Origin of the sequence: Rubripirellula obstinata, assembly GCF_001642955.1 — a bacterium.
Classification (GTDB): Bacteria; Planctomycetota; Planctomycetia; order Pirellulales; family Pirellulaceae; genus Rubripirellula; species Rubripirellula obstinata.
The window spans coordinates 57,672-115,342 of sequence record NZ_LWSK01000004.1; the positions used below are offsets into that span (position 1 = coordinate 57,672).

Sequence of the window (57,671 nt, forward strand, 5' to 3'; positions counted from 1 at the left end):
CCAAGCCGACCAGCGATGTAAAAAGGCCATGCCATGGCGTCCCGCCAATCTTGAACACGGTCAACAGCAAAAGAAAACCAACGGCCCACATGCTGAGCAGGATTTTCCAGGAACCGTAATGGAACAGCCCGTTGGTGAAGTGACGGATCGCTCGCCCCAGGCCTCGCCTTCTCGCAACGATGCCGCTCCATCGGCGATCGGCCAATGCAAAGCACCACACTGACCAGATCAAGACGGCGACTAGGAATCCTGCACCGCTAAACCAGATACCTGGTGGGCCGAACCATGGGGAATCAAAGGTGGTTTCTTTGATGGACGTTACATCACCACCGACTGGTAAAGACGTGGGCATAAAGATGGAAGTGCTGATCGTTCCAACGATTAAACCCATCCACGTTCCAGGAATGGTGATGATGTCCGGGATCGTTTTTTCGTCCAAGTCAATAAACGTCGCTGCGACCATCAACGTGACCAGGATCGCGTGAGCGAAAAAGATTGTTGTGCCAACTGGTTCAAATGTTTTCAGGAAACCTGGATTCGCGGCCGCAGCGGCTGGCAACAATCCGCCGGCCAGGGCTTCGTAGTGATAGAGCGCCGGCAATCCGATCGCCATCGTCAATTCAATCAGCAGCGGTCGCACCCAAAACCCTCGCCCGTGAACACTGGCTTCGCGAGTCAGCCGAAACCAACCAATCACGGGGATGCAATCAAGCCAGTTTCTGGCCTTCCACCAATCACCAGTCCAAGACGAGGGTCGATGTTTTTCGGGAACCGCTAGCCAGCGACTTTGGCGAGTCCATGGCGAGATTGGACGCGGAGTGATGTACGCGTAAGTCGAGATGACATGGTTTGCGAGGGCACCCGCGAACAGGCCAAGGATTGTTAGCAAGAGGCAACGAAGGCCGAGTGGCAGATTCATCCAAAATTCGATCAAGATTTCGTCCTATCGGCATCACGCGCGGATCAGTTGGTCCAGGATTGCGAAGTTTAGCAATTCAGGTCGATGAATGTAGGCCGTAGCGACCGATCAAGCCAACAGTCAGCATGCCGAACACGAACGCGCCGCCTACTTGCGCCCATGCGCTGCTGAGCACGATCTTGTTGACTAATGAATCATGTTGATCGGTGGTTTTGGGCAATTGTCCGGTATACTCGGCAACGTGATGCAGCAAGCTGACGGCCAGCGATTCCTTGGGGATATTTTGGTGGCATGCACTGCAGGTTCCCTGACGAGAAATGTGCTGCATTTCTTCTTTGTTGAAAGCTCGCGATAACTTGAAGTGGTGGCCGACGGTCGCCAATTGGTTGCCTTCCTCGTCTACGACAACCGACCAATCGTGATCCAGGTTTTCAACTTTCGTGACCTGCACTTGCGTCTTTTTGGGGAGGATTTTTCCATCGACCGTTTCAAGATCAACCGTATGGTCTTCGTTCCAAGGTCGAGTCGATCCGATGCCAAGTCCGAGAGCTTTGTCGGAAGCGTGACAGGATTCGCAGGTCCGCGCCGCCTTCGTCGTTGTGTGCGGCTGCGTTGGCGACATGTCGATCGCCAATTGCCCATCGTCGCCACCGCGTTCCAATCCCGGTGCCGTTTTGTAGACGTGATTGACTTGGATCGGTTCGCCATCTTCGCCGATGATCGTTACCGATGGCTGGCAACCGGGCGTGATCGGCGTCACGCGGCCTTCGCCATTGATCCCCATCATCGGTTCTTCCCAGCGAAGGTAGGAACGTTGTTCGGATATCTTGCCAGGGATGATCGTGTCGTAGCCCGTTTCGCCGGGATCGGCTGCGTATTTGGGATCGGCATGACGGCGACCGGCGGCGACCCAGTCAAAGTTCTCCTGCGACTCGCTGCATTCGGGGCACTTGTCTTTTTGGCTGTAGTCAATTTTGACGTGGCATCCATAACACTGCGGCGTCCACGTTGAATGGCACGTGTAACATTCCAGTCGTTCCATGTGTTTGGAAACATTCTTCATCGCGACGACACCGCGCGGTGACACTTCATCTTCTTCAATCAGCGTCTTCAGCGGCTTCATGCGGATGTCTTTGCCAGCCGCGGTGTGGACGATGATTTCGTTGCCGTCGCGGACAACATTTTCGTACGGATTACCGCGAGCCGAAATCAAGAATCCGTCTTTCGAGTCGTAGTTGGTGCCCTGGCGAGTGTGCGGCAGTGTTTCATTCAGCGTTCCACGTGGGCTTCCGACCGCCTGCGTCATTTCAAATTCGTCCATGAACCCCAGCGGCAAGTCCCACGGATAGGATTCCGGAGTTCCGTGGCAATCCGAGCACTCGATCGCAACAGCAGCCAAGTTTGCCGCCGCCAAGAATCCGTCGCCATGGATCCCGGTCGATGTGTGGCAATCTTGGCAGGTCATGCCTTTCTGGTAATGGATGTCTTGTTCCATTGCCAGATAGTGTTTGGTGTGCAGCGCCGGTTGGTCGGTGCCATCGGATTGGAACGGCGAGTGATAAGGCGTTTCCATCAAGCCTTGAAAAGAAACACCGATTCGCTTGCCGCGATCATGGCAAGTCGTGCAGGTTTCAACTGGAATGCCCGAATAGGTTTCACCATGAACGGTCACCTTGGCCTCGCGGGTTCCCTGAATCGAGTGAACCAGCATGTGCCCCGGTTCATCCTTGGGCACGCTGGGGTCGTCCCCTTCGTAGAACCCTTCGTTGCTGTACGGTGCGTGGCACGACGAACAACCCATGCCGCGATAATCGCCTCGTTCTTGTCGTCCTTTGACCGCGTGGTGACAGCGCTGGCATTCTTCTCGCAGGTAGGTGAACGCGGCGAGCGTCGGATCTTCCTTCAAACGTCCAAGTTCGTCGGCTTTGAGTGCCTCGGGAAGTGGTTCGTGTTTTTGCACAAACACATCCGGTTCCATTTCCGTCAAACGTTCCATGTAGGCTCGGTAGGCATCGGTGCCGAGTCGCTCCGACGGATCGTCTGGGTTTTCGACAGCGTAGTTGCCGTATTTGTGGTTGTATCCGGTCAGCGATCCGAACGCCCAGCAAACACCTTGGATCTTTCCGGCCTCGGTCATCATTAGACTTTGCCATTGCACACGCACTTGATCTTCGTGGCATTTGCCGCAGGTGTTTTCGTTGACCCAGGGGCTGCCGGGATCGGCGTAGAAATCGTCGCCCCCATGAGCCTTGTCCTTGTCTTTGGTTTCGGTCGGATCGCCGTTGTGGCAAACGACGCAGCCGGCCGGGTCGCCCATCGATGGCCCCATTTCCATGATCTGTTGCATCATACCTGAATCAGCTTCGCGGATCAGTTCAATCTCCGCGTGGCAGGCCATGCATCCGCTGCTGGCGGCTTCGGGAAAATGATCCAGCAGCTTATCGGCGGCTGAAAGGTGATTGGCCAGAAAGAGAACCAAGCAACTGATCAGCAATCGATAATGGAGCATAAAGCAAAATGGCTGATGAGAATCGAATGAAATGTGAACGTTGAACGTAACGCACAGCGACGTGTACGAACAGCATTAAATCCGGTCAGTCACCAAGCTGATGAAGAACGCCGTGAAGGGTTTCTAAATTGTTTAACCGCGTGGGCATCGCCCCGCGCGCTGTGGTGCCGCACGACGCGCAGGGCGATGCCCACGCGGCTAAACGACCTAACACGTGTTTTCCCGGACCAAATCTCTTCACGGCGTCGGGTACAGTCAATGATAGACTGAACCCTGGCGGGCCCAACTACGAGAAAACCGGGAAGTTATTTCGGGACCGTTCCTTACTGGGAAACGGACATCTCGAACGGCCGGGATTTCGATTCGGTGCTGGTGGGGAAATCATCAGGCACCTCGTTTAGCGTGACTTTGCCATCGGCTGCCCACTCGGTGCCTCGGACCAGCAGAGTCGCATAGCCGACGCATGCCATCGCCTGATCATCGTGCCCCATCACCGTATGAAAAACACGGCCACCTTTGTAGTCGATGGTCATGACGATCGGCTCGTGCCGTCCCGTGCCTTTGTATTTTGGATCCGCATAGGCAGTGGCCAGGATCGTCATGTTGTTGGCGGGACCGCGAAGTTTTTGATAAAGCTCGTCCTTGGTATGCATCCAAGCTCGGGGCAATCCAGCAACAATCGGGTGATCAGGTTCGCGAATGACGACTTGGTATTCATGGCGAGGTCCGTGGTCACCACCATTGCCCTTCGATTCATCGCGAACGATTTCTTCGTCTTCGTTTAAGTAAACATAGGGCCCCGATTTTTCATTGCGTCCGCCCCAACCGCCCAGTCCAATCATCTGATTGAATTCTTCCCAGTCGCCGAATGAATTGTCTGCGGCGTGAACGACCACCATGCCGCCGCCACCTCCGACAAATGCCTCGAGTGCCGCCTTGGTTTCGTCGGGCCAAGCCGCAGCGTTGTAACCAAAGTTGCTAAGTACGACGTCGTAGTTTGCAAAGTTCGGCTTGAAGTCCGGGTCCGTTTTTGGCTTGGGCAGATCCTCGTATTGCTTTCCATCATCCAGTGGGAACTCCTCCAGTAATTCGCCACCTTTCCATGTGAATTGAGTTCTTTCAATATCGACAGTGAAACGATCGGTTTCCTCCAGAAAGGACTTCATCATCATCGTCGTTTTCGGCCATGTGTCGTGGTTGTTCTGCCCATCGATGATCAGCACACGGATCTTGTCTTCGGCGGAAGCGACCGAAGTGAAGCCGAATATGATCAGGAAGAGGTAGCTAAAAGCTTTCATAGGAATGACGACGCCGATAAGGAGGTGGGGCAGGATGCTTCTGAATTATAACAAGAAGTTTTAACCACGGATGGCTTTCGCGGGACCACGGATTTTTTGGGTGAATACTGGCTCGATAGACATCGCAATTATCCGTGGGTCTGCGAAAGCCATCCGTGGTTATTCTTTTACCCAGCCTGAATGTCAGCCAATTGGTTCATCGACTGTTTCAGGTTGCCGTACAAGTCGCGATAGATCGGAAACAGTCGGTCGTAAGCTTTCACCGCCGATCGATCGGGTTTGGTTTCGTCGGCGACTTTGATTGTGGCTTTGCAGGCTGATTCGATGTTTTTGTAGGCCCCATCGCCCACCGCTGCCAGCAACGCGACACCGAACGCTGGTCCCTGTTCGACTTCCAGTGTCGTGATCTTTTTACCAAATACATCAGCCTGCATTTGTCGCCACATCGGGTTCTTGCTGCCACCGCCCGACGCGCGAATTTGCTTAATCGGGACACCCATCGAACCGATGATTTCTAAGCTGTCACGCAGTGCCATCGTGATTCCTTCCATCACACTGCGAGTTAAATGGCCGCGACCGTGAGTAGTGTTTAGGCCCACAAAACTACCGCGAGCATCGGGATCGGCGTGAGGCGTTCTCTCACCATTGAGATACGGCAAGAACACTAATCCATCGCTTCCAGCAACAATGCTTTCCGCTTCTTTGGTCGCCGCGTCGTAGCGTTTGTTTTCGGGAATGCCTTCGAGTCCCTGCAAGATATTGTCGACCCACCATTGCAATGCGCCGCCACTGGTCAAGTTAACGCCCATCATGTGCCACTTACCGTTGACCGCGTGACAGAACGTATGAAGTCGGCCTGTCGCGTCGTATTCGGGTTGATCACTATGAACGAACATCACACCGCTGGTTCCAATCGATGTGCTCAGCACTCCGCTTTTGACGACGCCGTTACCGACCGCGCCGGCGGCACAGTCGCCCGCACCACCAACGACTTTGCAATCGGTTGTTAGGCCTAATGCTTCTGCTGCGGCGGCCGTCAACGTTCCCGTCACTTCGTCACTTTCAACGACCGACGGCAACAGATCCGCATCAAGATCTAATTTGGTAAGCAGCTTCTTTGACCACTTTCGTTTCACCACATCTAGCAACAACGTTCCGCTGGCGTCGCTCACTTCGGTCACATAGTCGCCGGTCAAACGCCGGCGGATATCGTCTTTCGGAAGCAGGACTTTTGCGAGCTTGTCGAAGTTACGTTTCTCTTTGTCACGCATCCAGAGAATCTTGGGTGCCTGGAACCCGGTCAGTGCCGGATTGGCCACCATTTTGATCAGGGCTTTGCGTCCGCCCGCTTTGGAGGTGATTTCGTCGCATTGGGCGGCAGTCCGCTGATCATTCCAGAGGATCGCGGGACGAATCACGTTGTCTTTCTTGTCCAAAAACACCGAGCCGTGCATTTGTCCGCTCAACCCGATCGCTTTGACATCGGAAGGTTTCAGTTCGCTCTTGTTCATCACGGTGCGAACCGTCTTGACCGTCGCCGCCCACCAATCATCGGGATCTTGCTGCGTCCAGCCCGGCTTGGGCTGCTCGATCGGGTACTCCGCGTTCGATTCAGCTAACACCTTGCCTGTTTCATCGATCAGCAAAGTCTTGGTTCCGCTGGTTCCGATGTCGATTCCTAGATAGTGACTCATGATGATGCCAAAGCGATGGAAGAAGATGGATTTGTTTGAATGTCAGATCTATCAATATAAAGAATGTGAGTTTTCAATGTGGGCGGAGCCGTGTGATTACTCAAGCCATCCGCGTCTGGGCCGTACAGAGTAGACCGGCCCGCCAATGGGAACCCGCTGCGTGAGCAAGGGATCTTCCCAACGCCGTGAAGAGTTTTGGTACCGGAAAACACGGATGAGTTCGTTTAGCCGCGTGGGCATCGCCCCGCGCGTTGTGCTGTCCCCGAACGCGCGGGGCGATGCCCACGCGGTTAAACGATTTAGAACCCCTTCACGGTGTTGGGATCTTCCCCCATCCCTCGATCACGCATTCAGGTTACCCTCGCGACCGTGCATTCTCTGCTTGCACTTTTGCCGTATTTCGCTCCACTCAATACGGCCTACATTGCTGCGGCTTGTTTACGAAAAAAGCCGGAGTTGCTTGTTGCATGCTCCGGCTTTGTTTCTTCAATCGTGTTGACTTCGGCTTAGGAAGTTGCTTCTTCCTTCGCTTCAGCAACGGGCTCATCGACTGGTTCGGATGCAGGTGCAGCGTCATCGAAAGATGGCTTTTCTGCTTTCCGTTTGACTCGGTCGTTCTTGCCGACCAATTCCAGGATCGCTCGCTGTCCGTTGTCACCAAGTCGTGGCGTGGCAAGTTTTAGGATTCGAGTGTATCCGCCTGGGCGGTCCACAAAACGTTCTGCGATTGTGTCGAACAGGATGCTGGTGGCTTCGCGATCGCCGATCAGTTGGACCACGCGACGCTGTGCAGCAACGACGGGAGCACGAGCGGCAGCCCATTTTTGCCAGTCGTCGCTCTTCCGCCAAGCTTTGTAAGCATCGGTGCCGCGATCCGCTTGAGTCGCGTACTTGGACGCTTCTTCGGCCGATGCCAATGACTTCTTGGCGATCGTGATGCACTTTTCAACCAACGGGCGAACTTCTTTCGCCTTGTGCGTCGTTGTCGTAATACGACCGGGAACCTTGGGTGCGTTGTCGTCCAAGGAAGCATCGCGTTCGGTCAAAAACAGAGCGCTAGTTAGGTTTTTAAGCAGCGCTTTGCGGTGAGCAGGGCTGCGGCCGAGCGTTCGGCCTCTTCGACGGTGGCGCATGTCAGTATCTGTTGGTCTTGAAAGGGATGGTTTTGGTTGCGGTGTCCACAGGCTGGGAGCCTATGCCACACTGATTAGAACATCGGTTGGTTCGGCACTCGCATGCCGAGGTGCAAACCGTACTGAGAAAGCTTTTCGCGAACTTCGTTCAGCGTTGTGTCGCCAAAGTTGCGAACTTCCAGCAATGTGTCTTCGGTGCGAACAACCAAGTCACGAATGGTTTGAATGTTTTCGCTTTCCAAGCAATTGTTGGCCCGTACCGACAATCGCATGTCCGCCAAAGTCATGTTCAACTTGGCTTCTAATTGAGCTTCGGGCGATCCGGCACCACCGCGGGCGGCCGAGAAAATACTCGGACCCAATTCGCGATACTGAACGAAGGGGTTCAGGTGCTTGCGAAGAATCTTGGCCGCTTCGATCAAAGCGAGTTCAGGGCTGACACTGCCGTCGGTCCAGATTTCCAGGTTCAAACGATCGTAGTTGGTTTTTTGTCCAACACGTGTTTCTTCGACTTCGTAACGCACACGAGTAATCGGACTGTAAACCGCATCGATCGGGATGATGCCGATTTCGTGGTCAACGGAACTGTGTTCGGTACTTGGAACGTAACCGCGACCGTTTTCGACGACCATTTCGATCATCAAATCAACGTCTTCGGTCAACGTCGCGATCACATGATCTTTGTTGATGATTTCAACGTCAGAATCCGTTTGGACATCGCCGCCAGTAATCACGCCAGCCTTGTTGGCTTCGATCGTGATCACGCGAGTCGCTTCGCTGTGGTTGCGAACGACCAAGCTCTTCACGTTCAAAACGATTTGAGTGACGTCTTCAACAACACCCGGGATCGAAGTGAATTCGTGCTGAGCGCCGCGGATTTTGATTTGAGTTACCGCACTGCCCATCAAGCTGGACAGTAGAACGCGGCGAAGGCTGTTACCAACGCTTGCACCAAAACCACGCTCGAAAGGTTCAGCAGAAAACTTTCCGTAGCTTGCTGTCAGGGTATCGCGATCGACTTCCAAGTTGCTCGGAAGTTCCATTCCTCGCCATCGGATGTGCATTGACATAAGTTTCTCGGCTCTTGGGCAAAATTCTTGGTATTGAAAAGTGGGGGCGGGCTAGGAGACCCGTCCCTTTTTTGATCACAGGCTGGTCTTGATCACAGGCAGGAAGCCTATGCCACGGAAACGCTGCGAATTAAACGCGGCGTTTCTTGCGAGGCCGGCAACCGTTGTGCGGGATCGGTGTGACTTCTTCGATCAATTTCACATTCAGGCCAGCGGCTTGCAGCGAAGTAATCGCACTCTCACGACCTGAACCAGGTCCCTTTACCTTGACTTCAACATCACGCATTCCAAACTTCTGAGCCTTTTCGGCAGCTTGCTGTGCAGCACATTGCCCGGCGAACGGCGTGCTCTTGCGGCTTCCCTTGAACCCGCTTGTGCCAGCACTGGCCCAGCACAACGTGTCACCTTTTGGATCGGTAATCGTGACGGTGGTGTTGTTGAAGGTCGCGTGGATGTGCGCGATGCCGTTGCTAACGTTGCGTTTGACGCGTTTCTTTTTGTTGGTCTTTGCCACTGCAAAGTTCTCGTTGATTCAGGTGAAGGAAGTGATCGAGTGGTTTTGTGGAGTAAAGGAATCCGCTTTAGCGAAGATCCTTAACGCCCTTCTTACCGGCAACCGTCTTCTTGGGACCCTTGCGGGTACGCGAATTGGTTTTGGTACGTTGGCCGCGAACCGGCAAACCAACGCGGTGACGCATACCGCGATACGATTTAATCTCGCGAAGGCGGCTGATGTTTTGAGCGGTTTGGCGACGCAGCGGACCTTCGACCGTGTAATCACGTTCGAGCAGTGCCGCAATCCGACCGATTTCGTCTTCATTGACGTCGGAGGCCGGGCGGGTCGGGTCAATGCCCAATTTTTCGCATGCCTCACGAGCCGAGTAGAGCCCGATTCCGTAAAGGTAGGTAAGCGAATATTGGATCTGTTTGTCGTTTGGAATATCGACGCCCATCAAACGGGGCATAGCCAGACTCCGAGTTCAAGCAGGAGGGAAAAATTTGCAACAAGACGATAGGTGAGTGTAGAAAATCAGCTTTGAAGTCAGACTCGGCGAAGCCAAAGAGCAGCGATGAAATGCCTTAAGTCATTCCTTGTGAACAACTTGCAACGTTTACTGCTTGGGTCCCCAGTTTGCATCCGATGCGGAACAAGCCGCTGAAATTGCCAACCAAGTGTCTTTCAAAATCGATTTCCTCGTGGTTTTCGTTCGCAAATGCTGCGGAACTGTGACCAGGAATCCCGGAATATACCGGTCCAGACCCGTTTTACTCAAGTGGTAACGGAGACGGAAATTTCACTAATTTTTAAGATCGGACGTATTTCACGAACTCGGTTGGCACATCATCTTTTTCAGAAGCCGGGATTCGAGTCTGTTCGACCACGCGAAACGGGGCTAAATCCAGTTCCAGGTGCGTGTCGCCTTCGACCTGAGACAAAACTCGGGTCAGCAGAATCTGGTCGCACCGAGTCAAAAGTTGTCGATAAATTTCTGCGCCGCCGACGACAAACACGTCATTTGAACCAGCCATTGTCACCGCTTCGTCGGGCGAGGCCGCTCGATCGACGCCTTCGGCCGACCAATCGTCGCTTCGTGTGATCACAATCGTCCGCCGGCCAGGCAGAGGGCGGCCGATTGAATCGTAGGTCTTTCGCCCCATGATCAGGGTGCCGCCCATTGTCAATTTCTTGAATCGACGCAAATCGCTGCTAAGCCGCCATGGCATGTCACCGTCGAGCCCGATCACCCCCGATGGCGTCATGGCAACGATGGCGGTCAAGGAAGATGAGTTTTTTACCATGAGAAGAATTGTACCAAAGTTGAACTCCGTTCTTCAGGGAGCGCCCATCTTAGAAACTGTCCCGAAATAACTTCCCGGTTTTCCCGTAGCTGGTCCCGCCAGGGTTCAGTTCACTACTAGCTGTACCCGACTGAACCCTGGCGGGCCCAGCTACGAAAGACTTCGCCAGATACGGAACGTTATCAATGCAGCGCAAACCAGCCAATCTAGCCGCGGAGCAGTGACAGCACTCTGCCGGTAATCAAACCAAAACATGATTTGCCCCGGAGGAGTGATAGAGCCTAAAGTTGGACACTTCTCGGAAAACACGTGTTATTTCGTTTAACCGCGTGGGCATCGCCCCGCGCGTCGTGCTGGTCTCACAGCACGCGGGGCGATGCCCCAATGCCACTTATCTTTAGCCCCGGACGGGGCGTCAGCACGGTGCCGTGGGCCTTGGCCCACGGGAGTCAAACGCAGCAAAATCCCAAGCCCCGGCAGGGGCGGCAGCGAGCATCCATCGGATCGATTACCCCTCCGGGGCAAACCATGTTTTCTGGCCGATTACCGGTGGCCGTTGGCCACCGGCAAAGTGCTATGCCCCCTCCAGGGCAGTTCAGTGTTGAAAATAAGTGCCATTAGGCGATGCCCACGCGGTTAAACCATTCAGAAACCCTTCACGTTGCGGGGCGATGCCCCAATGCCACTTATCTTTAGCCCCGGACGGGGCGTCAGCACGGTGCCGTGGGCTTTGGCCCACGGGAGTCAAACGCAGCAAAAACCCAAGCCCCGGCAGGGGCGGCAGCGAGCATTCATCGGTTCGATTACCCCTCCGGGGCAAACCATCTTTTCTGGTCGATTACCGGTGGCCGTTGGCCACCGGCAAAGTGCTATGCCCCCTCCGGGGCAGTTCAGTGTTGAAAGCAAATGCCACTAGGCGATGCCCACGCGGTTAAACAATTTAGACGTTGGATCCCACCTGTCCCGCCCCGCGGGACAGGTGGGTGGTGATCACCGAAGAGCGTTTATTTCTCGACGGACTTTTCAACAGGTTCTTTCACTTCGACAAAGTTCATGGACGCGCTGTTCATGCAATAACGCTTTCCGGTCGGCTGTGGCCCGTCATCAAAGACATGACCGAGGTGTGCTTCACACCGCGAGCAGTGCACTTCGACGCGAGGATAAAACATCACGTAGTCCGTCTTGGTTCCAACTTGCCTTTCGTTTAGCGGCGCATAAAAACTGGGCCAGCCGGTTCCTGACTTGAACTTGGTCGCACTGCTAAACAGATCCTGGCCACAAACCACGCATTCGTACACGCCATCTTTTTTGTAATTCCAATACCGATTTTTGCGAGGCGGTTCGGTGGCGTCGTTCTGCGTAACATCGTATTGCATCCGAGAAAGTTTTTTCCGCAATTGAGATGCCGGTGGCTTCACGTAGGCTTCTAAGTTGGCGGCCGCAGCGTCAACCTGCACAGGATCAATCTGCCCGGGAACCGCCTTTGTGACGACGTCGGCTGAACCGGGTGAGGAAACAGCATTGCTTTCTTGTCCGCCGACCCAGGACATTCCAATCAAGACCGACAGTCCAGCGAAGATCAACCAACGACTCATCTCACGTCTCCTTCAAAAGGGATTCGATGCAATTGACGGAACTGCGTTTCGCTTGTTCCAGTCTACATCTTCCGGCCTACACCTTCCGATCTACATCGCTAGGATGAAGTTCCGAAATCAGAATTTTCTATAACCTTTAATACACTTTAGTTTATGGCATCCGTCCAGCTTCGTCATATCCAGCATCGATTTGGCGATTTCCCTGCTCTTAATGACCTGTGTTTGGATATCGAATCCGGTGACTACGTGGCTCTGCTAGGCGAGAACGGCTGCGGAAAAACAACCGCACTGCGAGTCATTGCGGGGCTACTGAAACCCAGCAGTGGTTCGATTTTTCTGGGCGGGGAGTGCATGGACGGAATTCCACCACGGCGTCGGTCGGTGGGAATGATGATGCAGGGCACGACGCTCTATCCGCACCTAAACGCGGCGCAGAACATTGAATTTGGATCGACTGAGAACTCCCCACCATCAGGCTCATCAGCTAGTCACGCGATCGAGATGGTGGGCGTTGGGAACCTGCTAGACCGATTCCCACACCAATTAAGTGGTGGCGAATTACGCCGCGTCGCGATCGCCAAAGCCATCGCTGGCGATCCACCAATTCGACTGTTTGACGAACCCCTTTCGGCGATCGATTCCACGACAAGTTCAAGGTTGGAACGAGACTTAATGCAAGTTCATCAAACGATTGGCGGGACGACAATCCATGTCACGCATGACGCCGGCGAAGCCATGCGGATGGCCGACAAAATCGCCGTCATGCACCAAGGCGGTTTGCTGCAATACGATTCGCCGGAGATTATTTCCAGCCAACCAAACTCAGTACACGTTGCCAATCGTATTGCAATCTCACCGATCAACTGGTTTCAAGCCGCGATTGACGACGACTCTTTGCGTTTCGATCAACCCGATGTCAAAGCGCAGGGTGACTGGTCAGCTTTCCTGAATCGTTTCCCGATGCTGCCCGCAAAAACTTTAGTTGGCGTTCGACCGGAAAGTTTTGCACCGGAGTGTTTTCAGGCGACGGCGAGCCAGTCATCGAAACCACTGCTGAGTGCCAGCTCAGCTAACGTGATCGTGCGAGGTGTTGTCCAGCACCACAGCAACCATTTAGACACCTCCAGATTCGACGCTGATGCAGAAGACATTATGTTCTTCGATGCGGAAACAGGGTTAGCGATCCGATCGGTGGCTTCGCAGTGAGCGAATTGTTAATCGACTACGCAACCATTGCGGTGATCCTTTGTCTTGGCATCTTTGTACAGGCCGCCGCCGGGTTTGCGGGTGGGATGTTGATCGTGCCGCTGTTGATGTGGTTTGGCTATTCCATTCCCGCAGCACAGGTCGCATTGCTGATCGCAACGATCCCGCAAAACCTGTACGGCGTATGGGCACTGCGGAGCGACATTTCCGTCAGGCAACTTGCGATCCCTGGGCTTGCCCGTGTCGCGTTCTTCCCACTCGGGATCTGGGTGCTCGCACGCATGGAATCACTGCCCAGTGAAACGCTGCGACAAATCGTCGGTGGATTTATTTTGGCGGCGACGCTTGCGACCATTTTGATTCGCCCGACGCCACGGCCATCGATTCATCCGCTATGGAGCTGGGTGACGTTTCCGATTTCCGGGATGGTGCAAGGGATGGTGGGAATGGGCGGCCCGGTAATGGTGTTTTGGGTCCAAGCACACGACTGGAACACCCGACAAAGTCGCGGGTTCTTGTTTGCGATGTACCTGATCAGCATCGTTCCTGCGATCTTGATACTGTGGCTCGCTTTTGGCAATCGCTTGCTTGCCCCGGCAGTGATCGCAACCTGCAGCATTCCGCTACTTTGGATCGCAACGCACCTGGGACTGAAAGTAGGATCATGGCTCGGCCGAAAACGATTGCGAATCGTCACGCTCGGCTTGCTGCTTATGACCGGAATCGCCGGCTTGGCGGCACCTTGGATGAGGTAGGTCGCACCGTCGTGAGTGCCACGGCCGTGTTGAGCCGACGTGCCCGACAAGAGTGCAAATTGAAAATGAAAGTTGCTAAAGGTAAACCGAACGCGAAAGTTTTGAAGCTGCGCTTTTGGAAAGCCCGAAAGGCGAAAGATGGACTGCGGGGAAGGTGACGACCTGTTGATCTAAATGAGCCTCGGGCACGTGAGCGAGCGTCCAGCTTACGAATTGTCCCGAAATAACTAATCCCAGTCTTCTCGTAGCTGGGCCGCCAGGGTTCAGTCCATCAGGAGTTGTACCCGACGCCGTGAAGAGTTTTGGTCGTAAAAACACGTGCTAGTTCGTTTAGCCGCGTTGGGCATCTCCCCGCGCGTCGTACTGCCCGAACGCGCGGGGCGATGCCCACGCGGTTAAACAGTTTGATGCCCTTCACGGCTTTGAATTGGATTGTGTGTTGGAAAGAAGTTGACGCAGAGTCGCAAGAGACGCGGGGACGCAAAGGAGTTGGGGAATGGGCAAGACGATGTTGAGTCGTACTTGGTATCGTTTTGCCCTTCCATCGTTTTGCCACAATTGAAACCGCTCATTGACGCTAACAGGACGCTAATAAGAGTCTTGGATGGGATCTTAAGTAAATCTGTAGCTGTTTTGATTAGCGTTTTATTAGCGTCCATTAGCGGTTTAGTATCTCAAGCTTTGCCTTGACTCGTTTGTCTGATGTGGTGCTTGAGAATTGGGTTTATGGGAGTGATCAGATCATGCACGGTGGGACGAGATTGGCAAAAAATTGTTGGCAGAAAAATGATGTAGGGCTACCACAGAGGCACAGAGGAACACAGAGAAGGTGCTTGGTGTTTTTGAGTGTTTTGGCTCTGTGGTTCTCTGTGACTCCGTGGTTGATTTCTGGTCTGAAGAAACAGTGCTTGAAAATCGGGTGTGGAAATTTGTGGGTTGCAAATGTTGAGTGATGCGGTTGTGGTCGTGCGAGGAATAGGTCGGGAAATTGTTGGTAGTGAGTGTGGTTTGGTCCATCGAGTCGAACCGCAAATTTTCGCTAACAGGACGCTAATAAGAGTCTTGGACGGGATCTTAAGTAAATCTGTAGCTGTTTTGATTAGCGTTTTATTAGCGTTTTATTAGCGGTTTAGATGAAAAAGGGTGTTAGGTACCGAATGGGAGTTTGAGTTGTTTTGATGTAGGGGCGTCACGGTCGTTCGGGGTAGATCGCGACGTCGTGAAGAGTTTTGGTTCGGGGAAACACGTGTTAGGTCGTTTAGCCGCGTGGGCATCGCCCCGCGCGTCATGCTGCCCCGCAGCGCGCGGGGCGATGCCTACGCGGTTAAACAATTTAGAAACCCTTCACGGCATTGAGTTGTACCTGACTGAACCCTGGCGGGTCCGGTTACGAAAGATTTCGCCAAATACACTGCGCTAGCCTGAGGTTTTACCACCAGCAGGTTGCGTTTGCCGGCACATCTGAGCTTCGCGAAATACGGCGTTGCGGAGGTCGCCGTGTGTCGCGTAGCTCCCGCACGGCCTACTTCCACAGATTGCACAACTTAGCCGCCGCGATGGCGACTGGTTCGTTTGATTCGGTGCAGATCTTCTTCCTGCGTTAACATTCCCCAATCCAATGCTTGATCCTGGTTGTACTGTTTGCCGAGCGTCATCGCGATCGATGCCTTCGCCATTTCGTAACCGAGATAGAACGCATGGGAAGCGTCAACATTGTCCACCTTTTGCTCGTTAAGCAATCGGTCAAACAACTCGAACGGATCGTCGCCGAACAAGTGAATCCCTGCCGACACCAAGTGGATCAAATCACCTTGAGCGAACAGCCGATAGTTGTTGTCCTTGATCGTGTTTGCAAGTTCAGCCAACGCTTGGTCGGTGTACGGTCGTAACTTTGGATCGCGGAGCATCACCAATTGATCGGACAGCCTTTTTGGCGGGACACGATTGCGCAGACTGTAGGAAACCATTCGCCGAGCAACATCGCACTCGCGAACACTCGAACGCGCCCAATTGATCACCTGGGTTGTCAACGCACTTTCAATCGAAAGTTCCTGACAGATCGCCAGCAACAAAAAATTGATGCCCGCAGAATCAACGTCGGTTAGCTCCGTTAAGTTCCCGATGCCCATCATCATTGCATGATCAGGAAACTGTTTTCGCACCTCGGCGTAACGTATCAAGCTTTCAGTGAAGCCAGCACCGATCGGTTCTAAAATCGGATCCAACCGCATTGGAACTCGCGCAGTTTCTAAAAATTCAATTGTTTTTTCAAAACTTTTTTGATCCCCAGGTGTGTCCGGAACCACGACCACTTCGCATCCCCAATCAACCGCCGCTTCACGGTTGGTTGAATTGACGGACAAGACCAACGACGCTCCTTTATCCGCCGCAACCTTGGCTTCCCAAGCATCAAACGTATCGACTGAAACGCATAGCCCCTGATCAACCAACGCGGCAACGTAATCACCAATCGACAAGCAACGCGAAGTTGGATCGCAACCGAAATCAATGACATTCGCACCGTCGTCGCGGTATCGCATGGCGATCGATTGAACGTCGTTGATTGAGATTCGCGGCGCGTGATTGATCTCTGCGATGATGTCAATTTCGTACTGACTTAAATCTGGTTCGTCGCGTTCCTTACCAAACAATTCCGGCAACCATCGGCAATCGTTTGGACCGCAAATCACCGGTATTTTGTAGTCTTTGGTTAGTAAATCGATTCCATGGCTGCAGTAGCCGGGCAAGATCACATGCGTGGCTTCGGTCGGGACATCAAGGTGCCGTTTTAGCCACCCAGGGGTCATCAATGCAGCAACGGTGATTGGCATGACACCGATCGAGAAGCCGAAACCGTATTGACTTGCGAGGCCTTCAACGATGTCTCGCAAAGAGTGTTCCGCTAGCCGCCCGGTCACAAAATAATAGTGATGACTAGGTTTGGGATCGATGCTGTATTTCATTGGACTAGGTTTCATTTCACGCGAACGCAACTTCGCTTACCGAGAACTCGGGCGACTTGAAACCAACATAGTCGAAGACGCTGTCAAAGAAGACACATGGTTCGCAGCAGCAAATCTTTGCGATGCGAACACGATTCAATTTGAACCGCTTGACGCCCAATCGCTCTTGACGCTTGCAACAGAAACTCTAAGGTTTCGTAAACGAGAGATTCGTCGATGCTTGTCGTGGTCATCCCCGACAAACTTCGTGGCCGGGATCTCTCGTTTTTTTATGCGCTGATCCCAATCGAAAAAACCCCACGGCATCTTTCGATTGCCGTGGGGTTGTGCCGAAGTTAATGATGAGCCGCTGGCCGTCGGGCCTCGGGCCAAGTGTGGTAGGCCCGGCCGCTTACGCGTCGCGGCTCACATTAGTCGTTAAACCGTCTGGGTGACTGAGACTTTAGCGAGCTTGTCGGAAGATCTCAGCGACACCAAAGGTGAAGAAGGTTCGCAATCCAAAGTTGACCGCTTGCTCTTCGCACTTGTATTGCAAGATCAGTGTGTCACCAGCCTGTACGAATGGTCGTTTACGCGGGTCGTTGATCGCATCGGTCAGGTCGATCTCGATCGCAACCTGCCCGCCACATCCGTCTTTGCGGAGGATGTAAAGCAGTCCTGGTGGAACACCTTGTACGCCGCCGCCAAGTGCCTGCCCGAATTGCTGTGCGTTGCCGCCAACAGGTCGGCCAGCGATAGCGATCGCACCCAAAACATCCAAGTCAAAGTCACGAGGTAGCGGGAATTCACCACCGTTGAGCAAACCACCGGTGTAGTACACTTCAGTCTCACGCGATTCGATGTAGACGATGTCGCCATCCTTAAGTGTGATCTGTTCTTCGGTGATGTTTGGAACGACGCCCGGTTTTAGACGCAATGGAATTCGCAAGATCGATGGATCTTCTGGCATCGGTGGTGCACAAACGCAAGGATCCAGTGCTGCGGCTTGCTGCTGAGCGAACCACTGTTGCATGAACTGAGCCCGCATGCGTTGATCAGCTTGGCTGGCACGCAAGACCTGCACTTCGTTCTTGGCATTCAAACCAGGGAGTCCCCCGGTTTCAACCAAGGCGTGAAGCACGTCGTTCTGGTAAGCCGGAAGCTTTACCAGTCCACCGGAAGCACTACGGTCGCTACTACCGGTCAGGAACTGAGCACCAAGGTTTTGGTTGAGAAGACCTTGATTGCCTGCGTTTCCACCATCTTCGCGAACAACAATCACATCGTAGGTCCGCTCTCTAATGATCGTCACAATCGGACGAGCCTTTTCAGGACGCAGAATGTCTTCGTCGATGTACTTGTCACGAATCGCATCGCGAACTTGCTCCAAAGTCAAACCATCAACATCAAGCGGTTCGATCAGCGGAAGTGCCAACGTCCCGTCATCTTGAATCGCGATTGGATAACCGATCGATGGCGGCAAGGTACTTTGGTCTTGCGGGAAGTTGACCGGTGGCGGTTCAGGCGGTTGGTTCGGCGGGTTGAAGGGCAAAACACCTTCAACATAAACACCGAGGATATCGCCGCCCGAAAGCTGATAGTCGCGTGGTGGTTCGATCGATAACAGCGAGATATCGACTGGAATCAAATCGTTCTTCGGCTCAGCAAAAAACTGAGGCGGTAAACGATCTGCTGGAACACCTTCAATGGGCTGCGTCAACGACGCGCATCCACCAAGGGTTGTCGCCATCACGCCGACGGCAACTGCGGTCGAGGCCGAGCGCAACCGCTGGACGATTCGCTCGACAGTTGGAAGTTGAATATTCATCCCTGAACTCTCTTGGTGGATCTTACTTTTCAATAGCCGCTTCAGCACTGGTGCCACATGAACCAACAAGTTCAAGACGACACCCAACTCGCTAAAACGATGGATGGTTAAAAACACGACTCCAAAACAACACGATGGAGATACGTGTTCCAAAATGTTTCTTACTCGAAGCTAAATGGCATTGAGTCGCCGATCGATGAATTGACTTGGCCCGAGGAAATCTCTCGATCAGCGGAGCCAAAAACTTCGTCAACATCAACGCGGACACCGCTGCCGCTGGCGGAATCATCTAGCCCAGCAATCCTTGCATCGCTCGATGAACCGACTGGATTCGCAGCACCAAAGATCGACTCTTCATCGAAGTCCGAACCTTGCGGCGTTGCGTTTGTGGACGCCGAATCAAAATCCAAATCGATGATGTCCTCAATCGCACCTGCAGGTCCCGTCTCGACTGGTCCTGAATCCGTTGCTGGTGCTTCTAAGGCAGGCATGACGCCTGGTTCTTGAATCGCACCACCATCGATGACCTGGCCCGCACCAGCGGCAGGTCCATAGAAGGGATTGGCAACGCCAGCAGCAGGCGTTTGTTGTGCATTTTGGTTGTGGTAGCCGGCCGTAGTGACCTGACCCCAATTCCCAACGCCAGCTTGTTCCGCAGCTTTGACACCCATCGGGTATCCTTCAAACCAGGAATTCACAGCACCTTGGCCTTGAGCCGATTGGTAACGCCAACCCCAGTACTCCTTGGGAGCGATTGCTGGAACGCAACCGTTTCCACCACCTGCGACCTCCATAAAGCCGTCGGTAAATCCGGCTCTGAACTCTTTGGAGTGCTGGTTACAGAACTGATGCTTCTGACAATGCCAAGCCTTTTGGGCCATCGCACGATTGCGATAGTTAACCATGAACTCGTCGATGCAGTGCCCATCACCAATGGCACCCATCATTCCCGAAGTTGTCGTGCATCCGGGAACCCCGGACAAAAACAACCCGAGAGCCCCTGCGCTGAGAGCACAGGAAAGCCAGCGGCGGGCACGGTGACGCCGACCGGCAACGGACTTGCCGCTGCTTGAGCCTGCATCATCTTGATGCAAGCGGGTCAGACTGTTGGTTTGAGAAGCGTTTCGTTGACTGCCCTGTGGGGTAGCTTCTGAATGATCAGAGATACCGCAACAGATTGGATCAACTGGATCGCTTTGGTTCTTTGTAGACGCACGTCGAGCGTCGTTGGAACGAATCGCCATTGTGGCCCCCCTTGGCTTAGTGGCTGCATCCGGTTTTAAAATTGCTTGAGCGTTAACCCATGCACGTTGTGAGGTCTGTGCCATCAATAGCACTTTGCTCTGGATTACTTATCGCCGTTTCGTTATGGCCGGATGAGCCAAAAACGCGGAAAATGCCAGCAGCAACGAAAAACACGGTGATTCCGGCGGTAACGATTACGCAGTTCACACGTGAAATCGCGACAGATCCAACGGAAATGTCGTCAGAGTCCGCACAGCTTTTAGGAAAATAACCGGGTTGGACCAGTTTCTCATTCAGCCCGTCTTTCGACCCTTTATACTGATTCGATCGTCGCACGCAGTTGAGGAACGACACCCCAGCGGTGGAGCCCCACCATGGTGTGGCGTGCTTGCCAATCGCAGCTCAGCGTCTAACGTAGCTACGAGCGACAGGAGACGAAATGAGTGATCCGATGGCGACATTTTAAAGTGGCATAGGCTTCTAACCTGTGTCTAGATGAGCCACAGGCTAGAAGCCTATGCCACTTTTTGTTCCGACAATTACCTCATAAATTCCGCTGCATTTCCCTACTAATTGAAGTGACAAGATGGTTTGGTTGATCGCAATTTGCATCACGATGTCGCTCGCCTGTTCGCTGCTGCTGGTTCCACTGGTCCGTAAAGCTGCCCGAACATTGGGAGCGATCGATCGCCCTGACCAACAACGAAAATTGCAGACGATGCCGGTGGCCCTGGGCGGTGGAGTCGCTGTCTTCGCGGCGATGATCATTGCGTTCGTTGGAACGATCTTGATCGACCGAGCCTTTTTCGGATTCCAGCTTGGATACAACCGAAGCCCCTGGTATCTGCTGTTTGGTTCAGCCGGTGCCTTGCTGCTGGTTGGTTTGGCAGACGACATTTGGAATCTTCGCGGCCGACAAAAGCTGCTCGCACAAATCTTGATCGTTGCCATGTTGGTCGGCAGCGGAACCGTGATCGAGCAGATTGGACTTTTCGGCTACGACTTACCGCTCGGCATTTTTGCATTCCCCGTCACCATGCTTTGGTTACTGCTTGCGATCAATGCACTGAACCTGATCGATGGTGCCGACGGCATGGCAACCACTGTCGGAATCATCATATGCTTGGGGCTTGGTATCGCCAGTTCGATGACCGCTGGTGGCGGCGGTTTCGCGCCGATCGTGGCGTTCGCTCTTGCGGGTGCGATGGCCGGTTTCTTGATGTTCAACAAACCGCCGGCAACCATCTATCTGGGTGACGCGGGCAGCATGATGATTGGGTTGTTCCTGGGCGTCCTCGCGATTTGGACTCGACTCAAAGAACCAACCGTCCTTGCCACTGCCCCAATCGCAATTTTTGCACTCCCGCTGTTCGACTCCTTCGCTGCGATCATGCGGCGTTGGCTTACCGGCCGAAGCATTTATCAGACCGACCGCGGACACCTGCACCACCTGATGCAGCAAAAGTATGGTCGCAAAAAAATGCTGTTGATCGTTGCTGCACTTTGTTTCGTCACGACAACACTTTCGGTTCTGTCGATCAAAATTTCACTGCCGCTGCTACCCATCGTGGGTGTTATGACCGTTGTTGGACTTCTGGTTGCCACCCGCACATTCGGGCACGCAGAATTCCGTTTGCTACTCGGCAAAGCCTCTCACTTCGCGAGTTCATTTGCGATCACGCCCGCCAGCATTAAATCAAAGAAGTATCAGAGTGGAATCTTGATGCAGGGCGCGGGTGCATGGGAAACGATCTGGGAACCACTCGTTGATTTTGCAAAATCGCACGACATGGCTCGAGTGAAAATTGACTTAAGCCTTCCTTGGCTACACGAAGGCTATCACGCCAATTGGCAAAGCGCTCGACTGCCCGAGAAAGCTTCCCAGCTAAAAATCTGCCTACCACTTTTTACCCAAGCCAAGATCGATCCGAACTCCGCGCAGAACGAGAACGCCCAGCTTCCCGTTGGTCCAGTCGAACCGAATCAGATATTGATTGGTCGTTTAGAAATCGTCGCGCCCGCCGATCACAGCGGCGTTTACGATCGCTTCAGCGACTTAGTAGATCACCTAGCCGAAATGGGTGTTCAGGTGGACGGCATTGTCGCGTCACTTGAACAGCAAGCGATTGAAAAACGCTTGGCCGATTCGCAGAGCGATCACTACGGGACTCAAAAACCTGCAGCGGCTCCCACGCAAGAATCGCTCGAAGGATCAGAATCGTTTTCGGCCAGCACAACGTCCTGAGGATTTGTCCCAAAGCATGTTCGTGGCATCGAATTCCATCAAGCCAAAACCTGCTCGCTTTCGCCCCTGCCGGGGCCTCGGTTTTTGCTGCGTTTAATTCCGTGGGTCAAGAGACCCACGGCACCGAGCTGACGCCCCATCCGGGGCTGAAGCAAGCGCCATTGGGCAGTGCCCAACGCCGTGAAGAGTTTCTAACTTGTTTAACCGCGTCGGCATCGCCCCGCGCACTGCGGGCCGCACGACGCGCGGGGCGAAAAGTAGCATGGCGGCCCCCCGCCGTGGACTCACCCCGCGCACTGCGGGCCGCACGACGCGCGGGGCGATGCCCAACGCGGTTAAACGATTTGAGCTGTACACGACTGAACCCTGGCGGGCCCAGCTACGAGAGATTTCGCCAGGTACGGAAATTGTTTCAGGACAGTTCCTAAGCGGCCGGGCCTGCGTAAAGCCCGAGGCGTTACCGCCAGCGGCTCACAAGAAATGTCCCGGCTTCAAAAAGTGAATTGCCCTGCGTGGCTGTCATCCCAAGTTTCGATCAGAACCACATATTGCTAGACTCTGCGAAACACTGCAGACGCGAACCAGGGAACTTAACAAGAGTTCACTTCTTTGGTCGTCTCAAAACCTTCGGCAAGTTTCATTTCTGCCGCTTTCGCTACGCAATCAGCCCCAACGACAACCTCTTGCCGATTCTCCCCGCCGAACCTGATTGCCATCCCGCGGACCTGCTGGAGATTCCGGCGACCGAGCTGCGTCCCTGGTGGTTGGCCTACACACGCAGCCGTCAGGAAAAGCAGTTGATGCGACGTCTGCGTGAGTTGAACATCGACCACTATGCACCACAGATCGTTAAACGCCGGCGGTCGCCCGCCGGACGCGTTCGAATCACCTACCAACCACTCTTCATTAGTTACGTTTTCATCTGCGGTGACGACGAAACTCGCTACCAAGCGACCTGCACCGGCTGCATCATGCAAATCGCCCAAATCGAAGATTCCGAAGAGCTGGTGAAGGATTTAAGGCAGATTCAAAGACTGATTCAGATGGACGTGCCGCTGTCGGTAGAAAGCCGCCTAAAACCTGGCCAGCTAGTAAGAGTCAAAAATGGAGCCTTCGCTGGCTATGAAGGAACCGTCGTCCAAAGAATGCAAGAAACACGCTTGCTCGTTTGCGTCCGATTCATGGAACAAGGCGTCAGTGTCAAACTCGATGACTGCCAACTCGAAAAGATTTGAATGTTAGCTGTTAGCTGTTAGCGATTGAAATAACGAGCTACGCAAAAACCGCAACACCTAATCGCTAATCGCTAATCGCTAATCGCTAATCGCTAATCGCTAATCGCTAATCACCTTGCCAACCGCATTCATTACCGGAATCACGGGTCAAGACGGCTCTTACCTAACCGAGCTGTTACTGTCCAAAGGCTATTCAGTCCATGGACTGGTTCGGCGCAGCAGTTCCACAATACGATCGCGGATCGACGAACTCTTTCGCGACAAAGAAATCTACGGCAAGCGTCTGTTCTTGCATTACGCAGACCTAGATGACGTCACCACGATCCGTCGGCTGCTAGTCCAAACCAAGCCCGATGAGCTTTATCACTTGGCTGGGCAAAGCCATGTCGGAATTAGTTTTCAGGTTCCCGAATCAACTTGTCAGTTCACAGCAATGGGGACGCTGAAACTGCTGGAGATACTTAGAGATCTCGAGAAGCGACCAAAGTTTCTTCACATCAGCAGCAGTGAAATTTTTGGCAGCCCGACCTTTGCTCCTCAAAACGAAGACACACCGATGCGGCCGATGACGCCTTATGGTGTCGCCAAAACCTTTGGAACCAACATGACGCGGTTGTATCGCGAATCATTTGATTTTTTCGCCGTCAACGCGATCTGCTACAACCACGAATCGCCGCGGCGAGGAGAATCGTTTGTGACGCGAAAGATTACACGCGCGGCCGCAGCGATCTCGTTGGGCCTGGAGCAAACATTGCAAATGGGCTCACTCGATGGCACCCGCGACTGGGGATACGCACCGGACTACGTGGACGCGATGTGGCGAAGCCTACAACACTCAGTCGCCGAAGACTTTGTCATCGCCACCGGCATCAGCCACAGTGTCGAAGAATTTCTGTCCGCCGCTTTCCAGAGCGTCGGACTGAACTGGAAAGACCATTACCAAGCCGACCCACGATTCATTCGGCCGGCCGAAGTCAGCCAATTGGTTGGTGATGCGAGCAAGGCACATCAAAAACTAGGCTGGAAACCCACCATCGACTTCACAAAACTCGTTGAAGTCATGGTCCAAGCAGACCTAAATGAACTAAAACACAGCTAGTGACTTAGTTAATAAATAAGGAAGTGTCCTGAAATAACTTTCCGGTTTTCTCAACCCGAACGCGTAAGCGAGGGATCTTGTTCGGCGTGGAAATCCCTCGCTTACGCGTTCGGGTTGGGATTTCGTCTAATCAAATCTTCCCGCCAGGTTTCAGTCCATTAGGAGTTCACAGTCCATCATTAGCAGTACCCGACTGAACCCTGGCGGGCCCAGCTACGATAGATTTTGCCAAATACGGAAATTGTTTCAGGACAATTCCTAAGCACACATTGACTGCTCATCAGACTTCGCCCGATAAGGGGCCGTTTCACTCTTCACTCTTCACTCTTCACCTTGCACTCTTCTTTTGTACTCAAACGCCTTTCACAACATCGACCTCTCAAAAACCTCGGTCCTGGTGACCGGCGGGGCGGGATTCATTGGATCCCACATCGTTGAATACTTGGTTAGCCATGGCGTTGGAAAAGTTCGCATCTTGGACAATCTCAGCGAAGGTAAACGCGAGAACATCGAACCGTTCTTGTCTGAACCCAGCGTTGAATTTATCCACGCCGACATCACCGACCCCGTCACGTGCCAAAACGCGTGTGTGGGAATCGACTTTATCAGCCATCAAGCGGCACTTGGATCCGTTCCCCGATCGATCGCCAATCCGCTGGCGACCAACGAAGCCAATGTGACTGGCTTCTTGAACATGTTGACTGCCGCCAAAGACGCCGGCGTAAAGAGGTTTGTCTACGCCAGCAGTTCATCGGTCTATGGGGACAGTCCTGTGTTGCCAAAAAAAGAAGAACGAATTGGACGCCCGCTTTCGCCGTACGCGGTCAGCAAGCGAGTCGACGAGATGTATGCCGAAGTCTTCTCGCTCGCCTACGGCTTTGAAGTCATTGGTCTGCGATACTTCAACGTTTACGGCCCAAGGCAAAAACCTGACGGCCCCTACGCCGCCGCGATCCCGCTGTTCATCGACGCCTTGCTGCACGATCGACCACCGATGATCAACGGTGATGGGGAACAGTCTCGCGACTTCACCTTTGTCGCCAGCGCCGTTCAAGCGAATATCCTGGCAATGGTTTCGGCACCGACTTCGGCAACGGGAAAAGTGTTCAACATCGCCCACGGCCAGCAAACCACGATCAACGAACTGTTTCATTCATTGAGACAATTAGCCGGGTCAAACTTGCAGCCACAACACCGCGAAAACCGAGTCGGCGACGTCCGCCATTCTCACGCCGACATCTCCGCCGCACATCAGCACCTGGGTTACCAGCCAACTGCCGAACTACTGCAGGGGCTAGAAACAACACTGCAGTGGGCGAAAAGCCGGGTTCAGCGAGATTCTTAGCAACTGTCACGAAACAACGGCCCGGTTTTGGGACAAATCTTTCGTAGCTGGGCCCGCCAGGGTTCAGTCGGGTACAGCTAGTATTCCGCGTCACCTCAATTTTCGGGTAGCGGAACTCGCGCGTGAGCCGCAGGGTTCACGAACTTAGTCGTGAATCGGTGAAAGCCGGTTCACTTTAAACGGTGAGGTCGCCCAGAGGTGGCCGAAGCCTACCTCGGCTGGTCCGTTCTGGTCGAGAACTTGTTCCCCGAACTTCATTTTTGGAGGTAAGCAGCTAGTGTCACCCTAAAAAGTGGTATCGAAGGAGCCAAGGAACAAGACCTTGGGAGGATCCACGATTCGGCCTAGACGAAGTGCCAGCTACCGCGAGCCGGTGAAGCATGGCGGTCAACTCGATCGACCGTCGGGCGGCGACAAAAACGGTTAGTCGTCGCTCAAGCGTCAGGGTGGTTGGTGGGTTCACCTCGGGAAAATGGTTCGTGAGCTTGACCGGTGAGGTCCCCCTTTCGTCCGGCGATCGTTATGCATGACATCGACGGTAAGCCAACGTATAAGCCGACGGTGAAATCCGAGGTGATGCGAAGGATAGGAGCCAGAGGCAACCATTCGCCTTGCGAATTTTCCTCCGAGAAACCCTCGGGGCGATCACGGCCCACGCCAAGGCCGCAGAACGCATGGGACCACAGCAGATCCGGAGTAGTCGCCAGTATCGCGATGAAAGGAAAAACCTAGTTTGAGTCCATCGGCAAACGCTCGGCAGAGGCCGCAACGTTAGTCGCCAAAACGTCGAAAGGACCACCAAATGGTCCGTCGGTGCCCTGCAAAGCCTCGACAGCGACCAACCGGCAGCTAAAGAACAACGGCAAGTGGCCCAGCGGACCGTCGGTGGCAGTTAGCAAGACGTAGGATGGCCCTCATGGGTAAGAAACGTAAAGTGCATTCGCTCACCGGTCGCATCGACGACCGACTGCTGATGCAGAGCTTCAAAGCGGTCAAACGAAACCGTGGCGCGGCGGGAATCGATAAAGTCAGCGTTGGGATGTTCGAGGAAAATCTCGACGCCAATCTGGCTGCGCTTAAGCGAGACTTGAAGACAAGGGATACCTTTGTCGCCAAGCCGCTACGGCGCGTGTTCATTCCCAAAGACGCCAAGGGAAAATCGTTTCGTCCGTTAGGCATTCCGGCTGTACGGGATCGGGTCGCACAGGAGGTGATTCGAAGGCTTCTTGAGCCGATCTTCGAGCCGCTGTTTCATGATTGCTCGTTCGGGTTTCGACCAAAACGGAGTTGTCACAAAGCGATTGAGAAGTTGTTGGAGTTCCACGAAGAAGGCGACCGGGTCACCCTGGACGCCGACATCGCTGGATTCTTTGACAACATTCCTCACAAGCTGATTGTCGACGCCGTGGCGGAAGAAGTCGCTGACGGGAACATCCTGAATCTAATCTGGAAATTTCTAGCAGCCGGTGTGATGGAAAACGGAGTTTTCAAACCCACCACGATCGGCACGCCGCAAGGTGGTGTGATCAGTCCGTTGCTTGCCAACATCGTGTTGAACAAACTCGATTGGCGACTGGAGCAGGCGGGGTATCGCTTCGTGCGGTACGCCGACGACTTCGTCGTCGTGTGCAAGGACCGGGTGCAGGCGAAAGCAGCCTTGGAATTAGTCACAGAGGTCATGACCGAACTCGGACTCTCACTGAGTCCCGAGAAGACGAAGATCGCCAGTTACGGGAAGGGTTATGACTTCCTGGGCTTTCGACTTTCGAGCAAGTCACGAACGATGCGAACGAAGTCCGAGGAGAAATTCAAGACGAAGATTCGGGAGATAACGCGTCGGTGTCACAACCTGGACGCCGAGGTAATCAAGAAACTGAACCAAGTGATTCGAGGCACGGCGAACTTTTTCGCCACGAAGTTTTCGACATGTATCAAGCTCTTTCAAAAGCTTGATCGTTGGATTCGGATGCGAGTCCGCAGCATGAAATTCAAACGGAAGTGGTCCAATGACAACTACCGTCTGAGAAAACGAAACCTTCAGAACAAACTTGGGCTGTTGGGGCTCCTGGACTTTACGCAGACAACCATGAGCAAGACGTCACGCTGACTCCTCTTTGGGTCGGCGTCGCGGTCGGACCGCGTCACCGCCTATGAGGCAATCAGCTGGGGGTAGCCCGGTGCGGGAAAGCCGCACGCCGGTAAATACAGGGAATTGACCCTGTCGCTACAACGGGGAGGCGGTGGCTAGGATAACCTAGCCACTGCTTTACCCACTCAAGAGTTTCGGCTACGAGGGGGGACGCCGAAAGTCTACGCGACTTCCGCTACCTCCTAACCGAAGATTGAGCTGACATGGACAGCTAGTAGTGGACTGAACCCTGGCGGGACCAGCTACGGGAAAACCGGGAAGTTATTTTGGAACATTTCCTTAGACTGGGAAATGCTCGTCGATCAGGGCATGCAGAGCATCTGTCCGAGAACAATTGCCTGACCGTATTGCCGGAATCGCGCCGGTGACGCGTCTTGTTCCGGCCTACATCTTTCAAAGCTTTGTAGAAAGTTCTTCAATCGCTGGTTCAAACCGAGAACCAGGAAACTAACGAATGAACGTAAGTCGTTACCCAGAAGCCACTTGAAGCCTAATCTCGTTTTTCTTTGGCTCGTTTGGCACGGGGTCTGCTTTAGTACCAATCATCTTCCAACGAAGACTTGTGACTTAACACTTATCGAAACGGCGAAGGAGACTGCCCATGTTAGTTCTTACACGAAAAGCAAACGAAGAAATCCTGATCGGCGACAACATCAAGATCACCCTGGTCCGAATCAAGGGCGGCAGCGTCCGAGTCGGCATCGAAGCCCCTCGCGATGTCAAAATCATGCGTGGCGAATTGAACCGCTTGGATACCACTGAAATGGACGTCGAGGCCAGCATCGAAATTGATCCGACTGCGGAAGTCTTTGCTCACCCGGAAGCTCAAAACTTGGTCGGTCACTTGAAGGCCAGCCAAAGCCAACCGAAAGCAGGCACTAATCGTGTCGCTCAAGCCGATGCCGTCAGTGCGGCAACCAAGACAGAATTGTTCGTCGGCACCGTTTCACGAAGCGGAAAAGAAACCAAACTGCGTCGTGCCCCGTTGTCAGGCTTTGTTGCCGCTAGCTGAATCAGCGTTGAAGGTTTTGCTGTAGATTTTGATACTGCTGGTATTCAAATTCATCCACTTGTTGTTCCTCGCGGAACACTGGTTGTACCGGAACGGACTGCAGCACTTCGGGTTGTACCGCGATCCGATCGGTTGATCGGCCCGCAACACGATCCTTGGAATCGATTGACTTGATGTGTTCCAACAGGATCCTTCGGACCTCAAAAATTGCTTTGGGTGTCATGTGAATTTTTGTGTGATCGGCGTCCACGATCACTTCGCTTTCGACGTCTTCCATGTGAGCACTTTCGTAATCGACCACCCCGTCACCACGCCCGGCACGTGATGTGATAATGGACGGATTCTCCAGCACGCCAATAATGTTGTGATACTTGACGCCGGGCGATCGTTTCGCCCGCATCATGACCGGAAAGATTGGTGATTCGGGTGCCAACGAATCAATCGCGTTTGCGACGGTCAGCAATTCGGTGTCTTTGAACAACTTGGGATTACTCTGGGCCAGACGTTTACCCACGCTGATCGATTTGGATGGCAGCTTGATGAATTTGCGAGCCAACCACCGCGTGTAGTCGTTCGCAAATTCGCTGCCGCGATGCGGTGTGCTGATCGTGACGACGCGGCGAACCGATTGGTTAGGACGAAAGAACAACGCACTGACAAGTCGGTTGCGATCTTCGTCGTCACCTTTTAACTTCGCGACCGCTTGATCGGCGGTATGGACGGGTTCATCGCTAACGATCTTCCAAAATTCATCGCCACTGTCGATCGTTTGCATGCGGCTGACCAACCCGCCCATGCTGTGTCCGACCAAAACCATCTGGTCAAGCGCGTGATCGCGACGCCCCGGATCAAACGCTTCACGCATTTTTTGCAAGTCACCACGCAACTGCGTCGCGCTCAACCAAAACGGCTGGCCGGACGGATACAGGTAAAACCAAAACTGATAGCGTTCGCGGATCTCGGGGAAGCTACGCAGGTCATTAAACATGTCCATCCACGTCATCGGCGACGACCACAAACCATGAACCATCAGGACCGGGATTCGGTCGGGATCGTAGGGTTCCAACATGTAGAGCCCTTTTTTCTCCAGCGATTCATTGGGATCCAGCAATCCTTCGGTCGCTTTATTGCGGCGACGAAATTCAGGACTGTCCAAAAAGAATGCCAGCGGTGTGGTCAGGTCCGTTTCCAGCGGTACCCATTGTTTGTCCAACTGGATTTGGTTGGCAGTTAACGGATCAAAGAATTCTAATACACAAACTTTTGATTGTCCCGGCCGACCGCCATCCTTAGGTTCCACGCATCGCATCATCGCGGTGACGGAATAGGAAAGTCCATCGGGGTAGTACTCTTCTGCATCCTTGCGGTCATCTTGGGTCCGACGAACCGCGATCAACGGAACGCCCAAACCGTACGTCGTGTGACGATTGCGAAGTGTTTCGATTTCGTAATCGCTAACAAATTCGTAGTGATCAAATTCGTCGGATTTCCATTGGCCCCGCATCTCGGTTCGAATCACAAATTCGCGGTCAGGCGTTTGAATGCTGTAGGTTTGTCCCGGCTGAATTTGGTTCTCTTTGCAAAGCAATCGCAGCGTGTCTTCGAGCGATTCGTTGTAAATGTCACAGGCACCGCGGAACTGCGGATCGTAAAAATTGCGAGTCGTGCCCAGATCGTTACTAAACAGATAGTCGTAGCTGTTGGTCAGCGCGACGCCATACTGGTTAAGCGCTAAACTCATGTCACCTGAATGCTCGGCAAGCTTGCCTTCTACGTAAGACAATTCGCTGAGCGCGTAGATCAGTTCGCCGTCCGGGGTATCAGCAATCCGCTCGCGAATTTCTTGGAAGCATTTTTTGTGGTCTTTCTGATAGCTGACATCCAAGTCATATCGCCGCAGCGTATGCCAAGTCCGGTCGCTGATCTGCGGCCCCTTTTTGCTGACCAGATTCAGCGTCGATGCGAGCGCATTGTCACGAACCTTGCGGTTGGACAAATAGCTGGTCGTTGCACAACCGCTGATGCTGAAAACCAGCGAAACCCCAACGCAAACGATCGCGCAAGCGCGAACCCAATGCGCGGTGGCATTGATTGGCAAACGGTGGGCACGGATTTCGTGAATGGGCATCCTGCGCGACAATGACCCGATCCTTGGGACGATTTAGAGCCCGGAAAGTAGGAAGATTCACGGTCGCATGTCAACGTGTTTCGCGAGTTCCACGTAAACATGGGTGCAGGCATCCAAATCGCTAGGTTTCTTGTAGGCCGTAGCGAGTGGAGCGAGTTACGGCGTTTTGCAGCCCTGCCGTAACTCGCTTTACTCGCTACGGCCTACTTAAATAACTTCCCGTTTTTCCCGCGACTGGGCTCGACTGACCCCTGGCGGGCCCAGCTACGACAGATTCCGCCAATTTCAGGACAGTTTCTTACTGCCCCAGCTTCAAAACTTGAAAAACTTGCCGCTGATGCTGGCTGGGTTGTCGGCGACCTGTTCAGGAGTTCCCTCGGCGACGATCTGGCCCCCATCCGCTCCACCGCTTGGGCCCATGTCGATGATCCAATCACAGGCTGACAGCAAATCGAAGTTGTGTTCGATGACCAAAACCGTATTTCCCGCGTCCACCAATCGCTGCAGCACGTCCACCAAACGCTGGACATCCGCAAAGTGCAATCCGGTGGTCGGTTCATCCAGCAAGTACAGCGTGCTGCCTGTGGACACTCTGGCCAATTCAGTTCCCAATTTAATTCGCTGGGCTTCACCACCCGACAACGTGGTGCTGGCTTGCCCCAGATGCAAATAGCCAAGCCCCACATCTTGCAGCGATGCCAACAAGCGAGAAATCTTTGGCACGTTCTCGAAAAATTCCGCCGCACCATCGATCGACATTTCCAACACGTCGGCCACGTTCGCGCCCTTGAAACGAACTTGCAACGTTTGGCGATTGAAACGTCTTCCGCCGCATCGCGTGCAGGTGACAAACAGGTCGCTCAGGAAATTCATCGCGATCCGTTCAACGCCATGGCCCTTGCACAGTTCGCATTGCCCCGACTTGGAATTAAAGCTAAATCGGCTGGTGGAAAAGCCACGGGTTTTGGCTTGGCGAGTGGCTGCGAAGACCTTGCGAACCTCGTCAAGCACGCCCGCGTACGTCGCTGGGCACGAACGGGGACTGCGTCCAATCGGCGTCTGGTTGATCGGCACCAGTTTGTCGATCTTTGTCGCACCGCGAATCGATTTCAACGGTCCCGGTGCCGGTGTTTGCAAACCCAGCTTTTGCGCCAGAGCGGGATACAACGTGTCGCTGATCAGCGAACTTTTACCGCTTCCCGAAACGCCGCTGATGCCGACCAGTGACGCCAGCGGAATTTTCGCCGTCACGTTTTTCAGATTGTTTAAGCTGGCGTCGGTGATTGTGATCCAGTGCTTCGCTGTCCGACGCTGATCCGGGATCGTGACTTGTTCTTTCCCTGACAGGTATTGTCCCGTCAGGCTTTTTCGATTCTTGATGACTTGCTTGGGCGTTCCTTCGGCAATGATGTGCCCGCCATGCTTCCCCGCACCGGGGCCGATGTCAACTAAGCGGTCAGCCGCCAACATCGTCGCTTCGTCGTGTTCAACAATCACAATTGTGTTGCCCTGCGATTGCAATTCTTTGATGCAATCGATCAATCGCCCATGATCGGCCGGATGCAAACCGATCGATGGTTCGTCCAGGACATAGCAAACACCAACCAATCCGCTGCCGATGCTGGTCGCCAATCGAACACGTTGCAGTTCGCCGCCGGACAAAGTGTCGGCAGCCCGGCTTAGCGTTAAGTAATGCACACCAACGCGGCCCAGGAATTCAATTCGCCGCGTGACTTCGCGAACAATCGGCAGTGCGACGGCTTGCTGAAGTGGCGTCAGCGATTGCTCACACTCGCCAAGCCAATCGCCAGCACCGGCCAGCGGCATCGCGGTCAATTCATGAATCGCACAGCCCGCAATGGTCACTCGCCTGGCCTGGATGCAGAGCCGTGACCCTTCGCATTCGGGACACACTTCATCCGCATTCTCACCGACCTTTCCCAAACCTTCGCAAGTTGGGCAGGCTCCGTAGGGACTATTAAACGAAAACGTTCGCGGTTCAACTTCGGCGAAACTTGTGCCGCAATCGGGGCAGGCCATCGCGGTTGAGTACAACGTCTCGTCCCAGACTTCACGGTCTTTCGCCGATGGATCTTGCACCATCGAATTGATCAGACCGTCACCCAACCGCAGTGCCAACGCGACCGAATCACGAAGCCGCGATTCGATTCCATCACGAATGACCAAGCGATCGATGACGGCTTCGATGGTGTGGTTTTTTCGTGGAGCCAGCACCGGGACGTCTTCGAGCGGATACATTTCGCCATCAACGCGAACGCGGACAAGGCCCGCTTTCTGAATCGATTCAAAGACGTCCTTGTGAACGCCTTTGCGTCCACGGACCATCGGAGCCAAAACCACTAGCTTGGTTTTGTCGGCAAGAGCCAACAGCGAATCAGCGATCGCGTCGGGTGACTGAGTCGCAATTTCGCTGTTGCATTCGGTGCAGTGCGGTGTGCCCGCGCGAGCAAAAAGCAATCGCAGGTAGTCGTAGATTTCTGTGATCGTGGCAACGGTGCTGCGCGAACCAGAAGTGGTGTTCTTTTGGTCGATCGCCAGCGTCGGCGCGAGTCCGTTGATCGAATCAACGTCGGGCCGCGGAATCTGGTCTAGGAATTGTCTGGCGTATGCCGAAAGCGAATCGATGTATTGCCGTTGCCCTTCGGCGTACAAGGTATCAAAGGCCAGCGAGCTCTTGCCGCTGCCCGAAACGCCGGTGATGACCGTGATTTTCCCACGCGGAATATCAAGGTCAACGTTCTGCAAGTTGTGAACGCGAGCGCCACGAATTTCGATAACAGACAAAGGCGAGCGTCGCTACAAAAGAGAATCAAACAAATCGCAACAACGCGTACTTCCGTTTTCCACGTCTGAAAACCATCACGGTTTCGCTGGCCAGGTCAGACGTTGCCAGCCGTTTCTTTTCGTCGGTTTCGCGAGTGTTGTTAACGTACACGCCGCCTTCCTTGATCGCACGCCTGGCTTCGCCGCCCGACTTTACTAAGCCGGTCGCCTGCAATGCATCCACGATCCAGTATCCGTCGCCGTCCAGGTTTGAACGATCGACTTCACTGCTTGGGACGTCGGCAAAAATCGAACCAAGGCTGGCGTCGGTCGCGTCACCGATCTCGCCACCGAACAGAATTTCTGACGCGCGAGTCGCTGTGGCCAGGCCTTCGTCGCCATGGATCAAGACCGTCATCCACTCGGCCAAACGATTCTGCGCCGCACGTTTTTCAGGCTCCGAGGCCGTGGCGGCGGCAAGCGAATCATATTCCTGGCGGTCAATCTCGGTCAGGTAAGCGATGCATCGCATCACGTCGGCGTCATCGACGGTTCGCCAGTATTGAAAGAATTCATACGGACTGGTGCGATCAGGATCCAACCAAATCGCACCCTTTTCCGTCTTGCCCATCTTCTTGCCATCGGACGTCGTCAGCAACGGCGCGGTGATGCCGAACAATTGCTGACCCAACATGCGGCGACCAAGATCGATGCCCGCAGTGACGTTGCCCCATTGATCACTGCCGCCGGCTTGGATCAGGCAGCCATGATTTTTGGCCAAGTAAACGAAGTCGTAAGCCTGCAACAACATGTAACTGAATTCGGTGTAACTAAGTCCCGCTTCGCTGTCCAACCGCGAACGCACAGACTCTTTGCCCATCATCGCTCCGACAGGAAAATTCTTGCCGACGTCGCGTAAGAATTCCAAGTAAGAATAGCCCTGCATCCAATCAAAATTGTTCAGCAACATCGCAGCGTTTTCGCCGTCAAAATCAAGCAGCATTCGCATCTGAGCCGCAACGCCGTCCACGTTTTCTTGCAACTGCTGGGCAGTTAGCAAATTTCGTTCTTCGCTCTTGCCGCTGGGGTCGCCAATCATTCCGGTCGCCCCGCCGACCAAGGCAATTGGCCGATGCCCAGCTTTTTGGAAACGCCGCAACATCATCAACTGCATCAACGATCCGACATGCAAACTGGTCGCGGTCGGGTCGAAGCCGATGTAGACGGTTTGAGAGCCTGAATCAAGCAATTTTTGCAGGCCGGTTTCATCCGTGGATTGATGAATCAGTCCCCGCCACTTCAATTCCCCAATGAGTGAGTTTTCGACCAGTGAGTTTTCGGGTTTATTTTCAGGCATGATTAGCGGGCATGATTTGATTGGGCTTGTTGGCGAGCCAAGATGGCTTCGGCTACCAGCAGGTCTTCGGGGTAAGTAATTTTTAAGTTGTCGGCCGATCCGCGAACGATGGAAATCGCATGTCCCGTTCGTTCGACCAGTTCCGCATCATCGGTGGCGGGTCGCCCATTGTGATGGGAATACGCGTGCCGCAACAGCCCCGCATCAAACACCTGCGGCGTCAAAGCTTCGTACAAATCTTCTCGATTCACCGTTTGCGTATGACTGCCCAGGTCTCGGCGGATCGTACCCGACAACGGAGCCGCCAAGATTGCCGCTTTGCTGCTGATGACAACCGAAAAAAGCGTTTGCAGATCTTCGGGACTAACCAAAGGACGCGCCGCATCATGAACGGCAATCCAGCGCACGGATTCATCGCCTTCGATCCGTTTCAGCCCTTGCCGAACGCTGTCACTTCGCTGATCGCCGCCAGCAACAAACTCGACGCCAAGCGATTCGGCGAGTTCGGCATGTTGGACCAAGAAATAATCTCGATCCGCGTCCGCAATCGGCAGCACGATTCGTCCAACGCACGGTTGGTCACGCAATCGCCGGACGGACATCACCCACAACGCGACACCATCAATTTTGGCAAACAGCTTGTTCGTTTCGCTACCAAATCGACGCCCGCTACCCGCAGCCGGGACGATGACGGCGACACTGCCAGGCGGTGGTGTTGGTTTGGGTTGCATCGGTTGGGTGAGAGCCTGCTTCGACTGATCAGGTGTGGTTCGTTTAGCCGCGTGGGCATCGCCCCGCGCGTTCGGGGCTAGCACGACGCGCGGGGCGATGCCTGGGCTGATGAAAATGCGGTGGGAGAGGTTTTTAGCGAACCAGTCGAACATTGCAAATTGCAAAATGAACATTGCAAATTGAAAATTCTTGGGAAGCGTTATTTGCTGATCAATTTACATTTTGCAATGTTCATTTTGCAATTTGCAATCAACACCGAGGCCGTTCAGCCACAAATCCCCAAAGCCATCCAGTTTCCCTCCACGCAAGCATCTACGTCAGCCCGGGCGATGCCCGCGCGGTTAAACGATTCGACTACTTCTTCTTCGCGAACGCTCGCTTCAGCTCATCCAATCCTGTTAAACCTCTTGCCACCGTCATCACTGCTTCGGTTTGCAATCCACGGAAACCTTCGCCTTTGGCAATCGCGGTCAGTTGTCCCAAGTCTTGTGTTTTGGTCAGTGCATCACGTAGTTTTTCGCCGGGAATCAACAGCTCGAAAATTGCGATCCGGCCGTAATAGCCGCGAGCGTTGCAAACTTCACACGGAACCAGCGGCGCGGGGCGTCCGTTTTCATCGACCTGCTGCTCGATCGGCGGTGGAATGAAAGGTTGGTACAACACCGCGACACGTCCTGGTGGGATGCCCAACTGTTTCAGCAATTGCGGCGGCGGTTCAAACCCGACTTTGCAGTTATCACACAAACGCCGAATCAGTTTTTGACCCAACACAGCACCGATTGATTTTGCAATTCGTTCCCGCTGATCTGGATAGCGAGCCATAAACTGAACCAAGCCGGCGAGCGCACCGCTGGCGACAATCCGCGTATAGATCTGCTTCTCGATCTTCTCGACTTGATCCAACGCAAGGCCCAACGATTCGGGTTCAGGCAGGCCCGGGAACATCAAAACATCGGGCTCTTTCAGAATCATCTTTTTGAGCAGCGACAATTCGGTCAGCCCGGTATCGCCGCCGAAAAAGTTGGGGCTGATGTTGATAATTTCCGGTTCCGGGCTTTCTTGATTCTCGAACGATTGGAAGTCTCGAACCAATCGGTCGGCCGCGTTCACCGCGACGGTCCAGGTCGTTGTCAGCCCTTCGCCTTTGGGAGCCGTAATTAGGACCATGCCAGAATCTTGGTTGAGCTGTTCCTTGAACGTCTCCAGCATTTTGTCTCGCATCCCCAGATCGCTCATCCGCTCAAACGGAATCTTCAACGACTCGATTCGGGCCAGCACACGTTCGCCGGTGGGAACCCCTTGGGACTGCAAATGCAAATCAAGTTTATCCTTGGACAACTTGATTCCGCAGACGCCCGATTGTTGACTGCGACGATCCGCCGGGTTCATTTCGCAGAGCTGTTTCAGTGCATACAGCATCGCGTCGCCGGTTTCGCGATCGAGCGGTTCCAGCATTTCCCAGGCACCATCAATTTGGTACCGAATCGCACAACCTGTTTTGGAAAAGTCCAACAACATGTGAGTCGCACGGCCTTGAATCGCGTGAGACAGCACGCCCGCTGCAACTTCAAAACCAGCACCCTGGCGAGCTTGAATCAGGACCGACTGGGCCTCGGTGCGATCAGCACACTTGGGGGCAAACTCGACGGGAGCCACCGTTTGCCAAAATTGAAGTTCTTCTTGTGCCATAGTTTTGTTTCAGTTGTCTTTAAGACGGTGTTAAAACGTAGCTGATCCCGCTAGGGTTCAGTCCACGATCGTAGGGAGCTTGACTGAACCCTGGCGGGATCAGCTACGGGCAGGTCGCTGAATAAATACCGAGGCCTTACAAAATACCCGGTGCCTTTACGTCGATGCCCTTGAGCGCCATTTTCAGAGCGTCTTTATTCGGGGCAACCGCGAACGCAGTCGGACGGTCAATCAATTCATCATCGATCAACTGCTTCAAGCTCATCGTAAAGTCCTGCATCCCGTCGGCTTCACCGATGCGAATCGCGTCGGGCAGTTTATGGTCCTGGCCTTCCAGCACCAACTTGCGAATCATCGGAGTGAAGGTCATCACTTCGCACGTTGGAACTCGCGGAACATCGGGGCGAATCGTCTTCAGCAATTTCTGCGCGACGATACCTTTCATGTTGAACGCGATCGCCGACCGAATGGCATTGTGCATTTCTTCGGGGAACAAATCCAAAATCCGACCGATCGTCGTCGATGCACTCGCCGCGTGAATCGTCCCGAACACCAAGTGACCTGTTTCCGCTGCATGGATCGCCGTCATGAACGTTTCCTCGTCGCGAAGCTCACCAACCAAAATGATGTCGGGGTCTTCCCGCACCGCGTGCTTCATTCCGACTGAGAAATCCAGAACGTCTTGACCGATTTCACGTTGATTGATCAACGACTTGTCTTCGGTGAAGATAAATTCAATCGGATCCTCCAACGTCAGGATGTGTTTTCGATAAATGCTGTTGATGTAGTTCAGCATCGATCCGATCGTCGTACTTTTCCCCGAACCTGTCACGCCAGCGAGCAGCACCATCCCTTGATCGAAGTGACAAAGCGTTTCAATCGACTCGGGCAAATAAAGGCCGCGGAAATCGGGGATGTAGTTACTAATCCGCCGCGCGACCAATCCAATGTTACCGAGCGACTTCAACATGTTGACGCGAAACCGCCATCGTGTTCCATCGACGTGCATCAGGTGCGAAAAGTCAGCGCCGCCTTCGGCTTCAAAAATCAGCAGGTTGCGTTGGTCCATCATCGGGATCAGCAACCGCACCATTTCTTCCGCTTCGATCGGCGGTCGGTTGAGCGGTTTGAGTTCGCCGCGAACCCGGACCATGGGCGGTTGGCCGACTTTCATGTGAAGGTCGGACCCTTCTAATTTGACGAGAGCCTTGAAGATCTTATCGACTTCCAGTTCGCCCTTTTCTTGCAGCAGGTTCTCGCGAAGTCGAGCGGCAACTGCTTCCGCTGAATTATCTGCACCAAGTTGAGTAGGCGTGGGAGGAGCCGAGCCATTTTTATGCGACATGCGAAACGTTTAGTTGGGAAAAAGAATTGTTCTGGTCGCATTGTATTCTAAGCGAACGCAGGCCGGAACAAGAGCACCGTAGTTCCGGCAAAAACGCTAATCAGAAAGTGTCCCGAGGCAACTTTCCAACTTCCCAACCCGAATGCGTAAGCGAGGGATACTGTTCTGCGTGGAAATCCCTCGCTGACGCGTTCGGGTTGGGATTTGGTGGAATCCAGTCTCCTGAATCTATTCCGGGACCATTCCTAGGCAGCCATCCGTTCGCCCGAACCAGATTCTGACAATCCGAATTCAGTGCGAATTCGGCCACTGCGACTTGTTTCGCTGCGAATCGCCTGGTTGGTTGCCAGGTCTTCTGGATTGGCGTACCCGCGGCCATGGTCCAGATGCAGCAGCAAGGTGTCGAACCGAACATGCTTGCCGCGAATGCCAGCGTTTTCAAGTCGCTCGCCAAGTTCGCGATCCTCGCCACCGTACCGCATTCGTTGGTCAAACCCGCCGGCTGCCACCAAGTCGTCTCGCCAACCTGACGAATTGTTGCCGTTCCAAGTCGGCCGAGTCGTGGTCAATGCGTTCAAGACCCCAGCGGTCCGACGTCCCGCAGCAATCCGCATCCAGCGATGCGAAAAGGGCAAGCCGCTACGACGAAGCCAAGACAAATCGAACGCTTCGCCACTGCAAATATCGTCTTCCGAAATTCGTTTACTCAAACCCATCGGCAACTTGTAGTAGCCACCCGATAGAAACGTTTTCGGTTCCGCGTGCCGATGATGCTTGGCAACAAAGTCACTGCGAGGAATGCAGTCGCCATCGGAAAACAACAAGTAGTCACCGCTGGCAACCTTAATCGCCTGATTCAAAATCGTTGTCTTGCGAAATCCATCATCGGGATGCCAGACGTGCCGAATTTCGATGTTGGACTGATCAACAAAGCGGTCCACCACATGATCGGTCTCCACGCTTGATCCATCATCCGCGACAATGATCTCGAATCGATCGTGCGATTGACATGCATACCCAGACAGCACCTTGGACAACCATTCCGGTTGGTTAAAAGTTGACAGGATGACGCTGATGAAATCAGGGGTGCGTTTCATGGTTGTGATGATGACATAGGTTGTTGGGCGTTACGCAACGCCGTAAAGGGTTTCTAAACTGTTTAACCGCGTGGGCATCGCCCCGCGCGTCCATGCGGGGCGAAACGCGCGGGGCGATGCCCACGCGGCTAAACAAAACAATGGGTTTTTACTGGATAAAAACTCTTCACGGCGTTGGGCGTTACGCTGCTTGTTGTTGTGACGAACTACTTCCAGCTTCGCTGGTGTAAAAATCCTGGTTGTGAAACGGCATGCTGATCGACCGCGTTGGTAGATCGAATTTGCCGTCGCGGATGCCCTTCAAAAATCTGCCCTGGCAAAGGTGAGCGTCAAAGAAGGCGGCTGCATTGGTTCGCAGGTTTGCAATTTCGTCTTTTGGCATTCGCAGAACTCGATCGATTGCCGCGATCAATCCTTCGCGGCCTCGGAACGTGATCGCAGTCTCGCCATCAACCAGTCGCGGCGTGACTCGGTCGTCGTATTCCAAAATTGGCACGGTTCCAACGGCCATCGATTCGACCAAGTGATGACAAGTCGGTTGCGATGACCCGGGGGCGCAAAGAAAGAAGTCGGCCGTCGCGATCGTCGGCAACCAATCCTCCGCCGTGATCGATGATTCACGCGAATCCTTCAAACAAATGAATTCGGGATCGGCGAATGGGAACTGATCTCGGATCGCGCGAATCACTTCGATGCGATCCATGATGCCAAATTGTTGACTCAGTTTTCCCTGGCCGTATTTTGGCTTTTGATTTCCGGCAAAGAAAACGCGATGGTCTCGTTGTCTGTCACCGCGTAGTGAATCTAAATTTGTCGGTGGCCAATGGTCCAGAGTCGCGGGATGCATCGGATACGGCATCACGGGCATTCCGGGTTCCGGTTCGCAACCGACTCGCAACCAAATCGCGGTCGCATCGCCGCTGTCGTGGTCGGTCAGGCGCAGGCAGTTCGCGGGCAAGGGTTCGGTCGGCGTCAGGTAGGCTGCGTTGCTTAGCGCCAGCATTTCGCGACCATGTTGTTTCCGAGCAATCACTGCCAAGACAGACGACGGGCATCTCAGCAAAAACGGCGACCCAATCGCGATACTTTGCTGAGCCAACGCGGCCAGATGGCGTCCGCAGTCGAAGCAGAAGTCGGTTGTCGCTAGATCCAGAACGATCGGACGTTCGTTTAGGCCGATTGCCCCAGATCGTTCGCTGGACAAGAGTGCTTGCGCGTGACGAAAATCAAACGGGAATCGGATCCAATCTTTCAGCGTCACGAGAAACTCATTTTCCTTGGGGCCGGATCTTCAACTAAATCCGGTACTACCAGGATCGCGCGGGGCAAGGCAAGACGAGCCGCTAGAAATAGAGTGCAGTCAAGCAAGTCACCGGCTTTTTCGTAGGCCGTAGCGAGTGAAGCGAGTTACGGCGATCGTGCATTGAACAACACAGCGATTGCAAAGCCTGACGCTCCGGCAAATACCGCCATTCTCACCAATCCGCCATCGGCCCCGTTGGGTTGCGGATGGCGTTTTCGTGCTGGGCGTCACAGAAAGTGTCAGTCATCCCGGCCAAGTATTGCCCGATCACCAATTCCAGCGGGCGTTCTTCCAATCGCGTGCGGAATCGCAACGGCAAGCGGCCGGGGGTTCGACGCAACATTTCAAACAGCGTCACCACGCGATCGGCGGCGGCATCGCGAACGGGGATCAGACGCGGGTGGCGATAGACGGCACCAAACAAGAATTTTTCTAGCTGCTTTCGTTGCAGAGACAAAGGTTGGCTGTGCCCCAAACGAATGCCAGCGTCACAAATTTCATCTGAAGTGTATCCCTCGCAAGATCGCAATTGTTCAATCGCCGACTGCAACAAATCACTGACCTGCAAATCAATCAATTCGTGGACCAACAACTGACGCAATTGAGTCGTCGGCAGATGACCATGTTCGCCACGGATCACATCAAGCGACCGCCGCACGACCGTTAGTTGAGACAATTCATCAATCGATAACAGCCCCATTTGCAATGCGTCATCAACGTCGTGCGCGTCGTAGGCAATGGAATCGGCTAGGTCAACGACTTGAACTTCCAAGATCGGTGCTCGGCCGACCGCGGCTTCCGCCTTGTGGGCTCGAGTGTCTTGGCCGCCCAATGTTTCTCGGCACAGGTTCAAACCGGGGAACCGGCTGTACCTTTGTTCCAATTCTTCGACGATCACCTGAGCGAACGCGTTGTGCGAAAAACCGCCGACCGAACTCATGCAATCGCTCAGCGCATCTTCGCCGCAATGGCCGTAGGGCGGATGACCGATGTCGTGCATCAACGCCAATGCTTCGGTCAGATCTTCGTTCAGCCGTAACGTGCGAGCAATCGTGCGGGCGATCGACGCCACTTCTAAGGTGTGAGTCAATCGAGTTCGGTGATAAATCCCCATCTCGCCCGTAAAGACCTGCATCTTCCCAGCCAATCGCCGAAACGAACTACTGTGCAGGATCCGATCACGATCACGGGCAAACGGACCGCGGTAGGAATGAGCAGTTTCGGGATGCACGCGGCCCCGCGAATCACAAGAATGCATCGCGTAGGACGCCAGCAACAAGTGCTCTCGATCGACGCAACGTCGCAGATCGATCGAAGGATTTTCGGCGGTAGGAAAGCGTTTCACAGTCATACGTCGGAGTTTAGCGACAAACCGCGATCAAGCCCAGACGAACCGACGAGGAGTAGGGAAGTAGGTGTTAGGTGTTAGGTGTTAGGTGTTAGGTGTTAGGTGTTAGGTGTTAGGTGTTAGGTTTTAGGCTCAGTCGCTTTCGCTTGAATCTGACTGCAAGTACATTGCTGGCTTGCGTCCAACTCCCAACTCCCAACTCCCAACTCCTAACTCCTAACTCCTAAAACCTAAAACCTAAAACCTAAAACCTAAAACCTAATCCCTAACACCTACTCCCCCCATGCTGCTGACGATTGAATCGACTTGCGACGAAACGGCGGCGGCTGTCATTGATGATGATGGCCGGGTGTTGGGCGATTGCGTGGCGACTCAGGAAACACTGCACGAAAAATTTCAGGGCGTCGTTCCTGAGATCGCAGCCCGGGCACATTTGGAACGGATTCTTCCCGTCATCCAAACAGCGATGCAGAAAGCGTCGGTGTCCAGTGCGGACCTGACTGCGATTGCCGTTGCCGATCGTCCGGGGCTCGCCGGGTCGCTGCTAGTCGGCGTCGTTGCTGCGAAGACATTGTCGCTGGCTTGGGACAAACCGCTGGTGGCGATCAATCATTTGCACGCGCACCTTTACGCATGCCAGTTGGCGACACCAACGCCGGTCTATCCGTGCATCGGTTTGGTCGTCAGTGGTGGGCACACCAGTTTGTATCACTGCACGTCGCCATTGGACTTGGATTACTTGGGCGGGACGATCGATGACGCCGCGGGCGAAGCGTTCGACAAAGTCGCCGCGATGCTTAGCCTGGGTTTCCCCGGTGGTCCGGCGGTATCGAAATTAGCAGCGACGGGAAATCGAAAGGCGTTCCAGTTCCCGCGTTCGATGCTGAACAAGGACAACTTTGATTTCAGTTTCAGTGGCCTTAAAACAGCGGTGCGATACGCGATTACGGGACCAGGCCAAACTGACTTTTCAAAGCTAGAGATTGCCGACGATGTCAAAGCCGATGTGTGTGCATCGTTCGAGGCGGCAGTGGTCGATGTCTTGGTTGGTAAAGCCCGAAAAGCGGTCGCCAAACATCGAGTGAACCGATTGATCGTAGGCGGAGGCGTTGCGGCGAACGGTTATCTGCGTGAACAATTACAGCAAGCTGCGACAAAGCACGGCTTTGAGGTCATCATCGCGCCGATGGATCTGTGTACCGACAACGCGGTGATGGGCGCGATCGCGCTGCAGAAAATTCGTCGCGGCGAATTCGCTGACCTTACCCTGGACATTACTCCGGGTTTGCAACGCGGGTTTTGATTCCAAAGTGCTTTCGCCAATCAATGCAGTCGTTGCATCCGACCTGGAAGTCTCGGCAAACACTCGGGCGATATTCGTGGTTCTTGCAAAGTTTGGTAGTTTGATCAAACCAAAAACACGGACCGTCTAATTCACCCTGCTTCGGGTGCTGGTACTCGTTTCGATACTCAACAAGTTCACTGCGAAGGTGTTCTGGTAAATCGATCCAATACTTTTCGGCAGCCTGCGTTGGACTGCCTTCGATGTACGGCGGGTAACCCATGTGCATGCAGCAAACGCCGCAGCCTTGGCAATCATCAACCTGAGGCAACGGCGATCGTTTTGCGTTATGATTTCGAGGGTTGACTGACATGGAAAGAACGCGGGATGAAAGAATACGGTGGGACAGATTTGGCAAACCCAATTTAGCCAATCAGACCATGCGTTTTCTACTTTGCGTTGGCAACCAACGGAAGTACCGAACGCGATTCAGCGCAGTGCGTACTTAAGCAGCGCCACTTAGTTCAGTTAGCTTCCACCACCCACACAGCAAAGTAGCATGGCGGCCCCCCGCCGTGCGTTGGCATGCAAGCAACAGTCCCAGGCTCCACCGCCCACACAGCAAAGTAGCATGGCGGCCCCCGCCGTGCGTTCAATGTGCCTACCCCAACACGACATTTATCATCGATCGCAGCAGTGGGTAACGCAGTGAAACAACGTTAGACTGTTAAACCACGCCGGCACCGCCCACACAGCAAAGTAGCATGGCGGCCCCCGCCGTGCGTTCAATGCGTCTGCCCCAACACGACATTTACCATCGATCGCAGCAGTGGGTAACGCAATGAAACAACGTTAGACTGTTAAACCACGCCGGGCATCGCCCACGCAGCAAAGTAGCATGGCGGCCCCCGCCGTGCGTTCAATGTGCCTACCCCAACACGACATCTATCATCGATCGCAGCAGTGGGTAACGCAATGAAACAACGTTAGCCATAACGCGTCGGGCATCGCCCCGCGCGCCGACGACCCAGCACGACGCGTGGGGCGATGCCCACGCGGCTAAACAAACTAGAAACCCTTCACGGCATTGCCAGGCAGGGGCGGCAGCGAGCATTCGTCGGTTCGATTACCCCTCCGGGGCAAACCATCTTTTTGGGTCGATTACCGGTGGCCGTTGGCCACCGGCAAAGTGCTTTCACCCCTCCGGGGCAATTCAGTGTTGAAAGCAAGTGCCATTAGGCGATGACCACGCGAGTCTCGTGGACGCGAGGGGCGATGCCTCAACGCCACTTACGATAGCCCCGGACGGGGCGGCAGCACGGTGCCGTGGGCTTTGGCCCACGGGAACCAAGCGCAGCAAAAACCCAAGCCCCGGAAGGGGCGGCAGCGAGCATTCATTGGTTCGATTACCCCTCCGGGGCAAACCATCTTTTCTGGTCGATTACCGGTGGCCGTCGGCCACCGGCAAAGTGCTTTCACCCCTCCGGGGCAATGTTCCACCGCACACGCAGCAAAGTAGCATGGCGGCCCCCGCCGTGCGTTCAATGTGCCTGCCCCAACACGACATTTATCAGCGATCGCGGCAGTGGGTAGCGCAATGAAACAACGTTAGTCAGACCGCGTTGGGCATCGCCCCGCTCGCTGACGCCCAGCACGACGCGCGGGGCGATGCCCACGCGGCTAAACGAACTAGAAACGCTTCACGGTATTGCCCGGCAGGGGCGGCAGCGAGCATTCGTCGGTTCGATTACCCCTCCGGGGCAAACCATCTTTTCTGGTCGATTACCGGTGGCCGTTGGCCACCGGCAAAGTGCTTTCACCCCTCCGGGGCAATCCGCCCGCGCAGCAAAGTAGCATGGCGGCCCCCGCCGTGCGTTCAATGTGCCTGACCCAACACGACATTTATCAGCGATCGCAGCAGTGGGTAACGCAGTGAATCAACATTAGTCAGACCGCGTTGGGCATCGCCCCGCGCGCTGTGAACCCAGCACGACGCGCGGGGCGATGCCCACGCGGCTAAACAGTTTTGAAACGCTTCACGGCGTTGACCATCAAAGACGCTCGCTACCACGTAGCGGTTGGTGCAAGTGTCGGCTGCACAATTTGGGGAGACCAGAAACAGGGCTAGCGATCGACATGTCAACGCTTTTGCATCAAAAAGTAGCGGTTGAGGGACTCGAACCCCCGACACGCGGATTATGATTCCGCTGCTCTAACCAGCTGAGCTAAACCGCCGTTTTTGCGTTGGTGGGGAGTTTAATCGCTGGAGGCGGGGAAAGCCAAGCCCACTAAGTATCTTTTTAGAACGTGCTAATAACGCGTGCCGCTGGCTTGATCTCTGGTTTGATTTCTGGTCGCGATTGGCGGTACCTGAGGCGTCAGTCGCGGTGCTTCGTAGATCGTGAACTCGGCCCAAACGGGAAAGTGGTCGCTGATCTTCAACGCTTCTTCTTCGCTGATGCCAAACGTGTTTTGCAGATCCAGAATGCCGTAACGGCCGGTGAATTCGGTTGTCATGTTGCGATCGATCAGAATGTGGTCGTACGTTTTGGTCCGACGTGTGTTGGTCATCGCGTCGCCGGCAATTGAAAACACGCTGGGGATTTGGCCCAGTTCTCGCAGCCCGGCCGTGTCCACGTTTAAGTCACCCAGCAAGATAAAATCCTCTTCGCCAGTCATCCCATATTCGTAATTTCTTACGCTGGTGAAGACATCGTCAAGCACGTTCATTTCGTTGATGATCGCGTTCTCGGCGACTTCGGATGGGGACGTGTGAACGTTGATCAGCGTGAAGCGAAACGGAGGCCGACCGTCCGGGGATCCGGTGCGAGTTTCAAACGACGCAACCATGGGCTCGCGGGACATCAGTTCGTCAGGATCCTGGACGACGTAGGCGCTGCCGGGGATCATCGCGATTCGACTTTGGTCGTAAACAAACGCGTATGCTTCTTTGTAGCGGTCGCCTTCGCCGATCGATTCACTGACCGAAGAACTGTAGCTTGCACCGGAGGCACGCAGAAGGCTGACCAGTTCGCCAATCGGCGAGACTTGTCCGTTACGAATCTCTTGAATTGCCACCACATCGAACTGGGAAACGATGCGTGCGATGGATTGCATGATTTGAGGGTTGGAGACCTTTGATGGCCCGAAGAATTGAATGTTGAACGTGGCGATTCGAATCGTTTCGCGCGATCGGTTATCCATCTGCAACGCAACGGGTTCGATTCTGGATCGTTGCGGTTGCCCAGAATCAGCAATCAGTTCACCGATTGGGTTTTCGCCGTTGCCCATCCACTGGTCAAAGACGGACAGATCGATCCGTCCGGTGACGACCATAAACAGCAGGCCCACGATTCCCGAAAAGGTAAACGAGGGGCCGAGCCAGCGCAGCAAGGGGATGCTGGTTGAAAAACTGCGATCGTTTTTTCGCGAACTTCGAGATCTTTTAGATCGGCTCCGCCGACCCAGTAACCATCCCATCGTAGGCCTCCTTGCCTAGGGGGAAATAGCTTTTAGCTGTTAGCGATTAGCTTTTAGCTTTGTTTGTTGAGAGCATGAAGCATCTCTTCACGCTGCTTCGCCGATTCTTTTTAGGGCTTCGGTTGCCAGTCGTTTCAATCTTGGTGGTGCGTCCTCAGCAGCCTTGCTTAGCGAATCTTTCGCGACGGCTGCGGCTTCGCCGATCTGGCACAACGCCCATGCGGATCTTTCGCGGGCCGGCAGGTGCAACGATTTGTCTAAACAATCGCTCAATGCCTGACCTGCTTGGGCAGCGGCACCGCCAAGTCGGCCCAGCATGGTGGCGGCCCAGTATCGGACCTCTCCCTCTTCGTTCTCTTCCAGCACTTTGATCAGTGACGAAATCTCGTCCGCTGATGGTTGAATTGCCCGTTCGAGTGCCTCCGCGGCCCACATTCTGATTTCATCATTGGAATTCCCGGCAAGTTCAACAATGCGGACCGTCATTCCGGTGACCGAGTCGCTGTTGGAGACTTGTTGCAGTGTTTCGATGACGGTTTCGGGCTTCAAATTGCCCAAACCACCGTGATCCCCGGGGCTTCCGACGGTTTGTTGGTTTTGGGACAGCGTTTGAGCCCAGGCTGCTTTTTGATTCGATGACATAGCGGGGGCGTCAGTGGGACTAACGGAATAAGGGTTGGCGGACTACAATACTGCTCCAGTAGCGATACAAAAAAACCGCTGTTTCATACAAGATCTCTTTGGAAAACCCTTCTCGATGAGCCTCGCCTCTCACTACACCGACGGCACTTGCGCCATCTCTTTCGAGCTTTTCCCGCCGAAGACGCCGCAGGGGCTTCAAACGCTGTTAGACAACGTCCGCAAGCTGACTGAGTTCAAACCGGCCTATTTTACATGTACCTATGGTGCGGGTGGTTCGAGTCAATCGACGACGCTGGACGTGTTAAGCAAGGTGCGCGAACTGACCGATTTGCCGGTCGCGTCTCACCTGACCTGCGTGGGTTCGACGGTCCAGCAATTGGAAGATTACCTGAACAAAGCGACCGACTGCGGGACCGACTACATCGTTGCCCTGCGAGGCGACCCGCCAAAGGGCGAGACTGAATTCCAGGCCGTGCAGGGCGGCTTTCGATATGCCAATGAATTGGTCGAATTGATCCGAGAGAAGTTTTCCAGCTTGGGGATCGCCGTCGCCGGTTACCCCGAAGTCCATCAAGAGGCCGTCGATGCGAAAACGGATCTTGATAACTTGAAGCGGAAAGTTGACGCGGGCGCGGACATCATTATCACGCAACTGTTCTACGATAACGCCGACTATTACCGGTTCCGCGACGACTGCGTTGCGGCGGGAATCAATGTCCCCGTGGTTCCAGGCATTTTACCGGTCACCAACTTTGCACAGGCTCAGCGGATCGCGTCGATGTGCAAGGCCGGCATCCCTGATTCACTGCGAACCGCAATGACAGATTCGGACGATGCAGACCATCAATTCAAGATCGGCGTCGAGCATGCTCGGATGCAAACGGTTGATCTGGTGGAAAATGGCGTGCCAGGAATCCATTACTATGTTCTGAACAAGAGTGCCGCCGCCGAGTCATTGTTGGATGGAATGCAATTGGGCACCGCGTAGGCCGGAACAAGCCTTGCGCAGTTCCGGCAATCCAACGTAGTACCATGCAATTGCCGGAACTGCGCAAAGCTTGTTCCGGCCTACGCGGTTGGAACAAGAGTGCCGCCGCCGAGTCGTTGTTGGATGGAATGCAATTGGGCACCGAGTAGGCCGGAACAAGAGTGCCGCCGCCGAGTCATTGCTAGATGGAATGCAGTTAGGCATGGCGTAGGCCGGAACAAGCCTTGCGCAGTTCCGGCAATCCAACGTAGTACCATGCAATTGCCGGAACTGCGCAAAGCTTGTTCCGGCCTACGCGGTTGGAACAAGAGTGCCGCCGCCGAGTCGTTGTTGGATGGAATGCAATTGGGCACTGCGTAGGCCGGAACAAGCCTTGCGCAGTTCCGGCAATCCAACGTAGCGTTATGCAATTGCCGGAACTGCGCAAAGCTTGTTCCGGCCTACGCGGTTGGCCGTACCTAATCAAACTTCGTCCGACAATTCTGGGAAAACACCTTCGTCCAGATCCATTCGTTTGATGATCGCCTTCAAACGGATTTGGAAGTCGCTTTTGTAGTTGGCGATTTGTTGTTCGCTCAGCCCCACTTTCTCGGCGACATCTTTGTTGCCCATGCCGCGTACAAAGATCAGTTCGATCGCTTTTAGCTTGACGAAGCCATCGGAAGACTTCCAGCGATCGACCTGTTCGCTGATCGCTTGGGCGACAGCGGATTCTTCGATTGCCTTGCGTTCGACGCTTCGCGCGATTGAACTGGCCACGCGGTCAGGGCCTTCGTGTTGCATCGACACCACGCTATCGTCACCACTGCGATGATGCATTTGCACCGATGGGCGTCGGCCTTCGCGGCGCAGATAATCGGTCAACTTGTAGCCGCAAATTGAAAACAGGTAACTTTCCAGCGGCCGCGAACCGTCGTAGTTGGGCAGACTGATCAGGAAACCGACAAACGCGTCTTGGACGATGTCTTCGCTGGCCGCACGATTTCGGATTCGGCTATCGGTGTACGCCAACAGGCGACCTTCGTATCGGTCGATCAATGATTGCCAAGCATCGCCATCACCGTCACGGATTCGAGTGACAAGAATCTGGTCAACGTCGCTGGATTCCTTCATGCTTTCTTTGTCCGTGATTGTTCGATAGTCTTTCGCGCTGCGTTCAACATTCCAACTGGGCTAATTCTAACTGAACTGAGTGATATCGGATGACTGCGGAAGAGGTTCCTGATCAAATTCCCACGAAGGTTCACGCGGGTTATCAGCTTGAAAGCGGGCTATTAGGTCGGGTTCGTGATTGGATCGATCTTTTCGGTCCGCTGCGGTTGGTACGAGTAATGCGAATCTCGGTATCGCCTATTGCATTGTTCGTTGTCGCTGCGGTTTACTTGGTGTGGCAATTTGGTTTTGTAACTTTTTTACATCCCAAGGTGCATTGGGGTGGGATCGGGAACCCCGTTTACGACGATCTTGCGTTGGTCGGTTTTAGCTTCAATCCAACTTCGCTGTGGTTTGTTTTCAATCGCCCCGATCCATGGGCTTCGTTTTTGTTGGTCAGTTGGTCATTAGTTCTTTGGACGCCAGTTGCGTTGTACTTGGCCAGACAAGGTGGCTTGCTTACCGCTGATCGGACGATGGAAGACGTCGGTAGTTTGCTCAAACGATCTTTGCGGCGAACACCATCGGCTTGGTTAACAGCGATCGTGCCCACGCTGTGCAGTGCGGCGATTGGGTTGATGGTGATGTTACTGTCGCTGCTATTACAACTTAGCCACGGCCTGTTTTTCTTGGAATGGCCATTGGCAATCGCGATCACTTGCATTTCGATCCCGATTGGCTTGTTGCTGTTTGGCAGTTTTGTTGCAACGCCCTTGGCGATGGCTTCGATTTCAAACGAACGCCAAGCGGATCCATTGGATTCGCTAAGCCGCGGTTACGAAGCTCTCTATCGACGCCCGCTGCATTTGATTTTCAGCACACTGACTGCGATCGTTCTGGTCGCTGTCGTTTGGCTGATCACCAGCGGAGTGTCGGGGTTGGCGTCGGTCTCGGCTGGACTGTTCACAGACATCACGGGAACCTCGCGTGATCAACAATTGTTGATTCAACACTGCATCGCCGAATTGCCAACGATTGTCGCGTTGACGACCTGGTTGGCGATGGTTGGCGGCATCTACTTGCTGGCACGGCACGACACCGGCGGTCAAGAAGTGGAAGATCTTTGGATGCCAGAGAAGCCGACACCGCCGCCGATGCCCCAACCGAGTCGGTAAAAAAAGAGCCGAGAATAAATGTCGCCTTTCGCTCCGCGAAAGTGGCGAATCCGCGGCTTTCGCGGAGCGAAAGGCGACTATAAAAAGTTGCGTATGCACATGCGGTATGATTAGCAAAGAGATGTATTGTTCCGTACCAACTTAGAGCTTTGACGTGACACAATGATGAAAATCCAATTGAAGATCGCTGGGTTAATGCTGATCACCGCGCTGATCACCACGCTGTTCAATGCGTCTGGCTGCACCAAGCGAACACCTGTCGAAGAAATCTCGGTCGCTCAAAGTGGAATTGAGGTGGCGGAAGCAGCGGTTGTCAGCGGAGATGTTGGTGAACAAAGTTTTGATTGGCCGCAATGGCGTGGTTTGTCTGGTGGAGTGTCTGGCAACAAGAACGTTCCCACACAATGGAGTGCCGAATCAAACATTCGTTGGCAAGCCGATGTGCCGGGACGCGGTCATAGCAGCCCAATCGTGGTCGGCGACTTGGTGGTTCTGGGAACCGCGACCGAGAATCCTGACCAACAGTTGGTCGTTGCCTATGACCGAAACGATGGCCAGAAACGTTGGTCGTCGATCGTCCACGATGGCGGATTCCCAACGAAGCGGGCGGTCCACATGAAAGCGACGAATGCCAACGGCACGATCGCGTCCGATGGCAACGCCTTGGTTACCGCTCATTTGAACAGCGACCGAATCTGGGTCACTGCATTTGACTTTGATGGGAATCGTCTTTGGCAAACAGACATCGGAGCGTTCGATTCTAAATTTGGTTACGCTCCCTCGCCAATCATTTACAAGTCGCTGGTGATCGTGGCCGCCGACAATCGGGGTGGTGGCTACTTGGTTGGATTGGACATTGCGTCGGGCCAAATCGCTTGGCGTCGTTCGCGTGGTGACGCCAGCAGTTATTCCAGTCCTTCGCTGGTGAAGCTGGGTGGAACGGATCAAATCGTGATCACTGGAAACGATCGCATGGCTAGCTATCAGCCCGCGACGGGAGACTTGATTTGGGAAACCGAGTGCATCGCCGAAGCGACTTGCGGGACGGTGGTTGCCGCGGCGGATCGGGTCTTTGGTTCCGGTGGCTACCCGAGCGAAGAGACGGTTTGCTTGGACCAGGATGGCAAACTCGTTTGGTCTCAGCGAACCAAAATTTACGAGCCGTCGATGGTAACCGACGCAGAAAACTTGTTTGGAGTCACCGATAGCGGGATCGCGTATTGCTGGGATGTTGAGGATGGAACCGTGCTTTGGAAAAAGCGACTTGGCGGGAACTTCAGCAGTTCGCCCGTCATCTGTGATGGCAACGTTTACGTCGCCGATTTATCCGGCAACAGCTACGTCTTTAAAGCGTCCGGCGAATCGTACCAACTGGTGTCCAAAAATCGCCTGGGCGACGACTGCTACGCCAGTCCCGCGATCGCCGATGACGCGATCTTCTTTCGCATCGGATTTGGCGAGGAAGCGGAACGCACAGAAAAGCTGTTCTGCATCGCCGAAGATGGGTGAAGTCCGAGCCAATCAGCCGCCACGCTATCGAAGCCTGCAAGTACAAACAGATTTTGTTTTCCGTTAGAATTGCAGTAAAACACTCTCGAAGGTTGCTGGCGACCTGCCCGTAGCTGATCCCGCCAGGGTTCAGTCGAGCTTGAACCGATCGTGGACTGAACCCTGGCGGGATCAGCTACGTTTTGAAACAATCTTTTAGACTTGTTGTCGCCAATTCTGCACGTTCACTCCCCTACAAAAACAATCACCATGACACTTCACAAGCTTGCTGGGCAACCGGTTCCCATTGAACTGCTGGAAAACATTCCGCGGCTGGTTTCTTCGTACTACGCAATAAAGCCCGACCCGACCAATCCTTCGCAAGCGGTTGAATTTGGCACTTCGGGGCACCGTGGTACGTCCACGACGGGTCGGTTTAACGAAGATCATATCCTTGCGATCTCGCAGGCGATTTGCGAATACCGATCGTCGCAAGGGATCACCGGTCCGCTGTATCTTGGCATGGATACTCATGCGCTTTCGGAACCAGCGTTTGTGTCGGCACTGCAGGTCTTTGCGGCCAATGGCGTCACGACCATGATTGACGCAGGTCGTGGCTTTACGCCCACGCCCGTCATTTCGCATGCGATCTTAAATCACAATCGAGATCAAAACAGTTCATTGGCTGACGGCGTCGTCATTACTCCGTCACACAACCCACCATCGGATGGTGGATTCAAATACAACGCAGTCAATGGCGGTCCCGCCGATTCGGCGACCACAACAACGATTCAAAATCGTGCGAACGAAATCATTGCCAACAAGTTAGCGGATGTAAAAAGCGTCGGACTGGCGGATGCATTGGCGTCTGAATTTGTGCAGGAACATGATTACATCACTGGCTATGTCGAAGACCTCAAAAACGTCGTTGACATGGATGCCATTCAAGCAGCCAACTTGAAGATCGGCGTTGATCCGATGGGCGGGGCCGGCATCGCGTATTGGAAACCGATCGCGAAACGGTACGGATTGAATATTGAAATTGTCAATCAGCGTGTCGATCCAACTTTCTCGTTCATGCGAGTGGACAAAGACGGAAAGGTTCGCATGGATTGCTCGTCGCCATCGGCAATGGCGGGTTTGATCGACTTGAAAGATCGGTTCGATATCGCCTTTGGAAATGATCCCGACTACGACCGTCACGGTATCGTCACACCATCGGTCGGGTTGATGAACCCGAATCACTATCTTGCAGTCGCGATTGGGTATCTGTTTCAGAACCGACCGCAGTGGGGTGACTCGGTTGCCGTTGGCAAGACGCTTGTGTCCAGTTCGATGGTTGATCGAGTTGCCGCAGATCTTGGCCGAACGCTTTGTGAAGTTCCGGTCGGCTTCAAGTGGTTCGTTGATGGGCTGGTCGATGGATCGCTGGGATTTGGTGGCGAGGAAAGCGCGGGCGCATCTTTCTTGCGAATGGACGGCACGGCTTGGACGACGGATAAGGACGGAATCATCCTTGACCTGTTGGCGGCTGAGATTTTAGCCAAGACGGGAAAAGATCCGGGCCAGCATTACCAGACGCTTGTCGAGAAATTCGGCAGCCCTGTCTACGCCCGAATCGACGCACCTGCAACGCCAGCACAGAAAAATGCCTTGAAAGAACTGAGTCCCGAATCGGTGCTCTCAAAAGAACTAGCGGGCGACGCCATCGAAGCCAAGCTAACCGAGGCCCCGGGTAACAACGCCCCGATCGGCGGATTGAAAGTCGTTACCAAGAATGGTTGGTTTGCGGCACGACCTTCGGGAACTGAAGACATCTACAAGATCTACGCGGAAAGCTTTGTGGGCCAAGAACACTTAGAGCGAATCCAAACCGAGGCAAAGCAGATTGTCGCCGACGCGCTGGGTGATTGATGCTGAGTTGATTTTGCCTGGTGTTGTCTCAAGTACAAAGCGTCAATCACGTGCGGAATTGTCCTGAAATAGTATTCCGCGTCACCTCAATTTTCGGGTAGCGGAACTCGCCAAGAGTTTCGGCTACGAGGGGGACGCCGAAAGTCTACGCGACTTCCGCTACCTCCTAACCGAAGATTGAGCTGACATCGACTACTAGTTTTTGTTTTTTGAAACATCTGTCGCAGCAGGGCCCGCCAGGCTGGCGGTGTGAAACATTTCTAAACTCTTCACGGCGTTGCCCGGCAGGGGCGAAAGCGAGCAGACTTCGGCTTGATTTTCCGCGGCAGTTCCTGACGTGGCTGCATCGGTTGGCCCGGAAGCAACCCGACTAGGTGTCGCTGTTGAGCATGCAAATCCGGCGCAATCGGAAAAACCCGATAAATGCCTCCCTCAAAGATTCACAAAGCTTCAAAGTTTGCTCACGAAACATTGACCTTTGGGGTGCTGCGGCGTCCACTTGTACCGGACGCTGGGCTGGAAGTTTTTTTACGGCCGGGCGTTTCCACGATTTAGAAGTAATGAAGAACCATTCAAGGAACCGCCGTCGATGCTCTTTCGCCAACTGACGATTGCCTCGCTCTTTACCGCTCTCGCCGTCGCCGGCACAGGCTCGGCCGACGCGTGCTGTTTGACTGATTGGCTCTACGGCCGACAAGCATCGCCATACGCCGCCGGCTACGCCCCTGTTGGAACCATCGCGCCGGTTGGCTTTGCACAACCTTACGCCGCTGGTTATACGCCGATCAGTACGTCGTCAACGACCTTGCTGCCCGCACAAACACCTGCGTTGTCCAGCGGTGCCTACCAGGCTCAACGACCGGCTTATCTTGACAACCCATCGGTCTACACCGGACTTCCTGTCGGCAACAACTTGCAGACGTCTTACAGCGTTCCGCTCACATCGGCTCCGCAATTGTCGGCTGGGAACCAGTCGCTCTTTGGCGGTCTTCGTGGCAATGCCTCGGCACGACCATTCTTGGGCAGCTCTCAATACGGAGCGTCCAACGTGTACCCCAATTCAAGTTACTATCAGTCCAACTACGCGTCCGCTCAGGTCGGCTTGCCTGCAACGGCATTGCCGGCAACCAACGTTGCACCGCTGTTCCCCCGAGCACCCGCGACACCTGTTCGCAGCGGTTTGTCTCGGTTCTTTGGCTCGCTGTTTGGAACCAATTACCAAAGCAGTTACTACCGCGCCCCGATCACTTACTATCGCCCGGTGACGTCAGTTGATCCAACACTTGGCACAACGGTGACCGTGCAGCAGCCTTGCACTTCGACCGTTCAGCAATTGCAACGCACGCCCTACAACAGCTTCCAACTTTCGGCTCCTGCACCGATGCAAGCCGCACCAGGTTTCGGTTCACCAACCTGTTCGACGCCCGCTTTCGGCCAAGCTGGTCCTGCTTACCAACCCAGCGCATATCAACCCAGCGCAATTGGCCAAGCAAGTGCGATCGCTCCTGCCGCTGGTCAGTTTACTGTTCCGATTCCATCGACAGCCACACCACCGTCTGGTTTTGGTCAATCTGGTTTGGGGCAATCCAGTTTCGGTCAAGGCCAACCCAACACGGCACCGCTGACCGGTTCACCGAGCAGTCCGCGTTCGCAGTCAGACTTGTCGCCAGTGGATCCGCCAAGCCTTAATAATTATCAGCAACCCAGTTACCAACAACGCAGCGAAACCAGTTTCCGCGACGAATCACCTTCGTACGATCAGCCCGCCCCGCGCAGCGAGCCAACCGAAGAGCCGAGCACGCAAAAGTCGTATTGGGAACTTCAAAGCGGCGAGGATTCGACTGCGATGATTTCGCCGAGCAAACGTTACGGTGCGGTGCGTCCAGACTTTGAATCACGGCAAGCACCCGCGTTCACCGGCATCCGCCCGATTCGGGCTTTGGATGAAGACGAGCCATCGCCCTTCCGTCAGGAACTCAGCCGTCCATCGACATCGCCTAGCTACGACACCCCGCAACTTCCTGCTCGCACTGCACCCGTCGGTGGATACACGACAAGCAGCCGCGTTCCGGTCCGCGAAGCAGCAATGACTCGCCGTTCGTATCGCCGTTCGTATCCGGCCGCCAAGCCTCTGGCACCTGCAAAACGCGACAACACCTGGTCAACGGCCAAGTAGGCCGGAACAAGGAGTCTTCGACGCAGTTCCGGCAATCCGCGCAATGCAACTGCCGTCAATTCGCGTCCAACGCATCCAGATCAGGTAGGCCGGAACAAGGAGTCTTCGACGCAGTTCCGGCAATCCGCACAATGCAACTGCCGGAACTTCGCTGCGCTTGTTCCGGCCTACATCGTTGCGTCGCAACTGCCGTCAATTCGCGTCCAACGCATCCAGTAAAAACTGATCCGTCATCTGGACCATGTGCCAACTTTGATGAGGATCACTCACTGAATGGGCGGCACCTGGGTAGATCATCATCTGGAAAGGTTTGTGGGCCTTTTGCAAAGCCTTTGCCATTCGCAGCGTGTTGGCGGGGTGAACGTTGTCATCCACTTCGCCATGAATCATCAGCAATCGTCCACTTAGATTTTTTGCTGCCGAAATCAGAGACGTTGTTTCGTAGCCGTGCTTATTCTCTGACGGCAGCCCCATGTAGCGTTCGGTGTAGAACGAATCGTATTCGTGCCAATCGGTGACCGACCCGCCCGCGATGCCCGCAACAAACGCATCGCTGTGAGTCATCGAATACA

42 protein-coding genes and 1 tRNA gene (2 of these 43 cut by a window edge) are annotated in these 57,671 nt (G+C 54.2%); 14 read left to right on the top strand and 29 right to left on the bottom strand.

What is annotated here, in order from left to right; translation table 11 throughout:
* From RC85_RS02370 to msrB, 10 genes are all read right to left on the bottom strand, one after another.
* On the bottom strand, positions 1-919 hold the 5' portion of the coding sequence (locus RC85_RS02370; protein ID WP_068258376.1) for a prepilin peptidase. 407 nt of this gene lie to the left of the window's left edge; only the first 919 of its 1,326 coding nucleotides appear in the window; it begins with the start codon at positions 917-919; the stop codon falls past the left edge of the window.
* Positions 920-995: 76 nt separating this feature from the next.
* A complete protein-coding gene (locus tag RC85_RS02375; RefSeq protein WP_068258282.1) occupies positions 996-3,428 on the bottom strand; it encodes a multiheme c-type cytochrome in 2,433 nt (810 codons plus the stop codon).
* Between the two features lie 323 nt (positions 3,429-3,751).
* Entirely contained in the window at positions 3,752-4,726 is a 975-nt protein-coding gene (locus tag RC85_RS02380) for a ThuA domain-containing protein (protein WP_068258284.1), read from the bottom strand.
* Positions 4,727-4,893: 167 nt separating this feature from the next.
* Positions 4,894-6,420 (bottom strand): xylulokinase, encoded by a 1,527-nt coding sequence (gene xylB, locus RC85_RS02385; RefSeq protein ID WP_068258286.1) that lies wholly within the window; start codon positions 6,418-6,420, stop codon positions 4,894-4,896.
* A 506-nt stretch (positions 6,421-6,926) separates the two neighbouring features.
* Positions 6,927-7,553 (bottom strand): bL17 family ribosomal protein, encoded by a 627-nt coding sequence (locus RC85_RS02390; RefSeq protein ID WP_068258288.1) that lies wholly within the window; start codon positions 7,551-7,553, stop codon positions 6,927-6,929.
* A 74-nt stretch (positions 7,554-7,627) separates the two neighbouring features.
* Complete coding sequence (locus tag RC85_RS02395; RefSeq protein ID WP_068258290.1) at positions 7,628-8,623, bottom strand: DNA-directed RNA polymerase subunit alpha; 996 nt, start codon at positions 8,621-8,623, stop codon at positions 7,628-7,630.
* Between the two features lie 130 nt (positions 8,624-8,753).
* Positions 8,754-9,137 carry a 30S ribosomal protein S11 gene (rpsK, locus tag RC85_RS02400; RefSeq protein WP_068258291.1) on the bottom strand — a complete coding sequence of 128 codons (384 nt, stop codon included), beginning with the start codon at positions 9,135-9,137 and terminating at the stop codon, positions 8,754-8,756.
* 67 nt (positions 9,138-9,204) lie between these two features.
* On the bottom strand, positions 9,205-9,576 hold the full coding sequence (gene rpsM, locus RC85_RS02405) for a 30S ribosomal protein S13 (RefSeq protein ID WP_068258378.1): 372 nt from the start codon (positions 9,574-9,576) through the stop codon (positions 9,205-9,207).
* Between the two features lie 352 nt (positions 9,577-9,928).
* Entirely contained in the window at positions 9,929-10,423 is a 495-nt protein-coding gene (locus RC85_RS02410) for a dihydrofolate reductase (RefSeq protein ID WP_068258292.1), read from the bottom strand.
* A 1,004-nt stretch (positions 10,424-11,427) separates the two neighbouring features.
* Positions 11,428-12,018 carry a peptide-methionine (R)-S-oxide reductase MsrB gene (gene msrB / locus RC85_RS02415; protein WP_068258293.1) on the bottom strand — a complete coding sequence of 197 codons (591 nt, stop codon included), beginning with the start codon at positions 12,016-12,018 and terminating at the stop codon, positions 11,428-11,430.
* A gap of 153 nt (positions 12,019-12,171) precedes the next feature.
* On the opposite strand from msrB, the gene RC85_RS02420 reads away from it, so the two are divergent.
* Both RC85_RS02420 and RC85_RS02425 read left to right on the top strand, forming a co-directional pair.
* Entirely contained in the window at positions 12,172-13,224 is a 1,053-nt protein-coding gene (locus RC85_RS02420; protein WP_068258295.1) for an ABC transporter ATP-binding protein, read from the top strand.
* On the top strand, positions 13,221-13,979 hold the full coding sequence (locus RC85_RS02425) for a sulfite exporter TauE/SafE family protein (protein ID WP_068258297.1): 759 nt from the start codon (positions 13,221-13,223) through the stop codon (positions 13,977-13,979). The genes RC85_RS02420 and RC85_RS02425 overlap by 4 nt, the downstream gene beginning before the upstream one ends.
* A 1,544-nt stretch (positions 13,980-15,523) precedes the next feature.
* Here the strand turns inward: RC85_RS02425 and RC85_RS02430 are convergent.
* From RC85_RS02430 to RC85_RS02440, 4 genes are all read right to left on the bottom strand, one after another.
* Entirely contained in the window at positions 15,524-16,957 is a 1,434-nt protein-coding gene (locus RC85_RS02430; RefSeq protein WP_068258299.1) for a DUF6513 domain-containing protein, read from the bottom strand.
* Positions 16,958-17,025: 68 nt separating this feature from the next.
* The gene (locus RC85_RS26570) at positions 17,026-17,175 is read right to left on the bottom strand and encodes a hypothetical protein (protein WP_157593862.1); all 150 of its coding nucleotides are present in this window, start codon (positions 17,173-17,175) and stop codon (positions 17,026-17,028) included.
* A gap of 209 nt (positions 17,176-17,384) precedes the next feature.
* Positions 17,385-18,749, bottom strand: a complete 1,365-nt coding sequence (locus RC85_RS02435; protein ID WP_068258380.1) for a polysaccharide biosynthesis/export family protein — start codon at positions 18,747-18,749, stop codon at positions 17,385-17,387.
* A 161-nt stretch (positions 18,750-18,910) separates the two neighbouring features.
* Positions 18,911-19,993 (bottom strand): hypothetical protein, encoded by a 1,083-nt coding sequence (locus tag RC85_RS02440; RefSeq protein ID WP_068258301.1) that lies wholly within the window; start codon positions 19,991-19,993, stop codon positions 18,911-18,913.
* A 587-nt stretch (positions 19,994-20,580) separates the two neighbouring features.
* Between RC85_RS02440 and RC85_RS02445 the strand changes: the two genes are divergently transcribed.
* The 6 genes from RC85_RS02445 to RC85_RS02470 all read left to right on the top strand — a co-directional run bounded on the left by RC85_RS02445 (position 20,581) and on the right by RC85_RS02470 (position 29,079).
* Positions 20,581-22,239 carry a glycosyltransferase family 4 protein gene (locus tag RC85_RS02445; protein WP_068258303.1) on the top strand — a complete coding sequence of 553 codons (1,659 nt, stop codon included), beginning with the start codon at positions 20,581-20,583 and terminating at the stop codon, positions 22,237-22,239.
* A 512-nt stretch (positions 22,240-22,751) separates the two neighbouring features.
* Positions 22,752-23,474, top strand: a complete 723-nt coding sequence (gene nusG / locus RC85_RS02450; protein WP_238383083.1) for a transcription termination/antitermination protein NusG — start codon at positions 22,752-22,754, stop codon at positions 23,472-23,474.
* A gap of 115 nt (positions 23,475-23,589) precedes the next feature.
* Positions 23,590-24,573, top strand: coding sequence for a GDP-mannose 4,6-dehydratase (locus tag RC85_RS02455; RefSeq protein ID WP_068258305.1), 984 nt, complete (start codon positions 23,590-23,592; stop codon positions 24,571-24,573).
* Positions 24,574-24,919: 346 nt separating this feature from the next.
* A complete protein-coding gene (locus RC85_RS02460) occupies positions 24,920-25,918 on the top strand; it encodes an SDR family oxidoreductase (protein WP_068258307.1) in 999 nt (332 codons plus the stop codon).
* 916 nt (positions 25,919-26,834) lie between these two features.
* Positions 26,835-28,025, top strand: coding sequence for a group II intron reverse transcriptase/maturase (gene ltrA / locus RC85_RS02465; RefSeq protein WP_068258308.1), 1,191 nt, complete (start codon positions 26,835-26,837; stop codon positions 28,023-28,025).
* 643 nt (positions 28,026-28,668) lie between these two features.
* Positions 28,669-29,079 carry a carbon storage regulator gene (locus RC85_RS02470; protein WP_068258309.1) on the top strand — a complete coding sequence of 137 codons (411 nt, stop codon included), beginning with the start codon at positions 28,669-28,671 and terminating at the stop codon, positions 29,077-29,079.
* A gap of 1 nt (position 29,080) precedes the next feature.
* Here the strand turns inward: RC85_RS02470 and RC85_RS02475 are convergent, their stop codons facing one another.
* The 9 genes from RC85_RS02475 to dgt all read right to left on the bottom strand — a co-directional run bounded on the left by RC85_RS02475 (position 29,081) and on the right by dgt (position 42,865).
* Positions 29,081-31,207: an esterase/lipase family protein gene (locus tag RC85_RS02475; protein WP_068258310.1), complete on the bottom strand. Its 2,127-nt coding sequence runs from the start codon at positions 31,205-31,207 to the stop codon at positions 29,081-29,083.
* A 312-nt stretch (positions 31,208-31,519) separates the two neighbouring features.
* Complete coding sequence (uvrA, locus tag RC85_RS02480; RefSeq protein ID WP_068258312.1) at positions 31,520-34,012, bottom strand: excinuclease ABC subunit UvrA; 2,493 nt, start codon at positions 34,010-34,012, stop codon at positions 31,520-31,522.
* Positions 34,013-34,037: 25 nt separating this feature from the next.
* Positions 34,038-35,348, bottom strand: a complete 1,311-nt coding sequence (gene tyrS / locus RC85_RS02485; RefSeq protein WP_068258314.1) for a tyrosine--tRNA ligase — start codon at positions 35,346-35,348, stop codon at positions 34,038-34,040.
* A 2-nt stretch (positions 35,349-35,350) separates the two neighbouring features.
* The gene (gene ispD / locus RC85_RS02490; protein ID WP_068258384.1) at positions 35,351-36,079 is read right to left on the bottom strand and encodes a 2-C-methyl-D-erythritol 4-phosphate cytidylyltransferase; all 729 of its coding nucleotides are present in this window, start codon (positions 36,077-36,079) and stop codon (positions 35,351-35,353) included.
* A gap of 355 nt (positions 36,080-36,434) precedes the next feature.
* Entirely contained in the window at positions 36,435-37,769 is a 1,335-nt protein-coding gene (locus RC85_RS02495) for an ATPase, T2SS/T4P/T4SS family (protein WP_068258316.1), read from the bottom strand.
* A 136-nt stretch (positions 37,770-37,905) separates the two neighbouring features.
* Positions 37,906-39,114: a type IV pilus twitching motility protein PilT gene (locus RC85_RS02500; RefSeq protein WP_068258320.1), complete on the bottom strand. Its 1,209-nt coding sequence runs from the start codon at positions 39,112-39,114 to the stop codon at positions 37,906-37,908.
* A gap of 245 nt (positions 39,115-39,359) precedes the next feature.
* A complete protein-coding gene (locus tag RC85_RS02505) occupies positions 39,360-40,211 on the bottom strand; it encodes a glycosyltransferase family 2 protein (protein ID WP_068258321.1) in 852 nt (283 codons plus the stop codon).
* A gap of 181 nt (positions 40,212-40,392) precedes the next feature.
* Positions 40,393-41,472, bottom strand: coding sequence for a glycosyltransferase (locus RC85_RS02510; protein WP_068258322.1), 1,080 nt, complete (start codon positions 41,470-41,472; stop codon positions 40,393-40,395).
* A 214-nt stretch (positions 41,473-41,686) separates the two neighbouring features.
* Positions 41,687-42,865 carry a dGTP triphosphohydrolase gene (gene dgt / locus RC85_RS02515; RefSeq protein ID WP_068258325.1) on the bottom strand — a complete coding sequence of 393 codons (1,179 nt, stop codon included), beginning with the start codon at positions 42,863-42,865 and terminating at the stop codon, positions 41,687-41,689.
* 280 nt (positions 42,866-43,145) lie between these two features.
* Between dgt and tsaD the strand changes: the two genes are divergently transcribed.
* On the top strand, positions 43,146-44,165 hold the full coding sequence (gene tsaD, locus RC85_RS02520) for a tRNA (adenosine(37)-N6)-threonylcarbamoyltransferase complex transferase subunit TsaD (RefSeq protein WP_068258326.1): 1,020 nt from the start codon (positions 43,146-43,148) through the stop codon (positions 44,163-44,165).
* Here the strand turns inward: tsaD and RC85_RS02525 are convergent.
* The 4 genes from RC85_RS02525 to RC85_RS02540 form a co-directional block, all read right to left on the bottom strand.
* Positions 44,137-44,517: a YkgJ family cysteine cluster protein gene (locus tag RC85_RS02525; RefSeq protein WP_068258327.1), complete on the bottom strand. Its 381-nt coding sequence runs from the start codon at positions 44,515-44,517 to the stop codon at positions 44,137-44,139. The two genes, tsaD and RC85_RS02525, sit on opposite strands and share 29 nt — an antisense overlap.
* 1,788 nt (positions 44,518-46,305) lie before the next feature.
* Positions 46,306-46,379 (bottom strand) — tRNA-Met (locus RC85_RS02530).
* Between the two features lie 75 nt (positions 46,380-46,454).
* Positions 46,455-47,537 carry an endonuclease/exonuclease/phosphatase family protein gene (locus RC85_RS02535; protein WP_235033472.1) on the bottom strand — a complete coding sequence of 361 codons (1,083 nt, stop codon included), beginning with the start codon at positions 47,535-47,537 and terminating at the stop codon, positions 46,455-46,457.
* Positions 47,538-47,711: 174 nt separating this feature from the next.
* Entirely contained in the window at positions 47,712-48,266 is a 555-nt protein-coding gene (locus RC85_RS02540; RefSeq protein WP_068258331.1) for a HEAT repeat domain-containing protein, read from the bottom strand.
* Between the two features lie 115 nt (positions 48,267-48,381).
* Between RC85_RS02540 and metF the strand changes: the two genes are divergently transcribed.
* Positions 48,382-49,254: a methylenetetrahydrofolate reductase [NAD(P)H] gene (gene metF, locus RC85_RS02545; protein WP_068258333.1), complete on the top strand. Its 873-nt coding sequence runs from the start codon at positions 48,382-48,384 to the stop codon at positions 49,252-49,254.
* A 462-nt stretch (positions 49,255-49,716) separates the two neighbouring features.
* Here metF and RC85_RS02550 read toward each other — a convergent pair whose 3' ends face one another.
* Positions 49,717-50,367 (bottom strand): RNA polymerase sigma factor, encoded by a 651-nt coding sequence (locus RC85_RS02550; RefSeq protein WP_068258335.1) that lies wholly within the window; start codon positions 50,365-50,367, stop codon positions 49,717-49,719.
* A gap of 89 nt (positions 50,368-50,456) precedes the next feature.
* Between RC85_RS02550 and RC85_RS02555 the strand changes: the two genes are divergently transcribed.
* The 4 genes from RC85_RS02555 to RC85_RS02570 all read left to right on the top strand — a co-directional run bounded on the left by RC85_RS02555 (position 50,457) and on the right by RC85_RS02570 (position 57,099).
* Entirely contained in the window at positions 50,457-51,521 is a 1,065-nt protein-coding gene (locus RC85_RS02555; RefSeq protein WP_068258339.1) for a hypothetical protein, read from the top strand.
* A 162-nt stretch (positions 51,522-51,683) separates the two neighbouring features.
* On the top strand, positions 51,684-53,030 hold the full coding sequence (locus tag RC85_RS02560) for a PQQ-binding-like beta-propeller repeat protein (RefSeq protein ID WP_068258341.1): 1,347 nt from the start codon (positions 51,684-51,686) through the stop codon (positions 53,028-53,030).
* 249 nt (positions 53,031-53,279) lie between these two features.
* On the top strand, positions 53,280-54,923 hold the full coding sequence (pgm, locus tag RC85_RS02565) for a phosphoglucomutase (alpha-D-glucose-1,6-bisphosphate-dependent) (RefSeq protein WP_068258343.1): 1,644 nt from the start codon (positions 53,280-53,282) through the stop codon (positions 54,921-54,923).
* Between the two features lie 589 nt (positions 54,924-55,512).
* Positions 55,513-57,099 carry a hypothetical protein gene (locus tag RC85_RS02570; RefSeq protein ID WP_149753042.1) on the top strand — a complete coding sequence of 529 codons (1,587 nt, stop codon included), beginning with the start codon at positions 55,513-55,515 and terminating at the stop codon, positions 57,097-57,099.
* Between the two features lie 192 nt (positions 57,100-57,291).
* Here RC85_RS02570 and RC85_RS02580 read toward each other — a convergent pair whose 3' ends face one another.
* Positions 57,292-57,671 carry the 3' portion of a S9 family peptidase gene (locus RC85_RS02580; protein ID WP_238383084.1) on the bottom strand. It continues 1,945 nt past the right edge of the window, so 380 of the gene's 2,325 nt are visible here — the last part of the coding sequence; the start codon falls outside the window, past its right edge; its stop codon occupies positions 57,292-57,294.

Bases quoted from the DNA above. Each gene is read 5' to 3' on its own strand.
- RC85_RS02540 (WP_068258331.1), bottom strand. From the start codon at position 48,266: ATGTCATCGAATCAAAAAGCAGCCTGGGCTCAAACGCTGTCCCAAAAC.
- RC85_RS02395 (WP_068258290.1), bottom strand. From the start codon at position 8,623: ATGTCAATGCACATCCGATGGCGAGGAATGGAACTTCCGAGCAACTTG.
- metF (WP_068258333.1), top strand. From the start codon at position 48,382: ATGAGCCTCGCCTCTCACTACACCGACGGCACTTGCGCCATCTCTTTC.
- RC85_RS02570 (WP_149753042.1), top strand. From the start codon at position 55,513: ATGCTCTTTCGCCAACTGACGATTGCCTCGCTCTTTACCGCTCTCGCC.
- tyrS (WP_068258314.1), bottom strand. From the start codon at position 35,348: ATGCCTGAAAATAAACCCGAAAACTCACTGGTCGAAAACTCACTCATT.
- RC85_RS02500 (WP_068258320.1), bottom strand. From the start codon at position 39,114: ATGTCGCATAAAAATGGCTCGGCTCCTCCCACGCCTACTCAACTTGGT.
- RC85_RS02475 (WP_068258310.1), bottom strand. From the start codon at position 31,207: ATGCCCATTCACGAAATCCGTGCCCACCGTTTGCCAATCAATGCCACC.
- RC85_RS02380 (WP_068258284.1), bottom strand. From the start codon at position 4,726: ATGAAAGCTTTTAGCTACCTCTTCCTGATCATATTCGGCTTCACTTCG.
- RC85_RS02390 (WP_068258288.1), bottom strand. From the start codon at position 7,553: ATGCGCCACCGTCGAAGAGGCCGAACGCTCGGCCGCAGCCCTGCTCAC.
- RC85_RS02445 (WP_068258303.1), top strand. From the start codon at position 20,581: ATGGTTTGGTTGATCGCAATTTGCATCACGATGTCGCTCGCCTGTTCG.
- msrB (WP_068258293.1), bottom strand. From the start codon at position 12,018: ATGAGTCGTTGGTTGATCTTCGCTGGACTGTCGGTCTTGATTGGAATG.
- RC85_RS02470 (WP_068258309.1), top strand. From the start codon at position 28,669: ATGTTAGTTCTTACACGAAAAGCAAACGAAGAAATCCTGATCGGCGAC.
- RC85_RS02525 (WP_068258327.1), bottom strand. From the start codon at position 44,517: ATGTCAGTCAACCCTCGAAATCATAACGCAAAACGATCGCCGTTGCCT.
- rpsM (WP_068258378.1), bottom strand. From the start codon at position 9,576: ATGGGCGTCGATATTCCAAACGACAAACAGATCCAATATTCGCTTACC.
- RC85_RS02440 (WP_068258301.1), bottom strand. From the start codon at position 19,993: ATGGCGATTCGTTCCAACGACGCTCGACGTGCGTCTACAAAGAACCAA.
- RC85_RS02375 (WP_068258282.1), bottom strand. From the start codon at position 3,428: ATGCTCCATTATCGATTGCTGATCAGTTGCTTGGTTCTCTTTCTGGCC.
- RC85_RS02550 (WP_068258335.1), bottom strand. From the start codon at position 50,367: ATGAAGGAATCCAGCGACGTTGACCAGATTCTTGTCACTCGAATCCGT.
- xylB (WP_068258286.1), bottom strand. From the start codon at position 6,420: ATGAGTCACTATCTAGGAATCGACATCGGAACCAGCGGAACCAAGACT.
- tsaD (WP_068258326.1), top strand. From the start codon at position 43,146: ATGCTGCTGACGATTGAATCGACTTGCGACGAAACGGCGGCGGCTGTC.
- ltrA (WP_068258308.1), top strand. From the start codon at position 26,835: ATGGGTAAGAAACGTAAAGTGCATTCGCTCACCGGTCGCATCGACGAC.
- RC85_RS02495 (WP_068258316.1), bottom strand. From the start codon at position 37,769: ATGGCACAAGAAGAACTTCAATTTTGGCAAACGGTGGCTCCCGTCGAG.
- RC85_RS02505 (WP_068258321.1), bottom strand. From the start codon at position 40,211: ATGAAACGCACCCCTGATTTCATCAGCGTCATCCTGTCAACTTTTAAC.
- RC85_RS26570 (WP_157593862.1), bottom strand. From the start codon at position 17,175: ATGACCACGACAAGCATCGACGAATCTCTCGTTTACGAAACCTTAGAG.
- pgm (WP_068258343.1), top strand. From the start codon at position 53,280: ATGACACTTCACAAGCTTGCTGGGCAACCGGTTCCCATTGAACTGCTG.
- ispD (WP_068258384.1), bottom strand. From the start codon at position 36,079: ATGCAACCCAAACCAACACCACCGCCTGGCAGTGTCGCCGTCATCGTC.
- dgt (WP_068258325.1), bottom strand. From the start codon at position 42,865: ATGACTGTGAAACGCTTTCCTACCGCCGAAAATCCTTCGATCGATCTG.
- RC85_RS02435 (WP_068258380.1), bottom strand. From the start codon at position 18,749: ATGAATATTCAACTTCCAACTGTCGAGCGAATCGTCCAGCGGTTGCGC.
- RC85_RS02430 (WP_068258299.1), bottom strand. From the start codon at position 16,957: ATGAAACCTAGTCCAATGAAATACAGCATCGATCCCAAACCTAGTCAT.
- RC85_RS02420 (WP_068258295.1), top strand. From the start codon at position 12,172: ATGGCATCCGTCCAGCTTCGTCATATCCAGCATCGATTTGGCGATTTC.
- RC85_RS02410 (WP_068258292.1), bottom strand. From the start codon at position 10,423: ATGGTAAAAAACTCATCTTCCTTGACCGCCATCGTTGCCATGACGCCA.
- RC85_RS02555 (WP_068258339.1), top strand. From the start codon at position 50,457: ATGACTGCGGAAGAGGTTCCTGATCAAATTCCCACGAAGGTTCACGCG.
- RC85_RS02560 (WP_068258341.1), top strand. From the start codon at position 51,684: ATGATGAAAATCCAATTGAAGATCGCTGGGTTAATGCTGATCACCGCG.